The organism is Streptomyces sp. NPDC002092 (assembly GCF_053593775.1).
Map to the genome: position 1 here is coordinate 1 of NZ_JBSFDG010000029.1, position 56,706 is coordinate 56,706.

The 56,706-nt window shown below is 70.2% G+C and carries 54 protein-coding genes (1 of these 54 only partly in view); 41 read left to right on the forward strand and 13 right to left on the reverse strand.

Annotated elements, in window-relative coordinates; all coding sequences use genetic code 11:
• Positions 1–170: 170 nt before the first annotated feature.
• From ACWCRD_RS41125 to ACWCRD_RS41135, 3 genes are read left to right on the forward strand one after another with little or no spacing between them, the layout of a single operon-like run.
• On the forward strand, positions 171–1,622 hold the full coding sequence (locus ACWCRD_RS41125) for a menaquinone biosynthesis decarboxylase (protein WP_344403558.1): 1,452 nt from the start codon (positions 171–173) through the stop codon (positions 1,620–1,622).
• The gene (gene mqnP / locus ACWCRD_RS41130; RefSeq protein WP_450970792.1) at positions 1,619–2,521 is read left to right on the forward strand and encodes a menaquinone biosynthesis prenyltransferase MqnP; all 903 of its coding nucleotides are present in this window, start codon (positions 1,619–1,621) and stop codon (positions 2,519–2,521) included. The genes ACWCRD_RS41125 and mqnP overlap by 4 nt, the downstream gene beginning before the upstream one ends.
• Before the next feature lie 14 nt (positions 2,522–2,535).
• Positions 2,536–3,093 carry a Uma2 family endonuclease gene (locus ACWCRD_RS41135; protein WP_450970793.1) on the forward strand — a complete coding sequence of 186 codons (558 nt, stop codon included), beginning with the start codon at positions 2,536–2,538 and terminating at the stop codon, positions 3,091–3,093.
• On the opposite strand, the gene ACWCRD_RS41140 is transcribed toward ACWCRD_RS41135, so the two are convergent.
• On the reverse strand, positions 3,084–3,689 hold the full coding sequence (locus tag ACWCRD_RS41140; RefSeq protein WP_450970794.1) for a rhomboid family intramembrane serine protease: 606 nt from the start codon (positions 3,687–3,689) through the stop codon (positions 3,084–3,086). The genes ACWCRD_RS41135 and ACWCRD_RS41140 overlap by 10 nt on opposite strands.
• Before the next feature lie 92 nt (positions 3,690–3,781).
• On the opposite strand from ACWCRD_RS41140, the gene ACWCRD_RS41145 reads away from it, so the two are divergent.
• From ACWCRD_RS41145 to ACWCRD_RS41175, 7 genes are all read left to right on the forward strand, one after another.
• Positions 3,782–4,465: a UbiX family flavin prenyltransferase gene (locus tag ACWCRD_RS41145; RefSeq protein WP_450970795.1), complete on the forward strand. Its 684-nt coding sequence runs from the start codon at positions 3,782–3,784 to the stop codon at positions 4,463–4,465.
• A 58-nt stretch (positions 4,466–4,523) separates the two neighbouring features.
• Positions 4,524–4,979, forward strand: a complete 456-nt coding sequence (locus tag ACWCRD_RS41150; RefSeq protein WP_030945405.1) for an Lrp/AsnC family transcriptional regulator — start codon at positions 4,524–4,526, stop codon at positions 4,977–4,979.
• Positions 4,980–5,029: 50 nt separating this feature from the next.
• Positions 5,030–6,193, forward strand: coding sequence for an aminofutalosine synthase MqnE (mqnE, locus tag ACWCRD_RS41155; protein WP_450970796.1), 1,164 nt, complete (start codon positions 5,030–5,032; stop codon positions 6,191–6,193).
• Positions 6,194–6,292: 99 nt separating this feature from the next.
• Positions 6,293–6,943, forward strand: coding sequence for a UdgX family uracil-DNA binding protein (locus ACWCRD_RS41160; protein ID WP_450970797.1), 651 nt, complete (start codon positions 6,293–6,295; stop codon positions 6,941–6,943).
• Between the two features lie 16 nt (positions 6,944–6,959).
• Entirely contained in the window at positions 6,960–7,484 is a 525-nt protein-coding gene (locus tag ACWCRD_RS41165; RefSeq protein ID WP_450970798.1) for an N-acetyltransferase family protein, read from the forward strand.
• A 121-nt stretch (positions 7,485–7,605) separates the two neighbouring features.
• Positions 7,606–7,914: a DUF4229 domain-containing protein gene (locus tag ACWCRD_RS41170; RefSeq protein WP_450970799.1), complete on the forward strand. Its 309-nt coding sequence runs from the start codon at positions 7,606–7,608 to the stop codon at positions 7,912–7,914.
• A 38-nt stretch (positions 7,915–7,952) separates the two neighbouring features.
• The gene (locus ACWCRD_RS41175) at positions 7,953–8,603 is read left to right on the forward strand and encodes a TetR/AcrR family transcriptional regulator (RefSeq protein ID WP_344403565.1); all 651 of its coding nucleotides are present in this window, start codon (positions 7,953–7,955) and stop codon (positions 8,601–8,603) included.
• Here ACWCRD_RS41175 and ACWCRD_RS41180 read toward each other — a convergent pair.
• Entirely contained in the window at positions 8,598–9,452 is an 855-nt protein-coding gene (locus ACWCRD_RS41180; RefSeq protein WP_450970853.1) for a MaoC/PaaZ C-terminal domain-containing protein, read from the reverse strand. The genes ACWCRD_RS41175 and ACWCRD_RS41180 overlap by 6 nt on opposite strands.
• Before the next feature lie 285 nt (positions 9,453–9,737).
• Here ACWCRD_RS41180 and ACWCRD_RS41185 point away from each other — a divergent pair, with 285 nt between their 5' ends.
• The 3 genes from ACWCRD_RS41185 (at position 9,738) to ACWCRD_RS41195 (ending at position 16,343) form a co-directional block, all read left to right on the forward strand.
• On the forward strand, positions 9,738–11,681 hold the full coding sequence (locus tag ACWCRD_RS41185) for an AMP-dependent synthetase/ligase (protein ID WP_450970800.1): 1,944 nt from the start codon (positions 9,738–9,740) through the stop codon (positions 11,679–11,681).
• Positions 11,682–11,982: 301 nt separating this feature from the next.
• Positions 11,983–13,899 carry an AMP-dependent synthetase/ligase gene (locus tag ACWCRD_RS41190; RefSeq protein WP_450970801.1) on the forward strand — a complete coding sequence of 639 codons (1,917 nt, stop codon included), beginning with the start codon at positions 11,983–11,985 and terminating at the stop codon, positions 13,897–13,899.
• A 131-nt stretch (positions 13,900–14,030) separates the two neighbouring features.
• The gene (locus tag ACWCRD_RS41195) at positions 14,031–16,343 is read left to right on the forward strand and encodes an MFS transporter (protein ID WP_450970854.1); all 2,313 of its coding nucleotides are present in this window, start codon (positions 14,031–14,033) and stop codon (positions 16,341–16,343) included.
• 84 nt (positions 16,344–16,427) lie between these two features.
• On the opposite strand, the gene ACWCRD_RS41200 is transcribed toward ACWCRD_RS41195, so the two are convergent.
• A complete protein-coding gene (locus ACWCRD_RS41200) occupies positions 16,428–17,234 on the reverse strand; it encodes a PIG-L deacetylase family protein (RefSeq protein WP_450970802.1) in 807 nt (268 codons plus the stop codon).
• A 44-nt stretch (positions 17,235–17,278) separates the two neighbouring features.
• Here ACWCRD_RS41200 and ACWCRD_RS41205 point away from each other — a divergent pair, with 44 nt between their 5' ends.
• The 3 genes from ACWCRD_RS41205 to kstD all read left to right on the forward strand — a co-directional run bounded on the left by ACWCRD_RS41205 (position 17,279) and on the right by kstD (position 20,118).
• Positions 17,279–17,779, forward strand: coding sequence for a RipA family octameric membrane protein (locus ACWCRD_RS41205; RefSeq protein ID WP_450970803.1), 501 nt, complete (start codon positions 17,279–17,281; stop codon positions 17,777–17,779).
• Complete coding sequence (locus ACWCRD_RS41210; protein ID WP_450970804.1) at positions 17,776–18,114, forward strand: DUF7701 domain-containing protein; 339 nt, start codon at positions 17,776–17,778, stop codon at positions 18,112–18,114. The genes ACWCRD_RS41205 and ACWCRD_RS41210 overlap by 4 nt, the downstream gene beginning before the upstream one ends.
• Before the next feature lie 213 nt (positions 18,115–18,327).
• Positions 18,328–20,118, forward strand: coding sequence for a 3-oxosteroid 1-dehydrogenase (kstD, locus tag ACWCRD_RS41215; RefSeq protein WP_450970805.1), 1,791 nt, complete (start codon positions 18,328–18,330; stop codon positions 20,116–20,118).
• Here kstD and ACWCRD_RS41220 read toward each other — a convergent pair.
• The 3 genes from ACWCRD_RS41220 to ACWCRD_RS41230 form a co-directional block, all read right to left on the reverse strand.
• The gene (locus ACWCRD_RS41220) at positions 20,115–20,834 is read right to left on the reverse strand and encodes a class I SAM-dependent DNA methyltransferase (protein ID WP_450970806.1); all 720 of its coding nucleotides are present in this window, start codon (positions 20,832–20,834) and stop codon (positions 20,115–20,117) included. The two genes, kstD and ACWCRD_RS41220, sit on opposite strands and share 4 nt — an antisense overlap.
• A 63-nt stretch (positions 20,835–20,897) precedes the next feature.
• Positions 20,898–21,212, reverse strand: coding sequence for an AzlD domain-containing protein (locus ACWCRD_RS41225; RefSeq protein ID WP_450970807.1), 315 nt, complete (start codon positions 21,210–21,212; stop codon positions 20,898–20,900).
• The gene (locus tag ACWCRD_RS41230; protein ID WP_450970808.1) at positions 21,209–21,919 is read right to left on the reverse strand and encodes an AzlC family ABC transporter permease; all 711 of its coding nucleotides are present in this window, start codon (positions 21,917–21,919) and stop codon (positions 21,209–21,211) included. The genes ACWCRD_RS41225 and ACWCRD_RS41230 overlap by 4 nt, the downstream gene beginning before the upstream one ends.
• Positions 21,920–21,984: 65 nt before the next feature.
• Between ACWCRD_RS41230 and ACWCRD_RS41235 the strand changes: the two genes are divergently transcribed.
• Positions 21,985–22,551 (forward strand): helix-turn-helix domain-containing protein, encoded by a 567-nt coding sequence (locus tag ACWCRD_RS41235; RefSeq protein WP_450970809.1) that lies wholly within the window; start codon positions 21,985–21,987, stop codon positions 22,549–22,551.
• A 110-nt stretch (positions 22,552–22,661) separates the two neighbouring features.
• Here the strand turns inward: ACWCRD_RS41235 and ACWCRD_RS41240 are convergent, their stop codons facing one another.
• Positions 22,662–22,865 (reverse strand): cold-shock protein, encoded by a 204-nt coding sequence (locus tag ACWCRD_RS41240; protein WP_003992177.1) that lies wholly within the window; start codon positions 22,863–22,865, stop codon positions 22,662–22,664.
• Between the two features lie 306 nt (positions 22,866–23,171).
• Here ACWCRD_RS41240 and ACWCRD_RS41245 point away from each other — a divergent pair, with 306 nt between their 5' ends.
• Positions 23,172–24,020: a menaquinone biosynthetic enzyme MqnA/MqnD family protein gene (locus tag ACWCRD_RS41245; RefSeq protein ID WP_450970810.1), complete on the forward strand. Its 849-nt coding sequence runs from the start codon at positions 23,172–23,174 to the stop codon at positions 24,018–24,020.
• Positions 24,021–24,087: 67 nt separating this feature from the next.
• Positions 24,088–25,890: a protein kinase domain-containing protein gene (locus ACWCRD_RS41250; protein ID WP_450970811.1), complete on the forward strand. Its 1,803-nt coding sequence runs from the start codon at positions 24,088–24,090 to the stop codon at positions 25,888–25,890.
• Positions 25,891–25,902: 12 nt separating this feature from the next.
• Here ACWCRD_RS41250 and ACWCRD_RS41255 read toward each other — a convergent pair whose 3' ends face one another.
• Together ACWCRD_RS41255 and ACWCRD_RS41260 are read right to left on the reverse strand one after the other, a co-directional pair.
• Positions 25,903–26,970, reverse strand: coding sequence for a sugar ABC transporter substrate-binding protein (locus ACWCRD_RS41255; protein ID WP_450970812.1), 1,068 nt, complete (start codon positions 26,968–26,970; stop codon positions 25,903–25,905).
• Positions 26,971–27,171: 201 nt separating this feature from the next.
• A complete protein-coding gene (locus tag ACWCRD_RS41260) occupies positions 27,172–29,028 on the reverse strand; it encodes a sigma-70 family RNA polymerase sigma factor (RefSeq protein WP_450970813.1) in 1,857 nt (618 codons plus the stop codon).
• 235 nt (positions 29,029–29,263) lie between these two features.
• Here ACWCRD_RS41260 and ACWCRD_RS41265 point away from each other — a divergent pair, with 235 nt between their 5' ends.
• The 5 genes from ACWCRD_RS41265 to ACWCRD_RS41285 all read left to right on the forward strand — a co-directional run bounded on the left by ACWCRD_RS41265 (position 29,264) and on the right by ACWCRD_RS41285 (position 32,833).
• Entirely contained in the window at positions 29,264–29,677 is a 414-nt protein-coding gene (locus tag ACWCRD_RS41265; RefSeq protein ID WP_450970814.1) for an SsgA family sporulation/cell division regulator, read from the forward strand.
• Positions 29,678–29,720: 43 nt separating this feature from the next.
• On the forward strand, positions 29,721–30,347 hold the full coding sequence (locus ACWCRD_RS41270; RefSeq protein WP_450970815.1) for a prepilin peptidase: 627 nt from the start codon (positions 29,721–29,723) through the stop codon (positions 30,345–30,347).
• Positions 30,348–30,396: 49 nt separating this feature from the next.
• Entirely contained in the window at positions 30,397–31,596 is a 1,200-nt protein-coding gene (gene mqnC, locus ACWCRD_RS41275) for a cyclic dehypoxanthinyl futalosine synthase (RefSeq protein ID WP_115906557.1), read from the forward strand.
• Positions 31,597–31,603: 7 nt separating this feature from the next.
• The gene (locus ACWCRD_RS41280) at positions 31,604–32,050 is read left to right on the forward strand and encodes an imidazolonepropionase-like domain-containing protein (RefSeq protein ID WP_450970816.1); all 447 of its coding nucleotides are present in this window, start codon (positions 31,604–31,606) and stop codon (positions 32,048–32,050) included.
• A 90-nt stretch (positions 32,051–32,140) separates the two neighbouring features.
• Positions 32,141–32,833, forward strand: a complete 693-nt coding sequence (locus ACWCRD_RS41285; RefSeq protein WP_450970817.1) for a demethylmenaquinone methyltransferase — start codon at positions 32,141–32,143, stop codon at positions 32,831–32,833.
• A 3-nt stretch (positions 32,834–32,836) separates the two neighbouring features.
• Here the strand turns inward: ACWCRD_RS41285 and ACWCRD_RS41290 are convergent, their stop codons facing one another.
• Entirely contained in the window at positions 32,837–33,145 is a 309-nt protein-coding gene (locus tag ACWCRD_RS41290) for a PASTA domain-containing protein (RefSeq protein ID WP_450970855.1), read from the reverse strand.
• A gap of 110 nt (positions 33,146–33,255) precedes the next feature.
• The gene (locus tag ACWCRD_RS41295; RefSeq protein WP_450970818.1) at positions 33,256–33,780 is read right to left on the reverse strand and encodes a GNAT family N-acetyltransferase; all 525 of its coding nucleotides are present in this window, start codon (positions 33,778–33,780) and stop codon (positions 33,256–33,258) included.
• 100 nt (positions 33,781–33,880) lie between these two features.
• Between ACWCRD_RS41295 and ACWCRD_RS41300 the strand changes: the two genes are divergently transcribed.
• Positions 33,881–35,197 carry a geranylgeranyl reductase family protein gene (locus ACWCRD_RS41300; protein WP_099930699.1) on the forward strand — a complete coding sequence of 439 codons (1,317 nt, stop codon included), beginning with the start codon at positions 33,881–33,883 and terminating at the stop codon, positions 35,195–35,197.
• Between the two features lie 201 nt (positions 35,198–35,398).
• Positions 35,399–35,566, forward strand: coding sequence for a hypothetical protein (locus ACWCRD_RS41305; RefSeq protein WP_450970819.1), 168 nt, complete (start codon positions 35,399–35,401; stop codon positions 35,564–35,566).
• Positions 35,567–35,897: 331 nt separating this feature from the next.
• Here the strand turns inward: ACWCRD_RS41305 and ACWCRD_RS41310 are convergent, their stop codons facing one another.
• Complete coding sequence (locus ACWCRD_RS41310; RefSeq protein ID WP_450970820.1) at positions 35,898–36,692, reverse strand: C40 family peptidase; 795 nt, start codon at positions 36,690–36,692, stop codon at positions 35,898–35,900.
• Between the two features lie 765 nt (positions 36,693–37,457).
• Between ACWCRD_RS41310 and ACWCRD_RS41315 the strand changes: the two genes are divergently transcribed.
• From ACWCRD_RS41315 to recQ, 15 genes are all read left to right on the forward strand, one after another.
• On the forward strand, positions 37,458–37,817 hold the full coding sequence (locus ACWCRD_RS41315) for an NADH-quinone oxidoreductase subunit A (protein WP_003992243.1): 360 nt from the start codon (positions 37,458–37,460) through the stop codon (positions 37,815–37,817).
• A 13-nt stretch (positions 37,818–37,830) separates the two neighbouring features.
• Positions 37,831–38,385 carry a NuoB/complex I 20 kDa subunit family protein gene (locus ACWCRD_RS41320; protein ID WP_007383964.1) on the forward strand — a complete coding sequence of 185 codons (555 nt, stop codon included), beginning with the start codon at positions 37,831–37,833 and terminating at the stop codon, positions 38,383–38,385.
• Positions 38,382–39,125, forward strand: a complete 744-nt coding sequence (locus tag ACWCRD_RS41325) for an NADH-quinone oxidoreductase subunit C (RefSeq protein WP_450970821.1) — start codon at positions 38,382–38,384, stop codon at positions 39,123–39,125. The genes ACWCRD_RS41320 and ACWCRD_RS41325 overlap by 4 nt, the downstream gene beginning before the upstream one ends.
• Positions 39,122–40,444, forward strand: a complete 1,323-nt coding sequence (locus tag ACWCRD_RS41330; RefSeq protein WP_365833751.1) for an NADH-quinone oxidoreductase subunit D — start codon at positions 39,122–39,124, stop codon at positions 40,442–40,444. Before ACWCRD_RS41325 ends, ACWCRD_RS41330 begins: the two co-directional genes overlap by 4 nt.
• Complete coding sequence (gene nuoE, locus ACWCRD_RS41335; RefSeq protein ID WP_450970822.1) at positions 40,441–41,316, forward strand: NADH-quinone oxidoreductase subunit NuoE; 876 nt, start codon at positions 40,441–40,443, stop codon at positions 41,314–41,316. Before ACWCRD_RS41330 ends, nuoE begins: the two co-directional genes overlap by 4 nt.
• Positions 41,316–42,662, forward strand: coding sequence for an NADH-quinone oxidoreductase subunit NuoF (gene nuoF / locus ACWCRD_RS41340; RefSeq protein ID WP_450970823.1), 1,347 nt, complete (start codon positions 41,316–41,318; stop codon positions 42,660–42,662). Before nuoE ends, nuoF begins: the two co-directional genes overlap by 1 nt.
• On the forward strand, positions 42,659–45,163 hold the full coding sequence (locus tag ACWCRD_RS41345; protein ID WP_450970824.1) for an NADH-quinone oxidoreductase subunit G: 2,505 nt from the start codon (positions 42,659–42,661) through the stop codon (positions 45,161–45,163). Before nuoF ends, ACWCRD_RS41345 begins: the two co-directional genes overlap by 4 nt.
• Complete coding sequence (gene nuoH / locus ACWCRD_RS41350) at positions 45,160–46,524, forward strand: NADH-quinone oxidoreductase subunit NuoH (RefSeq protein WP_450970825.1); 1,365 nt, start codon at positions 45,160–45,162, stop codon at positions 46,522–46,524. The genes ACWCRD_RS41345 and nuoH overlap by 4 nt, the downstream gene beginning before the upstream one ends.
• Positions 46,517–47,155 (forward strand): NADH-quinone oxidoreductase subunit NuoI, encoded by a 639-nt coding sequence (gene nuoI, locus ACWCRD_RS41355; protein WP_450970826.1) that lies wholly within the window; start codon positions 46,517–46,519, stop codon positions 47,153–47,155. The genes nuoH and nuoI overlap by 8 nt, the downstream gene beginning before the upstream one ends.
• Positions 47,155–47,997 (forward strand): NADH-quinone oxidoreductase subunit J, encoded by an 843-nt coding sequence (locus tag ACWCRD_RS41360; RefSeq protein ID WP_450970827.1) that lies wholly within the window; start codon positions 47,155–47,157, stop codon positions 47,995–47,997. Before nuoI ends, ACWCRD_RS41360 begins: the two co-directional genes overlap by 1 nt.
• Positions 47,994–48,293, forward strand: coding sequence for an NADH-quinone oxidoreductase subunit NuoK (gene nuoK, locus ACWCRD_RS41365; protein ID WP_020130147.1), 300 nt, complete (start codon positions 47,994–47,996; stop codon positions 48,291–48,293). The genes ACWCRD_RS41360 and nuoK overlap by 4 nt, the downstream gene beginning before the upstream one ends.
• A 14-nt stretch (positions 48,294–48,307) precedes the next feature.
• Complete coding sequence (nuoL, locus tag ACWCRD_RS41370; protein WP_450970828.1) at positions 48,308–50,254, forward strand: NADH-quinone oxidoreductase subunit L; 1,947 nt, start codon at positions 48,308–48,310, stop codon at positions 50,252–50,254.
• A gap of 5 nt (positions 50,255–50,259) precedes the next feature.
• Entirely contained in the window at positions 50,260–51,834 is a 1,575-nt protein-coding gene (locus tag ACWCRD_RS41375; RefSeq protein WP_450970829.1) for an NADH-quinone oxidoreductase subunit M, read from the forward strand.
• Positions 51,831–53,489, forward strand: a complete 1,659-nt coding sequence (nuoN, locus tag ACWCRD_RS41380) for an NADH-quinone oxidoreductase subunit NuoN (protein ID WP_450970830.1) — start codon at positions 51,831–51,833, stop codon at positions 53,487–53,489. Before ACWCRD_RS41375 ends, nuoN begins: the two co-directional genes overlap by 4 nt.
• Before the next feature lie 169 nt (positions 53,490–53,658).
• A complete protein-coding gene (gene recQ, locus ACWCRD_RS41385) occupies positions 53,659–55,635 on the forward strand; it encodes a DNA helicase RecQ (protein ID WP_450970856.1) in 1,977 nt (658 codons plus the stop codon).
• 63 nt (positions 55,636–55,698) lie between these two features.
• Here the strand turns inward: recQ and ACWCRD_RS41390 are convergent, their stop codons facing one another.
• A protein-coding gene (locus tag ACWCRD_RS41390) for a fumarate reductase/succinate dehydrogenase flavoprotein subunit (protein WP_450970831.1) crosses the window boundary here: on the reverse strand, positions 55,699–56,706 show its end. The gene runs 1,758 nt beyond the window's last position; only the last 1,008 of its 2,766 coding nucleotides appear in the window; its start codon lies beyond the right edge, outside the window — the gene reads right to left on this strand; its stop codon occupies positions 55,699–55,701.

Below are 56,706 nucleotides of genomic sequence, written 5' to 3' on the forward strand. Positions count from 1 at the left end.
CCGCACCCCGCTACGACGTTGGTAAAACCGTCAAACGGCCCGAGACCCTCAAGGCCATCGGCAGACCCGGCCGATCTTGGTAGATAAAGAACAAGCTGAGAACCTGTGTCATATCCGGGGCGGGCGGGGCGGGCGTCGGTGGTTCGAGGGACTCGGCGATACTGGGACGCATGGCTTACGACGATCTTCGCTCCCTGCTCAGGGCACTGGAACGCGAGGGTGACCTCAAGCGCATCAAGGCCGAGGTGGACCCGTATCTGGAGGTCGGGGAGATCGTCGACCGGGTGCAGAAGTCGGGAGGCCCGGCGCTGCTCTTCGAGAACGTGAAGGGCTCCGCCATGCCCCTCGCGATGAACGTCTTCGGCACCGACCGGCGGCTGCTGAAGGCCCTCGGGCTGAAGTCGTACGGAGAGATCAGCGAGAAGATCGGCGGGCTGCTGCGCCCCGAGCTGCCGCACGGCTTCGTCGGCGTCCGCGAGGCCTTCGGGAAGCTCGGCGCGATGACGCACGTCCCGCCGAAGAAGGTGAAGGAAGCCCCCGTCCAGGAGGTCGTCCTCACCGGCGACGACGTGGACCTGGACCAGCTGCCGGCCCTCTTCACCTGGCCGCAGGACGGCGGTTCCTTCTTCAACCTGGGGCTCACCCACACCAAGGACCCGGAGAGCGGCATCCGCAACCTGGGCCTGTACCGGCTGCAGCGCCACGACAGGCGCACCATCGGCATGCACTGGCAGATCCACAAGGACAGCCGCAACCACTACCAGGTCGCCGCGAGGCGGGGCGAACGGCTGCCGGTCGCGATCGCCTTCGGGTGCCCTCCCGCCGTCACCTACGCCTCCACCGCGCCGCTCCCCGGCGACATCGACGAGTACCTCTTCGCCGGGTTCATCGCCGGAAAGCGGATCGAGATGGTCGACTGCAAGACCGTGCCGCTGCAGGTGCCGGCGCAGGCGGAGGTCGTCATCGAGGGCTGGCTGGAGCCCGGCGAGATGCTTCCCGAGGGGCCCTTCGGCGACCACACCGGGTTCTACACCCCGCAGGAGCCCTTCCCCGCCCTGAAGATCGACTGCGTGACGATGCGGAAGCGGCCGCTGCTTCAGTCGATCGTCGTAGGCCGGCCTCCGACGGAGGACGGGCCGCTGGGTCGTGCGACCGAGCGCTTCTTCCTGCCCCTGCTGAAGATCATCGTGCCGGACATCGTGGACTACCACCTGCCCGAGGCGGGCGGCTTCCACAACTGTGCGATCGTCTCGATCGACAAGAAGTACCCCAAGCACGCCCAGAAGGTGATGCACGCGATCTGGGGGGCACACATGATGTCCCTGACGAAGCTGATCGTGGTCGTGGACTCCGACTGCGACGTCCACGACCTCCACGAGGTCGCGTGGCGCGCGCTCGGCAACACGGACTACGCCCGGGACCTCAGCATCGTCGAAGGCCCCGTCGACCACCTCGACCACGCCTCCTACCAGCAGTTCTGGGGCGGCAAGGCAGGCATCGACGCGACGAAGAAGTGGCCCGAGGAGGGCTACACGCGCGACGGCGGCTGGCCCGACATGGTCCTGTCCGACCCGGAGACGGCGGCGAAGGTCGACCGCCGCTGGAAGGAGTACGGCCTGTGAGCAGCGCCTCCGCCGCGATCCCGCAGCCAGGACGCACCAAGGCGTTCCTCCGCCTGGTGATGATCGAGCACTCGGTCTTCGCCCTGCCCTTCGCCTACATCGCCGCGCTCACCGCGATGTTCCAGTGGGACAAGAACATCCACTGGGGGCGGCTGCTCCTGGTCACCGTCTGCATGGTGGGCCTGCGCACCTTCGCGATGGCGGTGAACCGGATCATCGACCGGGAGATCGACGCCAGGAACCCGCGCACGGCACAGCGGGAACTGGTCACCGGCGCGATGTCGGTGAAGCACGCCTGGACCGGCGCGCTGATCGCGGTCGTCGTCTTCCTCGGATCGGCGGCCCTGCTCAACCCGCTCTGCTTCGCCCTGGCCCCCATCGCGGTGATCCCGATGGTGGTGTACCCGTACGGCAAGCGGTTCACGAACTTCCCCCAGGCCATCCTCGGCCTCGCCCAGGCGATGGGCCCGGTCGGCGGCTGGCTGGCGATCAGTGGCGAGTGGTCCTGGGACGCGGTGATCCTCGGCCTCGCCGTCGGCATCTGGATCGGCGGCTTCGATCTGATCTACGCCTGCCAGGACGTCGAGACGGACCGCGAGATCGGCGTCATGTCGGTCCCGGCGCGCTTCGGCATCCCGGCCGCCATCTGGGGCGCCCGCGTCTGCCACGCCGTGGTGACGGCACTGCTCGTCTGGTACGCCGTGGTGACGGACGCGGGCGGCTTCTTCTGGGTGGGCCTGATGATCGTGGCGGGCGCGTTCGTCTACGAGCACAACATCGTGCGCCCGCATGATCTGTCCCGCCTCAACCGCGCCTTCTTCAGCGTCAATGGGTTCATCGGGATCGCCCTGTTCGTGTGTGCGCTGCTTGATCTTTTGGTGCGGGGTCTGACCGTCTGAGTACGGTCCGCACCATGGACCGTTTGCACACCGGGCTGGCCCGCGCCGAGGAGGCACTGCCTGGTTTCCGGGTGGAGATCGTCGAGGGCAGCGTGGTGGCGAGCCCGGTCACACCGCACCACGGCAGAACGATCCGCGACGTGTGGAACTGCCTTGAAGGGCAGATCGGCCAGGCGTGGGCCCTCATCAGCGGTGTCGGCGTCCCCTTCGACGACGACAACGAGTTCTGCCCCGACCTCGCCGTCATCCCGGCGCCCGAGGCCGAGCGGAACGAGAGCGCCTACCTCCCCGAGCTCGTCGAACTCGTCGTAGAGGTCGTCTCCCGCGGCAGCGTCCGCCGCGACTACGAGGTAAAGCCCCGCTGGTACGCCTCCCGAGGCATCGCCGACTACGTCGTCCTCGATCCGCTCGCGGGCCACTGCGTGACGATGTGGAATCCCGGCCCTGACGGCTACCGCGGCCGCGACACCGTGCCCTACGGCCGCCGGGTGACGCTCGATTCCCCGCTCGGCAAGCTGACGCTCACCACCGACCGTCTTCCTGTCGCCCCCGGCTCCCGTACTCAGCCCTGAATCGCGCGAGGCTCTGCGGCCCGCCGCCGGAACCAGAACGCCGCCGCCACTCCCGCCGCCAGTCCGATCAGGTGGCCCTGCCAGCTGACGCCCGTCTGCAGCGGGGACAGGCCCAGCAGGATCGAGCCGCCCCATATCGCGCCGATCAGCAGACCGACCAGCACGCCCAGCGGCCGGCGCTCCACGAAGCCGCTGACCAGCAGGAAGCCGAAGAGGCCGAAGATCAGGCCGGAGGCGCCCGCCGTGTTGGTGTGCGCCGGGGCCACGAGCCACACGCCCAGGCCGTCCGCCACGATGACGACCAGGCACACCGCGGCGAACCGGCGTATCCCGCCCAGCGCCGCGAGGAAGCCCATGACCAGCAGCGGCACACTGTTGGCGGCCACATGGGCGAAACCGAAGTGGATGAAGGCGGCGGGCACGACATCCACCAGCTCGGAGGGCTCGCGCGGTGTGATGCCGAGGCCGTCCAGCGCATGGCCGCTGATCACGTCGACCACTTCCAGCAGCCACAGCAGCGCGACCCAGCCCACCATCAGCTTGGCCGCGGCCTTCGCCCGGTCCCCGCGCGACCACTCGAGCCCGCTGTCCGACATGGCAACCCCCACCGCTCACTCGTCCCCGCCCGAAGAACGCCCGAGCCCCCTCGACCGGTTCCCATGCTGGGAGGCCGGATAGGCTCGGTGTTGTGAACCCAGCCAAGCCAGGAGAGACGGCGCGTACACCTTGGATCGTAGGGGTGTCCGGGGCATCCGGCACGCCTTATGCCGCGTCGGTGCTGCGCGCGCTCCTGGAGGCCGGCGAGAGCGTGGACCTGGTCGTCAGCCGGGCCTCGCGGCTCACGCTGCTGGACGAGACGGGGATCTCGTTCCGTGACGCGCACTGGCAGGACGACCTGCGGGAATGGCTGGGCCTGGGAGCCGACGGCAAGCCCGGGGTCCACGACGCGGACATCGGCGGGGTGCGGTACTGGCCCGCCGGGGACCTGGCCGCGGGGCCGTCCTCGGGCTCGTACCCGAGCAAGGGCATGCTGATCGTGCCCGCCTCCACCGCCTGCGTGGCCGGTGTCGCCCTCGGCCTATCCAAGGACCTGCTCCAGCGCGCGGCGAGCGTCACCCTCAAAGAACGCCGGCCGCTGGTCGTGACCGTACGGGAGACCCCCTTGAACGGTCAGACCCTGCGGCACCTGGTGGCGCTCGACGACGCGGGCGCGACCGTGGTGCCCGCCTCGCCCGCCTTCTACGCGGGCGCCACCCACATCCAGGACCTGGTGGACTTCGTCGCCGGGCGGGTGCTGGACGCGGCGGGCGTCGAGCACGGCCTGTACCGGCGCTGGGCGGGCGAACTGGGCGGCGGGAGCGCCGGCCGGTAGGGCACGCCGCAGTACCTCTCATCTACTCGGGAATCTTCAGCGGAAGGCATCGAATCGCATGGACGCGGTGGACAGGCAGCTCATCCAGGCCCTGAGGGAGAACGGCCGGGCCTCGTACGCGGAGCTGGGGCGCCTCGTCGGCCTGTCGGGACCCAGCGTCACCGACCGCATCAACCGGCTGGAGGCGGCCGGCGTCATCACCGGCTACCGCGCGACCGTGGACGCCGCCTCGCTGGGCCTCGGCGTCACCGCCCTCATCGGCATCTCGCTGTCCGACGCCGCCGACCACGAGGACGTGGCCCAGCGGATGAAGGAGCTCAGCGAGATCGAGGACTGCTGGTTCATCGCCGGCGACGACTCGTACATGCTCAAGGTGCGGGCGAACGACGTGGACGGCCTGGAGAAGATCATCCGGCGGCTGAGCGGCACCAAGGGCGTCTCCCGCACCCGTACCACGATCGTGCTCTCCACCAAGTGGGAGAACCGGGTCGGAGAGCTGCCCGAAGAGGTCTGAGCTGGTAGGCGTACGGTTGGGTCGAGCTGTCGTAGAAAGAGGTTGAGGGTATGGACGTCGGGCTCAAGCGCGAGCTGGAGGAGAAGGTCAGGGCCGGTGAGCGGCTGACCCGCGAGGACGGCATCGCACTGTACGAGTCGGACGACCTGGCGTGGCTCGGCGGCCTCGCCCACGAGGTGCGTACGCGCAAGAACGGTGACGTGGTCCATTTCAACGTCAACCGGCACCTCAACATGACCAATGTCTGCACCGCCTCCTGCGCCTACTGCTCCTTCCAGCGCAAGCCGGGCGAGAAGGACGCGTACACGATGCGCATCGAGGAGGCGGTGAAGCTCGCCAAGGCGATGGAGGGCGAGAACCTCACCGAGCTGCACATCGTCAACGGCCTGCACCCGAACCTGCCGTGGCGCTACTACCCGCGTTCGCTGCGTGAGCTCAAGGCCGCCCTGCCGAACGTCTCGCTGAAGGCGTTCACGGCCACGGAGATCCACCACTTCGAGACGATCTCCGGGCTGAGCGCGAGCGAGATCCTGGACGAGCTGATCGACGCGGGCCTGGAGTCCCTCACCGGCGGCGGCGCGGAGATCTTCGACTGGGAGGTCCGCCAGCACATCGTCGACCACCGCACCCACTGGGAGGACTGGTCGCGCATCCACCGCCTGGCGCACGAGAAGGGTCTGAAGACCCCGTGCACCATGCTGTACGGCCACATCGAGGAGCCCCGGCACCGCGTCGACCACGTGCTGCGGCTGCGCGAGCTGCAGGACGAGACCGGCGGCTTCCAGGTCTTCATCCCGCTGCGCTACCAGCACGACTTCGTGGACATGAAGGACGGCAAGGTACGCAACCGGCTCCAGGCCCGGACGCAGATGGCGACCGGCGCGGAAGCCCTGAAGACGTTCGCGGTCTCCCGGCTGCTGTTCGACAACGTCCCGCACGTCAAGGTCTTCTGGGTCATGCACGGCGTCCAGACCGCTCAGCTCGCGCTGCAGCACGGTGCGGATGACATGGACGGGTCGGTCGTCGAGTACAAGATCACCCACGACGCCGACAACTACGGCACGCCGAACAAGCTGACCCGTGAGGATCTGCTGGATCTGATCCGGGACGCCGGGTTCCGGCCGGTGGAGCGGAACACTCGGTACGAGATCATCAGGGAGTACGAGGGCCCGGATCCGGCACGCCGGGAAGCTCCGCAGCCCATGCGCGTCTGACGGCCGCGCCCCAGAGGGGCGCGGGGAACTGCGCGACCAGCCCCCGCTGACCCGCAGAGGACGATGGGTCTGAGGGCCTACGGCGGGTACTCGTCCGCCATGGTGAGCACCAAGGCACCCGAGGATGCGTATACCGCCGAACCCTTCCTCCCCGAGCGCGGTGGGCTCCCCGCCCTGCGCAAGGCGGCGGCAGAGTGCAGGGGCTGCCCCCTGCACCGCGCCGCCACGCAGACCGTGTTCGGCGCGGGCGCGGCGCACGCGCGCGTGATGCTCGTCGGGGAGCAGCCCGGGGACCAGGAGGACCGCCAGGGCAAGCCGTTCGTCGGCCCCGCGGGCAAGCTGCTCGACCGGGCTCTCGCCGAGGCCGGCCTGGACCCGGCGGACGCGTACGTCACCAACGCCGTCAAGCACTTCAAGTTCACCCAGGCAGAGCCCCGCAAGCGCCGTATCCACAAGGCACCCAGCCTGCGGGAGATGACGGCGTGCGGGCCGTGGCTGGCAGCCGAGCTGGCCGTGGTGGAACCCGAGCTGATCGTGGTGCTGGGGGCGACCGCGGGGAAGGCGCTGCTGGGCTCCTCGTTCCGGGTCACGCAGGTGCGCGGGACGGTCCTGGAGGAGGAGATCCACGGCAGACGGGAGCGGCTCGTGCCGACCGTGCACCCCTCGGCCGTGCTGCGGGCGGACGACAGGGAGGCGGCCTACCGCGGTCTCGTCTCGGACCTGGGGGTGGCGGCGCGGGCACTGTCGTAATGAGTACCATTGCCCGGTGTCCCTTACCTTCACTCTCGACCCCGCCGTCACTCCCGCCCTGCGCGACGGGATCCTCGACCTGTGGGCCGACGTCTCGAACGCGGGCGGCTCGGTCGGCTTCGTACCGCCGGTCACGGCCGAGGACATACGGCCGGAGCTCGTGAAGCACTTCGTCGCCATGGCGGAGGGGCGGAGCCGGCTGCTCGTCGGCCTGGACGAGTCCGGCGCGGTCGCGGCGACCGCCTTCTTCAGCTTCAACACCCACCGGCTGATGCAGCACTGGGTGTGGCTGTACACGGTGATGGTGCACCCCGGCCACCAGGGCAGGGGATACGGCCGGGACCTCCTCGCCGCCGCCGAGGACGCGGCCCGCGGCTTCGACGGCATCGACGCGATCCGGCTCACCTGCCGCGGCGGGAACGGCCTGGAGCGGTTCTACGGCTCCTGCGGCTACAAGGAGGTCGGCCGGGTCCCCGGCGCCATCCGCGTCGCCCCGGACGACTACCGCGACGACGTCTTCATGCTGCTGCCGCTGGGCTGAGAACCCGTGGACAAAGGCCGTGAGGCCTGGCACACCCCCCTGCAAGATCGGGTCCCGGGCGTGCTTCACTGGACGGTGCCCTTTGGGAATGTTCGTACCGTTGACGGAAGAGTGGATTGAGATGCTCCGCTACACGCTGATGCGCCTCGGGATCTTCGCGGGCTGCTTCTTGGTCGTCTGGGGCCTCGTCTATTCCGGCATCGTCCCGCGCGGCTACGGCGCGTCCAACTTCATGTGGATCTGCCTGCTGGCGCTGGTGATCTCCGCCCCCATCAGCTTCGTCGTCCTGCGGCGGGAGCGCGACCGCGCCTCCGTGAAGGTCGTCGAGCGGGTCGACCGGATGAAGGCCGGCTTCGCGGCGAACGCCGCCCAGGAGGACGAGGCGGACGACGCGAGCCGCGCGCAGGGCCAGGCACCCCAGGCTTCCTAGCGGGGTTGGGGGCGCCCGCTCCCAATTACCCTTGCCCCATGGGTGCCGTGAAGACCAAGCGGATGCCGCGGGCGGTCCGTGAGCAGCAGATGATGGACGCCGCCGTGCGGACCTTCGGGCAGCGTGGCTACATGGCCGCGTCGATGGACGAGATCGCCGAACTGGCGGGCGTGTCCAAGCCGTTGGTGTACCTGTACCTGAATTCGAAGGAAGACCTGTTCACGGCCTGCATCCGCCGGGAGGCGACGGCGCTCGTCGAGGCCGTCCGGGCCGGGGTCATGCCCGAGCTGCCCGCCGACCGCCAACTCTGGGAGGGGCTGCGGGCGTTCTTCACGCACACCGCGCAGAACCCGGACGGCTGGGCCGTGCTGCATCTGCAGGCCCGTACCCGCGAGCCCTTCGCGGCCGAGGTCACGGCGATGCGCGAGGAGATCGTCGCGTTCGTGACGCAGCTCATCGTCGTCGCGGCCAGGGAGGCCCACCGCAATCCGAACCTCCCCGAGCGGGAGGTCGCCGGGCTCGCCGAGGCCCTGGTCGGGGCCGCCGAAGCCCTCGCCGCCTGGGCCAACGCGACCCCCGGCACCACGGCCCGCCAGGCAGCCGCCACCCTGATGAACTTCGCCTGGGCGGGCCTGGGCAACCTCATGGACGGACGGCCCTGGTCGCCGCCGCCCACCCCGGAGTCATGACGCGCCGCCGGCCGCCCCGAGGCCGCTGACGCCCCCGCTCACATGGACGCGGCCCCCGCTCCCGCGCAGCTCGAACCGTTCCCCGTCCGCCGCATACGTCACCGTCCCCGGCAGCAGCACCGGCGCCCTGAACCGCGCCTGCACCCGGGCACGTTCGGGCACCCCGTGCGCGGCGAGGCAGCGGGCCACCGTCCACATGCCGTGCGCGACGGCGCGGGGGAAGCCGAAGAGGCGGGCGGTGAGCGGGTGCAGATGGATGGGGTTGCGGTCGCCGGACGCGGCGCCGTACCGTCGCCCGACGTCGGCGGCCAGCCGCCACTCGGCCACGTTGGGCAGCGGCTCCCGGTCGTCCCTGGGCGGCTCACCGGAATGCCGCGTCCGGTGCCGCGCCAGATAGGTGCTCCGCGACTCCCATACGACGTCCCCGTCGGCCCGCATCTCGGTGATCACCGCGGCCTCGGTGCCACGCCGATGCGGCTCCAACCCGCCGACGTACACCGCGATTTCGTACTCCCCGGTCGCCGCGGGAGGGCGCCGCTGCGTGATCTCGATCGATGTGTGGACCAGGCCGAGCAGCGGCAGCGGGAAGCCCCGGTCGCTCATCAGCCGCATGGCCAGCGGGAAGCCCAGCACATGCGGATAGGTCGGCGGCAGTGCGTCGTCGCCGGTCGCGAAGCCGCACACCCGCTCGTACGCCGCCAGCCGCGCGAGGTCGATGCGCAGTCCGGGCAGGACGAGCCGGCTGCGGGGGAAGTCGGCGTCAGGGCGGGGGCGTTTGAAGGGGGACAGCAGGGCACCGCGGGCGAGCAGGGGCCCGAGGGCGGGGGTACCGGGCAGGACGACGGACATCGACATACCGAAAACTCCCCACGGACGCTGTGCTTACTCCAGAGTCAGGTTACCCGAGGTAAGGGCAGGCGGGGGTGGCGCAGAAGATGAAAAACGTTCACCATACCGTCCGGCATGGCCTGATCGGCAAGAAAAGCGACGAGCTTGCACATCCCCGACGCATCCCCGTCGCCGGACCACCTTGGAACCCACACCGGCTCATCACTGGCGCGCCGTACGATCACCTCCCCCGACCTGCGGTGACTTCCCCCGCAGGGCAACTCTGGTGAACGTCTGGAGTCGCCCGTGTCCACCTCTCAGCCGTCCTCGCCTGCCGCCGTCCACGCCACCACGTACGACGGCACGCCGGTTCTCGTGGAGCCCGTGATCCGGCGGCTGGACGGGGAGGTGCGCGAGGTCTCCGTGCCGCCCTTCGTCCCGCCGGTGGCCTACGGCTCGCTCGCCGACCTGCCCTTCGACAACGCCCGCATCGCCCCCGACGACAAGGTGCTCAGCCGTCGCACCGAGTCGGGCCGCTGGGCGGACGTGACGGCGGCCGAGTTCGCCGACGAGGTGCTGGCGGTGGCGAAAGGGCTGATCGCCGAGGGGCTGGTGCCGGGGGACCGGCTCGGTGTGATGGCGCGGACGATCTACGAGTGGACGCTCCTCGACTTCGCCGCCTGGGCCGCGGGCCTGGTCACCGTCCCGATCTATCCCACCTCCTCGGCCTTCCAGACGCGTTGGATCCTCCAGGACTCCGGGGCGGTCGCACTCGTCACGGAGACCGCCGCGCAGGCAGCGGCCCTCGGCCCGGAACTCGACCGGGTGCCCGATCTGCGGCACCTGTGGGTCGTCGAGAAGGGCCATGTGGAGCGGCTGGCGGAGCACGGCGGCCAGGTGCCGGACCAGGAAGTGGACGTACGGCGTGGGATGTTGAGCCCCGACACGCTCGCCACCGTCGTCTACACCTCGGGCACCACCGGCCGCCCCAAGGGCTGCGCCATCACGCACGGCAATTTCTTCGCCGAGGTCGACAACGCGATCGAGCTCCTCTACCCGGTGTTCCGCTCACGGACCAGCGAAGAGGCCTCCATCCTGCACTTCCTGCCCATGTCGCACATCTTCGGCCGCATGGTCGCGGTCGCCTGCATCCGTGCCCGGGTACGGCTGGGCCACGCGCCGAGCCTGAAGGCGGACGAACTCCTGCCCGACCTGGCGAGCTTCCGCCCCACCTGCCTCGTCGCCATCCCGTACATGCTGGAGAAGGTCTTCAACGTGGCGCGCGCGAAGGCCGAGACCGGCGGCCGGGCCACCTCCTTCGACCGCGCGGCGGGCGTGGCCCGGCGGTACGGGGAGGCGGCGGAGGCCCGCCAGGCCGGCACGGGACCCGGCCCGAGCGCCGCGCTGAAGGCCGCCCGCACCTTCTACGACCCGCTGGTCTACCGCCGTATCCGGGGTGCCATGGGTGGCAGGGTCCGCTACATGATCTGCGGCGGCTCCCCGCTGGGCCGCCGGCTGGCCGCGTTCTACGCCGGGGCGGGCATCGAGATCTACGAGGGCTACGGCCTCACGGAGGTGACGGGCGCGTCCACCGTGACCCCGCCGCTCAGACCCCGTCTGGGCACGGTGGGCTGGCCCATACCGGGCACGAAGGTCCGCATCGCCGCCGACGGCGAGATCCTGCTGGCCGGTGACCACGTCCTGCGCGGCTACTGGGACCCGAACGCGGGCGGCGTCGTCCCGGCGACCGTCGACGGCTGGCTGGCCACCGGCGACATAGGCCGCCTCGACGAGGAGGGCTACCTCTACATCACCGGCCGGAAGAAGGAGCTGCTGATCACGGCGGGCGGCAAGAGCGTCGCCCCGGCCCCGCTGGAGAACTGGCTGCGCGCCCACCCTTTGATCTCCCAGGTCATGGTCGTCGGCGACGGCCGCCCCTATGTCGGCGCCCTCATCACCCTGGACATGGAGGGCGTCAGCCACTGGCGCCGCATGCGCGGCAAGCACCCCGTCCCGGCCCAACTGCTCCTGGACGACGACGAGTTGCGACAGGTCCTGCAACGCGCGGTGAACGAGGCCAACAAACTGGTCTCCCGCCCGGAATCCATCCGCCGCTTCACCATCCTCCCGGTCGACTTCACGGAGGAGGCGGGCCACCTGACCCCGTCGATGAAGCTGAAGAGGGAAGCGATCGCAGAGGAATTCGCGGCACAGATCGAGGAACTCTACGGAACGGAAGCGCCCCGATAGGGGCGCGGGGCTGTATCGACGTGCGGCTCCGCCGCGGGGCGCGACGGCACGGCAGCGCCCCGATAGGGGCGCGGGGAACTGCGCGACCAGCCACGACGCAGCCGCAGACGACAGACGGCAGACCAAGGCACAACCCCACCGCAAAACCCCCGGAGGGCCCGCACCAACTCCCCATCCCGGACACGTACTATCGCGTAACCCGCGGTAACCCTGCCGCCGCGCACCGCCGGTGAACGTCTCGGTACGCGCTGCACGTACCTCACAGCAGAGCGGTACCGAGCTGCACGCCCCAGGAGCTGCCATGTCCGTGCCCGTGCCCTATCCGTCCGCGTCCGACTACGACGGCGTCCCCCAGCTGGTGGAGCCCGAGATACGGCGGCTGGACGGCGAAGTGCGTGAGGCGTCGGTCCCGCCGCTCGTCCCGCCGCCCACCCACGGCTCGCTCGCCGACCTGCCGTTCGACAACGCGGAGGCGGCACCGGACGCCCGCGTCCTCAGCCGCCGTACCCAGGACGGGGACTGGGCGGACGTGACCGCGGCGGAGTTCGCGGAGCAGGTCCTGGCCCTCGCCAAGGGCCTGATCTCGGAAGGGCTGGTGGCCGGCGACCGCATCGCCATCATGGCGCGGACGGTCTACGAGTGGACGCTCCTCGACTTCGCCGCCTGGGCCGCGGGCCTCGTCACCGTCCCCATCTACCCCACCTCCTCCGTCTACCAGACGCGTTGGATCCTCCAGGACTCCGGCGCGGTGGCCCTGGTGACGGAGATGGCCGGGCAGGCGACGGCCCTCGGCCCGGAGCTCAGCCGCCTTCCCGACCTGCGGCACATGTGGATCGTGGAGAAGGGGCACCTGGAGCGGCTGGCCGAACTCGGCGCGCCCGTCCCCGACCAGGAAGTCGCCGTACGCCGCGGCATGTTGGTCCCCGACACGCTCGCCACGGTCATCTACACCTCGGGCACCACGGGCCGCCCCAAGGGCTGTGTGCTCACGCACGGCAATTTCCTCGCCGAGGTCGACAACGCGACCGAACTCCTCTACCCCATCTTCAAGTCGAAGTCGGAAGACCCGGCGACGCTGCTCTTCCTGCCCATGTCGCACGTCTTCGGCCGCATGGTGGCGATCGCCTGTATCCGCGCCCGGGTCCGCCTGGGCCATGCCGCGAGCCTCCAGGCGGAGGACCTCCTGGCCGACCTGGGCACCTTCCGGCCGACCTTCCTCCTCTGCATCCCGTACATGCTGGAGAAGGTCTACAACAACGCCCGCGCCAAGGCGGAGGTCGGCGGCCGGGTCTCCGCCTTCGACCGGGCGGCGAGCGTGGCCGTCCGCTACGGCGAGGCCATGGAGGCCCGGCACGCCGGCACCGGCTCCGGCCCGGGCGCCTCCCTCAAGACGGCCCGCGCCTTCTACGACCCGCTCGTCTACCGGCGCATCCGCAACGCCATGGGCGGCCGCATCCGCCACATCATCTCCGGCGGCTCCCCGCTCGGCCGCCGCCTGGCCGCCTTCTACGCGGGCGCCGGCATGGAGATCTACGAGGGCTACGGCCTCACCGAGTCCACCGGCGCCGCCACGGTCACGCCGCCCCTCAAGCCCCGCCTGGGCACGGTGGGCTGGCCCATGCCCGGCACCAAGGTCCGCATCGCGGCGGACGGCGAGATCCTCCTCCAGGGCGGCCAGGTCTTCCGCGGCTACTGGGACCCGCACGGCGGGGGAGTGATCCCCTCCTCGGCCGACGGCTGGTTCCCGACGGGCGACATCGGCCGTCTCGACGACGAGGGCTACCTCACGATCACCGGCCGCAAGAAGGAGATCCTGATCACGGCGGGCGGCAAGAACACCGCGCCGGCCCCCCTGGAGAACTGGCTGCGCTCGCACCCCCTGATCTCCCAGTGCATGGTCGTGGGCGACCGCCGCCCGTACATCGCCGCACTCATCACCCTCGACATGGAGGGCGTCAGCCACTGGCGCCGGATGAACGGGCGGCACCCCGTCCCCGCGGAACTCCTGGTCGACGACGAGGAGTTGAGGGGCATCCTGCAACGCGCGGTCGACGAGGCGAACAAACTGGTCTCCCGCCCGGAATCCATCCGCCGCTTCGTCATCGTCCCCCGGGACTTCACGGAGGAGGAGGGCCATCTGACCCCGTCGATGAAGCTGCGGCGGGAGGCCGTGATGCGGGACTTCTCCGCGGAGGTCGAGGCTCTGTACGAGCGGTGAGCCGCCTTTTGTGAATCTTTCGTACGTCCCGGCGGCATCGCATCGAAACGTTTGCGTTTCGCTCCTCTCTGCGCCTAGGTTGATGTACGAAACGGTTTCGGACCGATGTGGGGAGCACCATCGTGGAAGTCATCCCGGCCGCCGCTGCCGCCACCGCCCAGGCCGGACCGCCCGGCCCCACCCAGGCCCCGTCGAAGCACCGCTGGTGGGCGCTGGCCGTGATCGGCCTCGCCCAGCTCATGGTCGTCCTCGACGCCACCATCGTGAACATCGCGCTGCCGTCCGCCCAGCAGGACCTGGGCTTCGACAACAACGGCCGGCAGTGGATCGTCACCGCCTACTCCCTGGCCTTCGGCAGTCTGCTGCTGCTCGGTGGCCGGCTCGCCGACCTCTTCGGCCGCAAGACCACCTTCATCGTCGGCATCGTCGGCTTCGCCGCCGCCTCCGCGGTCGGCGGCGCGGCCAACGGCTTCACCATGCTGGTGGTCGCGCGCGCGGTGCAGGGCCTGTTCGGCGCGCTGCTCGCACCGGCCGCGCTCTCCCTGCTGACCACGACCTTCACCGAACCCAAGGAACGCGCCAGGGCGTTCGGCATATTCGGTGCCATCGCCGGTTCCGGCGCGGCCGTCGGCCTGGTCCTCGGCGGTCTGCTCACCGAGTACCTGGACTGGCGCTGGACGCTGTACGTCAACGACGCCATCGCGGTTCCGGCGCTGATCGGCGCGATCGTCTTCATCGGCCGCTCCGTCCCGGCCGAGCGTCCGAAGCTGGACGTCCTCGGTGTCCTGCTGGTCTCCGGCGGGCTGTTCGGCATCGTCTACGGCTTCGCCAACGCGGAGACGCATGACTGGGACAACTGGATGACCTGGGGCTTCCTCGCCGCCGGCGCCGTCCTGCTGGTGGCGTTCTTCCTCTGGCAGACCCGCGCCAAGCACCCCGTGCTGCCGCTGCGCGTCCTGGCCGACCGCGACCGCGCCGCCGCACTGTCCACCATCCTCATCTCGTCCGCGGGGATGTTCGGCGTCTTCCTCTTCCTCACCTACTACCTCCAGGCGACGCTGGGCTATTCGCCGGTCAAGAACGGTGTGGCCTTCCTGCCGATGGTGGGCGCGCTGATGGTGCTGGCGCAGATCTCCACCAACTGGCTGGTGCCGAAGATCGGCCCCAAGATCGTCGTGCCCACCGGCATGCTGCTCGCCCTCGGCGGCATGATCTGGCTGACCCGCCTCGACCTGGACAGCAGCTATGCGGCGCATGTGCTGGGCCCACTGCTGCTGCTGGGTGCCGGGCTCGGCATGTCGATGCCCGCGGCGATGAGCTACGCCACCCTCGGCGTCCGGGCGAGCGACCAGGGCGTGGCCTCGGCGGCCCTCAACACCACCCAGCAGGTGGGCGGTTCGATCAGTACGGCGCTGCTGAACACGCTGGCCGCGACCGCCGCCACCAACTACGCCAAGGACCATCTGTCCGACCCGCTGGTCAAGGCGAACGCGGCCCTGCACAGCTACGAGGTCGCCTACTGGTGGTCGGCCGGGTTCTTCGCCTTCGGCGCGCTCGTCACGGCCCTGCTGTTCCGCGCGAAGAGGAGCGCGAGCGAGCCCGCGGAACAGGACCGGACGCAGGCCGGGGCGCAGGTCGAGGCCCCCGTCCCGGGCGGTCCCGTGGCGGTGACCGCGATCCGTACGGAGGCGGCCGTCATCCGCGGGCAGGTGCGCAACGGCACGGGTCATCCCGTTGCCCGGACCGCGATCACCCTCCTGGACACGTCGGGCCGCCAACTGGCCCGCGCCGTCTCCCGCGAGGACGGCACCTACGCGGTGGACACCGCCGAGCGCGGCAGCCTCGTCCTCATCGGCTCGGCACCCGGCTACCAGCCGCAGGTCGTCACGCTGACCCTGAACGGCGCACCGGTCTCCCACGACTTCGTGATCCTGCCCAGCCCGGGCGGCCTGGCCGGCACGGTGTACGGCGGCGACGGCGAGGTCCTGCCCGGCGCGCTGGTGGTGGCCACCGACCAGCGCGGCGACGTGACGGCCTCCACCACCACCGCCACGGACGGCGGTTACGGCATCGGCGACCTGCTCCCCGGCGACTACACGCTCAGCGTCAGCGCCCCCGGCCACCGCCCGGCCGCCGTACCGGCCACGGTCACCGCCGAGACCGCACGCTGCGACATCCGGCTCGTCGTGGCCGCGACCCTGCGGGGCACGGTGCGCACCCCGGACGGGCGTGCGCTGGACGACGCCCGGGTCTCACTGATCGACGCCGCCGGCAATGTCGTGGGGACCCGCACCACGAGCGTCGACGGCAGCTACGCCTTCACCGACCTCTCCAGCGAGCAGTACACCGTGATCGCCAGCGGCTACCCGCCGGTGGCCACCCAGGTCACCCTGAACGGCAGCCAGGAGGGCGTCGACATCCAGCTCGGCCACAAGGAGGCCTAACGCCGACCCACCGCGACCCCCATACGGCAGCGTCCGCCACCTCGTGTCTCCGGGTGGCGGACGCTGCCGTGATCGGCCCAACCCTCAGGCGAGGGGAGGTAGTTGCTCGCCCTGGACGGCCCTGGATGCCCACGCCGGCTCGGGCCGCGGCTCCACCGCTGCCGCGACGCCGTACCGCACGTACCACTCGGTGGACACCACCCTGGCCCGGTCCGCGGGCCGGAGCGCGGCGAGGCGGCCCGGCAGCGCCCCCCGTTCCACCTCGCTGCGATGAGCCATGACAGCGTCCAGCTTCTGCTCCACCCACGGCCCGACATCCACCACCGTCGACACCCACTCGTCGGGCACGCTGTACATCGCCCGGCCCGGCCGGAGCAGCACCTCGCGGCCCAGGGCGCGCACCGCGGACTCCGGATGCGTGGCCAGGTAGAGCGCACTCGGCTCCCAGGCCGCCCCCGCCTCCGGGTACAGCCGCCCCCAACCCGCCGCCTGCACGGCAAGCACCGTCACCCGGTGGGCGTGCACGTGATCCGGATGCCCGGACAGATTGCCGTAGGCGTCATGCGTGATCACGAGCTCCGGTCGGAACTCCCGGACATGCCTGACCAGCCGCCCCACGGCCTCGTCCAGCGGCGCATCGCAGAAGCGCGGAGCGCCCGGTGCCGACTCGGGAACGTGCGCATCGGCGTACCCGAGCATCCGCGGATTCCCCGCCCCGAGAATGCGCAGCGCCTCCGCCAGCTCCCCGGCCCGCCGGGTGCCTTCGGTCCAGGTGGCGGTGACGACCGCCGTGCGCGCTCCCGAGGCCGCGTGCCGGGCCAGCACACCGCCGGACACCAGCGACTCGTCGTCGGGGTGCGCGAAGACGCCCAGGAGACTGGGGAGGGGCATGCCCGCAAGGTTAGAGGCAACTGCCGTCAGGGCATCAGGAGTTGGTGACGTCCGAACCGGCCGCCCCCGGCGGGGACCCCGCCCGCGCGCAGGTGCCCGACCCCGCACCGGAGCTCCTCGACCTCTACAAGATGGCCGTCGAGATGTCGGACCGCGTCTCCGCCCGGCGCGGCGCCGCGAACGCATTCTTCCTCTCCGTTCAGACCGCATTCATCGGCGCGCTGGGCATCACCGCCACGGAAAACCGGAATGTGCCGTGGTGGGCCGCGCTCGTACTGACGCTCGCCGGAATCTCCATATCCCTCGTCTGGTGGCTCCAGTTGCGCAGTTACCGCGTGCTCAACCACGCGAAATTCGACATCATCAATGCCGTCGAACCGCGGCTCCCCCTACAGATATTCAGCCAGGAGTGGGAGATACTGGCGGGGAATCCGGATGGACCGTGGTGGACCAGGTACACCGAGTTGGGTTCCACCGAACGGAAAGTCCCCTGGGTATTCGCGGCATTGCACGCAGGTCTGTTCGTCGGCATACTCTGCACGTGAGTTATCTGCGCGCGGACGCCGGTCTGATCCGCGAACTCCTGCCGCCGGAGGCCCGGCCCCCGTCGGACGCCGACGGCCTCTTCCTTCTCTACGCCGTCCTCATGCGCGCCAAGGGGGAACTGGTCACCGCGGCCGATGTCCATGACGCCTGGACCGCCTGGATGGAGAACCGGGATCCGGGCCATCGCGCACTCGTGCCCTTCGACGAGCTCTCCCGGGCCACCCAGCGCGAGGACGAGCCCTACGTCCAGGCCATCCAGGCCGCGGCCCGGGTGCGGGCGAAAGACGCGTCCCGAGGAGGGCGACGGGCGCGCCCTGAAAAAGGGCTGCAATAAGGGGTCCGGCTCCTTTCTACCGGTTATTTCGTTCGCTGTCGGGCGGGCGTCCCCAGGATGTCCCGGAATCCCCTTCGTCGCCGACCGTCGGAATTCCTCGTACCGCTTCTGCCTCCGGCCTTGACTTCCCAAGACCCTCGCGCCACATTCCCACCCCACACCTCCGCACCTGAGCAACTCACCCCACCCCTCGTCCGGTTGGAGCGACCTGCCATGGTCACGAGCGCGGAACCCGTGAGACGTACGGCACGACCCACCCGGAGGCAGGTGCTCGGTACCGCGGGCACCACCGGTCTCGCCCTGGCCGTCGGCGCGGGCCCCGGCACCAGCACGGCCACCGCCGCCGACCTCCCCCTCCTCGGCGCCTACGACGTCGTCGTCATCGGTTCCGGCGCGGCCGGCATGACCGCCGCGCTCACGGCGGCCAAGCACGGCCTGAGCACCGTCGTGGTCGAAAAGGCCCCCACCTTCGGCGGATCCGCCGCCCGTTCCGGTGCCGGCATCTGGATCCCCAACAACCCCGTGATCCTCGCCGCCGGTGTCCCGGACACCCCCGCCAAGGCCGCCGCCTACCTCGCCGCGGTCGTCGGCCCGGACGTACCCGTGGCCCGGCAGAGCGCCTTCCTCGCCCACGGCCCCGACATGATCTCCTTCGTCATGGCCAACAGCCCGCTCCGCTTCCGCTGGATGGAGGGGTACAGCGACTACTACCCGGAGCTGCCGGGCGGTCTGCCGGGCGGCCGCTCCATCGAGCCCGACCAGTTCGACGGCAAGCTCCTCGGTGCCGAACTCGCTCATCTCAATCCGCCGTACATGCAAGTCCCTTCCGGCATGGTCGTGTTCAGCGCCGACTACAAGTGGCTCGCCCTCGCCGCCGTGAGCGTCAAGGGCGCCGCCGTCGCCGCCGAGTGCCTGGCGCGCGGCACGAAGGCGGCGGTGCTGGGGCAGACGCCGTTGACGATGGGGCAGTCGCTGGCCGCCGGGTTGCGCAAGGGGCTGCTGGAGGCGGGTGTCCCCGTCCGGCTGGGCACCCCGCTCACCGAGCTGTTCGTCGAGAACGGTGCCGTCACCGGGGCGGTGGTCACGAAGGACGGCGCCCCCGGGCTCGTACGCGCCCGCCGTGCCGTGGTCGTCGGCTCCGGCGGCTTCGAGCACAACGGTGCCATGCGCGCCCAGTACCAGCGGCAGCCCATCGGGACGGAGTGGACGGTCGGCGCGAAGGAGAACACCGGCGACGGCATCCGGGCGGGACGACAACTGGGCGCCGCACTCGCTCTCATGGACGACGCCTGGTGGGGACCGGCCATCCCGCTCCCCGACCAGCCCTACTTCTGCCTCGCCGAACGCACCCTCCCCGGCGGCCTCCTCGTCAACGCGGCGGGCTCCCGCTTCGTCAACGAGGCCGGTCCCTACAGCGACGTCGTCCACACCTTGTACGACCGCAACCCCACCGACCCGGACATCCCGGCCTGGCTGATCGTCGACCAGAACTACCGCGACCGGTACCTGTTCAAGGACGTCGCCCCGGCCCTCGCCTTCCCCGACGACTGGTACCGCTCGGGGGCGGCGCACAAGGCCTGGAGCCTCGACGCCCTCGCTGCCTCCGTCGGCGTTCCCGCCGCTGCCCTGCGCGCCACGGTCGACCGCTTCAACTCCCTTGCCCTCAAAGGGACCGACAGCGACTTCCACCGCGGCGACAGCGCGTACGACCACTACTACACGGACCCCTCCGTCCTCCCCAACTCCTGCCTCGCACCCCTGTGGCTGCCCCCGTACTACGCCTTCCGCATCGTCCCCGGGGACCTCGGGACGAAGGGCGGGCTGGTCACGGACGCGCGGGCGCGGGTGCTGCGGCCGGACGGCTCGGTGATCCCCGGCCTGTACGCCGCCGGTAACGCCAGCGCCGCCGTCATGGGACACAGCTACGCCGGGGCCGGGTCGACGATCGGACCCGCGATGACGTTCGGGTACATCGCGGCGCTGGACATCGCCGGGGCGCTCTAGGAGGCCACCACCGCGGGCTTCCGGGCTATGAGGAAGGCCTGCGGGGAGGTCTCCTCCAGGCTTTCCTCCGGTTCCCGCACCGTCTGCGAGAGGACCCTGAAGCCGGCGTCCGTCAACAGCCGGACCATCTCCTCCGGTTGGCGGCGCAGGAAGGTCAGCGAGACCGGGCGGCCCCAGGGGCGGTCGTGGTGGCGGTGCTGGTCGCCCGCCTGGAAGCCCACCAAGAGGTGGCCGCCGGGTGCGAGCACCCTGTGGAACTCGGCGAACAGAGCGGGCAGTTCCTCCGCCGGGGTGTGGATGGAGGAGTACCAGGAGAGCGCTCCGGCCAGCGTCCCGTCGGGGATGTCCAGGTCCAGCATCGAGCCCTGCTCGAAACGCAGTCCCGGGCTCTCGCGGCGGGCGACCGCCAGCATCGACTCCGACAGGTCGAGGCCGAAGACGTCCAGCCCGAGCGAGGCGAGGCGGGCCGTCGTCCGGCCGGGACCGCACCCCAGGTCCGCCACCGGCCCCTCGCCGCCCACGAGTTCGGCGAACACCTGGATCATCGCCCGCTCCAGCGGCCTGTCCGCGAGATCCCGCTCGAACCGGGCGGCGTAGTCCTCGGCCACGGCGTCGTAGAACGTCCGGGTGCTGGTGAGGAAGTCGGGTTCGGACACGGTCTCGTCGAGGGCCAGGGTCTCGTCGCGGTTGCGGGTCTCGTCACGGGTCTCGGTCATGGTCAAAACCGTAGCGACCGCCACTGACAATCGACCTTCGCCGAGCCCCTCGGCCCGCTCCGCTCAGCCCACCCCCAGCGCCCGCAGCACCGCCGTCGTCCCCGCAGCCCCCAGCACGACCACCGCGAAGGGTGCCCGTCGCCAGGCCAGCACACCCCCGACCAGCACACCCACGGGCCGCGCCCAGCCCGCGAAGCCCCCGCTCTCCGTCAGCGCACCCGTCGCCAGCAGGGCGGCCAGCAGCACGACCGCACCCGCCGACAGCAGCTCCTGGATGCGCGCCGGTAGCTCCACGCGCCCGTGCAGCGCCGGACCGACCAGCCGGAAGGCGTACGTCCCGACCGCCAGGGCCAGGATGACCGCGACCGTGGCGTTCATGCGGAGGCTCCCTTGCGGCCGTGCAGGACCAGCCCAGCCAGCGCCAGCAGCACCGGCACCCCCGCCGGGACGAACGGCGTCACCGCGAGGGCCAGGGCGGCGCCGAGCAGCGCGGACCGCCGTATCCGGGCGTCCGCGCGCAGGGTGGGCAGCACCAGCGCCACCAGCACCGCGGGGAAGGCCGCGTCCAGTCCGTATGTCGCCGTGTCGCCCAGCGCGCCCCCGGCCAGGGCTCCGACCAGGACACCCACGTTCCATACGACGAACAGGCCGATTCCCGAGACCCAGAACGCCCTCCGCCGCCGTACCGGATCAGCCTGGGCCAGGGCGAAGGCCACGGTCTCGTCGGTGACGAGATGGGCGCCGATGAGGCGGGCGAGGCGGCCCGGCCCGACGGTGTCGGCGATCGCGAGGCTGAAGGCGGCCGTGCGGGTGTTGAGGAGCAGACCGGTGGCCGCCGCGGCGATCGGGCCGCCCCCGGCCAGCATGACTCCGACCGCGCTGAACTGGGCGGAGCCCGCGTAGACCACGAGGGACATCACCACCGGCACCCACACCGGCAGACCCCCGGCCACGGCGATCGCGCCGAAGGAGACACCGACGATGCCGCTGGCGAGCCAGACGAGGGAGGCGTCACGGATCAGGTCCCGCGGCGGAGGGGGAGTCGATGGGCCGGGCATCGGGGGCGTTCGCCATGCCGTACGCATGTTCTCTAGAATGAACAGGAGAGGCGCCGTTCGTCAAGGCGAACGGTCGTACCGATGGAGCGAACATGACGTCCGATCTACCACCCCGGCTCCCCCTGGACTGGATCGCGGCCGCGCTGCGGCGCGAGCGCACCCGCGCCGGGCTGTCCCTCTCCGAGCTGGCCAAACGGGCCGGGATCGCGAAGTCGACGTTGTCGCAGCTGGAGGGCGGAAGCGGAAACCCGAGCGTGGAGACGCTGTGGGCGCTGGGGGTGGCCCTGGGGGTGCCCTTCAGTGTGCTGGTGGAGCCGCCCGCCCCTGCGGTGCACGTGATCCGGGCGGGAGAGGGGCCGGTCGTGGCCTCGGAACGGGCGGACTACCGGGCCACCCTGCTGTCCGCGAGCCCGCCCGGCGCCCGGCGTGACATCTACCACCTGCGCGCGGAGCCCGGCCCCGCCCGTGAGTCGGAGCCGCACATCCCGGGCACGGTGGAGCATCTGATCGTGAGCACCGGAAGGGTGAAGGCCGGCCCGGCGGGGGAGACCGAGGAACTCGGGCCCGGGGACTACATGACGTATCGCGGGGACGTGTCGCACTCGTACGAGGCGCTGGCGCCCGGGACGACGTTCGTGCTGGTCATGCAGCACGTGTGAGCCGTACGGGCGAGGTACGGGGAAAGGCAGGAGCCCCGTTGCCTTGCGGCACGGGGCTCCTTGGGTACTGCTCTCAGTTCCGGATCAAAGCACCAGGCTCCGAGACCGAATCAGACGGGGGTGACGTTCTCCGCCTGCGGGCCCTTCGGGCCCTGGGTCACGTCGAAGGAGACCTGCTGGTTCTCCTCCAGCGAGCGGAAGCCGCTCGCGTTGATGGCGGAGTAGTGGACGAACACGTCCGGGCCGCCACCCTCCTGGGCGATGAAGCCAAAGCCCTTTTCGGCGTTGAACCACTTCACGGTTCCGGTAGCCATAAGCCCTCCTTGGGCCCAAAGGGTTGCCCTGCTCCAGAACCTGCAAGTGTGAAAACAGTGCTGCACAACTGCATACTTCTGAAAACGACGAGAGCCCGCGGTTACATGCTCCGCAGGCTCTGTACTGCAAGGGAAACCAAACTGCAACTTGCGGCGAGCCTAGCACGCGGGCAGCCGAAAGCAATAGAGGGCAAGATCACGTCACCCGGACGTTTGAAGTCTCGGAATGGGATTGACGGGACACCGGTGACGTCGCCGCACCACCCTGAAGGCTGCACCGTACCTCATAGGGTCTAGCCTCGCGATGTGGACAATTCTCGCACCCGGCCGCGCGTCGGCCACATCCAGTTCCTGAACTGCCTGCCCCTGTACTGGGGGCTCGCGAGAACGGGCACGCTCCTCGACTTCGAGCTCACCAAGGACACCCCCGAGAAGCTCAGCGAGCAGCTGGTGCAGGGAGACCTCGACATCGCGCCCATCACTCTGGTCGAGTTCCTCAAGAACGCGGACGACCTGGTCGCCTTCCCGGACATCGCGGTGGGCTGCGACGGCCCGGTGATGTCCTGCGTGATCGTCTCGCAGGTCCCGCTGGACGAGCTGGACGGCGCCCGGGTCGCGCTCGGCTCGACCTCGCGCACCTCCGTCCGCCTCGCCCAGCTGCTGCTGGCCGACCGCTACGGCGTCCAGCCCGACTACTACACCTGCCCGCCCGACCTCAGCCTGATGATGCAGGAGGCCGAGGCGGCCGTACTCATCGGGGACGCGGCCCTGCGGGCGAACCTGCTCGACGGACCGCGCTTCGGCCTCGAGGTGCACGACCTCGGCACACTGTGGAAGGAGTGGACGGGGCTGCCGTTCGTCTTCGCGGTGTGGGCGGCGCGCCGGGACTACCTCGAGCGCGAGCCGGAGATCACCCGCAAGGTCCACGAGGCCTTCCTCGCCTCCCGCAACCTCTCCCTGGAGGAGGTCGGCAAGGTCGCCGAGCAGGCGGCCCGCTGGGAGGACTTCGACGAGCGGGTCCTGGAGCGGTACTTCACGACGCTGGACTTCCGCTTCGGCGGGCCGCAGCTGGCCGCGGTCGCCGAGTTCGCCCGGCGGGTCGGGCCGACGACCGGCTTCCCGGCCGACGTGAAGGTGGATCTGCTGCAGCCGTAAGCCGTACGGGAACGGCGCACTACCCTTTTCTCGTCGTTACGGGGGATACGGGGGAGGGGTGGACGCCATGCAGCCGCTCGGAGCCGACGAGCCCACCGTCGTGGGGCCCTACCGGCTGCTCGGCCGGCTCGGCTCCGGCGGGATGGGCCGCGTCTACCTGGGTCGCAGCGCCGGGGGCCGCACGGTCGCGGTCAAGATCGTGCATCCGCACTTCGCGCTCGACGAGGAGTTCCGCGCCCGCTTCCGCCGCGAGGTGGAGGCCGCGCGGCGGGTGGGCGGCGCGTGGACGGCTCCGGTGCTCGACGCGGACCCCGGGGCGAACGTCCCCTGGGTGGCCACGGCGTATGCGGCGGGTCCGTCGCTGGCGTCGGCGGTCGCGGACGGCGGCCCGCTGCCGGCTCATTCGGTACGGGTGCTCGGTGCGGGGCTGGCGGAGGCGCTGGCGGCGGTGCACGAACTGGGTCTGGTGCACCGGGACGTGAAGCCGTCCAACGTGCTGCTGACGCTCGACGGCCCGCTGCTGATCGACTTCGGCATCGCGCGGGCGACGGACGGTACGGCGTCCCTGACGTCGACCGGCGTGTCCATCGGCTCGCCGGGATACATGTCACCCGAGCAGATCCTCGGGAAGGGGGCGACGGGGGCGGCCGACGTCTTCTCGCTGGGCGCGGTGCTGGCGTATGCGGCGACCGGGGAGCCGCCGTTCCCCGGGGACTCGTCCGCGGCGCTGCTCTACAAGGTCGTCCACGAGGAGCCCGAACTCGGCTCGCTGAGCGGTGAGTTGCGGGACGTCGTGGAGGCGTGCCTGGTCAAGGAGCCGGGACGGCGGCCGACGCCCGGTGAGGTGGCACGGCGGCTGGCTCCCGAGGGGGCGGCGCGGCTGGTGGCGGGCGGATGGCTGCCGGGGGCGCTGGTGGAACAGGTGAGCCGCAGCGTCGTGAAGCTGCTGAACCTGGAGGCGGGGGACGAGGCACCCTCGGGGCCGGTGGGGTTCAGCAGCCCCTCGGTCGGGGATGCGGTGACGGCGGGTGGAGAAGCGGCCGGGCGGTCGACGGCCGGCCGGGAGGTGGCCGGGCAGCCGACGGTGGGGGAGTTCGGGCCCGCGCCGGTGATGCCGGGGGCTGCGGCTTTCTCCGCCCCCTCGGTTTCCGCGCCTGCCGTTCCTGTCCCTGCCGCTCCTGCCTCTGCCGTTGATGCGCCTGCCGCTTATGTGCCCGAGCCGCGGGACGCGCCTCCCGTCGAGCAGAGTCCGGGCAGGCTTTCCGTGTCCGTCGCGGCGACGTCCGCGCCGGGGGAGGGCGGGCGCGGACGGCGGCTGAGCTGCACGGTGGCGCTGGCGGTCGCGGGGGCGTTGGCGGCCGTGACGCTGGGGTCGGTGTTCGTGTTCGACCTGTTGCCGGGCAGCGGTGAGAACAGCGCGGGCAGTTCCGGCAGCGGTGCGTACTCCCCACAGCCGGGCGCCACGTCGAGTGCCTCACCCACCGACGACTCCACCGCCTCCGACGGCGCCACCGGGTCCGCCGTTCCCGCCGGCTACCTCGGCACCTGGGAGGGCCAGGGCCTCGTCCTCGACGGTGCCCTGCCCGCGGGCACCTTCCGGGTGACGCTCCATCAGGCCGGGGTGGGCGAGGAGGTGGGCCGGGTCCGGCAGACCGACCAGCTCGGGGGCGTCTGCAACGACGTACTGACCCTGAAGAAGGTGACGAAGCAGGAGCTCGTCACGACGTCGGTGGGCGCCAAGTCCAATCACACCGGGTGCAACCCGGTGGCGCACACGGTGCGGTTGGCCCGGGTGGGCAACGACCTCAAGTACATGTCGGACAGCGACGCGGAGGGCAAGCCCACGGCGCAGCTCTCGAAGGTCAACTAGACGGAGCGCAGATCAGCGGTTGTTGCCCCAGAGGGATGTGTCGTCGCTCCTGAGACTGGGAACCCCGCCGTAGGTCCGGCCGTCCGCGGTCACCAGCGGGGCGGGGAGCTGGTCCTCCAGCACACCCTTGCGGACCTGGACGATCGTGCTGTCGTGGTCGGTCCGGCCCGGCTTGAACGTCTTGCCTTCGATCGCCGCCTTCAGATAGGAGAGCGCGTACTTCGCATAGAGGTCGGCGGGCTGGGAGACCGTGGCGTCGATCTCGCCCTGGGCGATGCTCTTGAGCTCCCTGGGGGTGCCGTCGTTGGAGACCACGAAGACGTGCTTGCCATCCTTCGGACCGACCAGCAGACCCTGCTCCCGGAGCACCTGCAGGGTGCCGGAGAGCATGGAGCTGGCCTGCATGTAGACGCCCTTGATGTCCGAGTGGGCGGTGAGATCCGTCTGCAGCTTCCGGGCCGCGACCGCCCCGTCCCAGTTGGTCGCCTCGCCGAAGACCTGGATCTTGGGGTAGTTCTTCTTCATGCACCCGTTGAACCCCTCGGTGCGGTCCCGGGCATTGATCGAGGCGAGGTCGCCTTCGAGCATGACGACCTTGCCCTCGCCGCCGAGCTCGGTGCCGAGGAACCGGCAGGCCTTCTCGCCGTACGCGCGGTTGTCGGCGCGGACGATCATGTAGACGTGGCCGGTGTCGGGGCGCGTGTCCAGGGTGACCACGGGGATCTTCTGGGCGGACAACTGCCGCAGGACGGGCCCGATCGCGCCGGTGCTCTGCGGAGCCATCGCCACGCCCTTCACCCCGTGGATGATGAGCGTCTGCACGTCGGCGGCGAGATTGCCGACGTCGTTCTGCGAGTTGGTCGTCTCCAGCCGCAGACCGAGCTCCTTGGCGAACCGAGGGGTGTACTCGATGTACGAAGTCCAGAAGTCGGTGTCGGAGCGGGGATAGTCGACGCCCACCAGGGCCCCGTGCGCGCCGACCCCCGGTTCGGCACCGGAGCCGCCGCAGGCGCTGAGCGCGGTGACGGCGAGGGCGGTGACGGTGCCGAGGCCGGGATGTCTGAGGCGGCGGGTCTTCACGGCGGGCTCTCCTTGCGGACGGTTTCATGCCGGAGATCAGGCCCGGGGGCGGATCGGTAGCCCGTGCATGGCGCCGTGGTTTCCGCTGCTCATCAGGCCTCCTCGCCCCCACTGTAGACGTCGCGCCCACCCGGCCGGCGGGTGCGCGGCGGGCGCTCCGTGCACCTGCGATCCGCGCGGGGCCTCTCGGCCTTGGCGCGTCTACTCCGAGTCGTGCCCCGCGCTGCCGTGCGGGCTCCCGCAGCCGCCTGGGGGAGGTGTGGAGACCGGTGGGGCGGCGGGCTCGGTACCGGTGGGGCTGGGCGTGGCCGGTGCCGGGCCCTGGGCGGGCGGTGTGTCGGAGGCCGGCGTCTCGGGCTCCGGCGCGGGTGGGGACGAGGGCGCGCTCGGGGGATTGGCTTCGGGTGTGTGATCGGAGGGAGTTGCCGGATTCTCGGGGGAGTCGTCGGCGGGGCCCGAAGGGGTTTCGGGGTTCTCCTTGCCGGGAGGCGCCGGGGTTTCGGGAGTGTCCTCGGCCGGAGGTGCCGGGTTTTCGGGAGTGTCCTCGGCCGGAGGTGCCGGGTTTTCCGGAGATCCCTGGGCCGGAGGTGCCGGGTTTTCCGGAGATCCCTGGGCCGGAGGTGCCGGAGTCTTCGGGGGCTGTTCGGTCGGAGCCGGGGGTTCCGGGTACGGGTCGGAGGGCGAGGGCGAGGGCGACGGCGGGGTCTTCGGGTCCTCGTCCGAACCGCCCGTCTTCGGGGGAGCCGGGTCCGTGCCCTTCGGCGCCGGCTTGGTGGGCTCCTTCGGGGCGGGCTTGGTGGGCTCCTTCGGGGCGGGCTTGGTGGGCGGCGGTGTGTGGTCCGTGCTGCTCCCGGCCGTGTTCCCACCCGGAGCCGGGGTGGGCCCGTCGGCATGACGGGGCTTCGGTACGGCTGGTGCGGTGCTGCCGGTGTCGGCCGTGCGCACCCGTTCGCTGACCGGAACGCCGGCCGCGTGCGCCTGCGTGCCGCCCTTCTTCGGTGCCCCGTTCCGCGGGCCCTTCGACGGCGGCCCCGCCGGCGTTCCGGCCACCGGGACCTGAGCCGCGGGAGCGTCGGCCACCGGAGTGCGCTGGGCCGGGATCCGACCGGTGTCGGCCGGGCCGAGGACGAGCAGGAGCGCGGCGGCGCCCGCCACGACCGCCCCGGCAGCCGCCGCCACCTGGGTCTTCGAACCGCCGACCGCCACCTGGCGCACTCCTTGCAGCAGCCCGCCGTGCCCGCCGGCCGCGGTCGCCGCACCGGCCGGTCCTGCGGTCAGGGCGAGCAGGAACTTGCCCGCACCGCCCACCGCGAACACGAGAAGTGCCGGCCCGACGAGCGCGGGCAGCCGGTCGTTGGCGCTCATCAGGGCGGCCAGCCGCGCCCGGCAGTCGTCGCACGCGTCCATATGCCCGAGCAGCCGCTCGGACTGCTTCGCCGTCGCGGCACCCCGTACGTACGCGGGCATCCGCGCCCAGTACACCTGGCATGCCGGGTCGTCGGGCGCACCGGTCTGCGTCCGCAGGAACGCCTGCCGCATACCCTCCCGGGCCCGGTGCAACAGCACGGCCGTGGCACCCTCCTTGGTCCCGAGCTGCGGGCCGATCGCGGCCAGCGGCTGCCCCTCCGCCTCGGCCAGCCACAGCGCCTTCACCCACCGCTCGGGCAACTGTCCCAGCACCCGTACCACCAGGTCGACGGAGGACACCCGCTCGGCGGGGTCGTCCGTGTGCGGGTGAGCGTCCGTGTCGACCGGCTCCTCGCCGTGCGGGTCCCGCGGCGTCTCACGCACCGCGCTCCCGGCGGCGATCGCGAGGTGGCGCACCGTGGTCATCAGATACGCCGGCACGTTGTCGATCTCGTGCCCCGCGGCCAGCCGCCGCCACACCCGGAAGTGCGCCTCGGCGACGAGATCCTCGGCGGTCCATGCGTTCCGGGTGAGCGAGCGGGCGTATGCGACGAGTCGCGGCTGCTGTTCCTCGTAGATCCGGGCATACGCAACCGTGGCGGCGTCGGACGCGGAAGCCGGTGCGGACACTGCAGTGGAACCGTCGGACATGGCGGAACGCTCCAGTTGCCTACTGCTCGGGGAAGGTTTTGTAAGCCTAGATGGCAAAAGTTTCAATCAAAGTTGCGGCGTATCGCCGATGTGGCGCACGTCACCAGGGTTGTTTTCTGTTACGGCGTAATGCATGCGCCTCCAGGGGGCTCCCAAGAGATGCACAGGCCCAACGGGCCGCCGCAGAACCCGACATGCTCGAAATGCTCTACATGCCCGAAAAGGGAGCCCCCTCGTGTACATAGCCCTGGAGCAGCCCACCGGCGCCCACCTGCTCACCCCCGACCAGGAGGAGCTGGCGGTGCCCGTCACCCTCCGCTATCTCTCCGACGACCCGCTGGCGGTCCACTTCGTCTTCCCGGCCTGGATCTCGCTCGACGACGAGGAGGTGACCTGGACCTTCGCCCGCAGCCTCCTCGAGGAGGGCCTGGGCGGCTCCGCGGGTCTCGGCACGGTACGGCTCCGCCCGCACGGCCCGGCCCACACCGTCGTGGAACTCCACGCCCCGCAGGGCATTGCGGCGGTCCGCTTCGAGACCAGAGCGCTGCACCGCTTCCTGCTCCGCTCCTACACGGTCACCGAGCCGGGCGGCGAGCCCCTGGAACCGGCGCTGGACCGGGGGCTCGCCTCTCTGTTCGGCGCTGTGTGAGGCTGGAGGCCACGGTTCCGCAGGCCAACCACCCCCGGGACGGATGAAGTTGCTGATCGCCGTCGCCGCGCTCTGGGGCGCGGCAGCAGGGGCGCTGCTGCCGAGGGCCGCCCACCGGTTCTCCGTGCAGCCGTACGGTACAGGCGTCCTCGCCCTCGCCACCGCCTTCGTCTGTGCCGCGCTCGCCGCCGCCACCGGCACCCGCCCCGAACTCGGTGTCTGGCTGCTGCTCGGGCCCCTCGGGGTGCTGCTGGCGGTCGTCGACGTGAGGGTGCAGCGGCTGCCCGACGTGCTGACGCTGCCGTTCGCGGGCGCCGCCCTCGTGCTGCTCGGCGTGGTGGCGCTGCTCCCCGAGCACGCCGGTGACTGGACGACGGCGCTGTACGGCGCCCTCGCGCTCGGCGGGTTCTTCCTGGCGCTGTTCCTCATCGATCCGGGCGGCATGGGCTTCGGGAACGTCAAGCCGGCGCTCGGGCTGGGCGCCGCTCTGGGCTGGTACGGCTGGCCGACGCTCATGCTCGGCACCCTCGCCGCGTTCCTGCTCGGGGCGCTGTACGCGGGCGCACTCGCCGCCGCGGGGCGGGCCGGGCGGGAAGTGGCCGTGGCGTTCGGGCCGTTCCTGCTCGGCGGGGCGTTTCTCGGGCTGCTGATCGGGGCGTACACGGCCTGACGTAGGCTGGGCAGGTCTGTCCACAACCCTTGACGAAAGGGACGCCCCGGTGACCGAGAAGGCCGACCTTCAGTCCGTCCTCGACCGTGCCGCGGCGGGTGGTCGGATCACCCCCGAAGAGGCACTCGACCTCTACCGCGACGCCCCGCTGCATGCGCTGGGCGCCGCCGCCGACGCCGTACGCCGCCGCAAGTACGCCGGCACCGAGCACATCGCGACGTACATCATCGAGCGCAACATCAACTACACGAACGTGTGTGTCACGGCGTGCAAGTTCTGCGCCTTCTACGCCGCCCCCAAGGACACGGCGAAGGGCTGGACGCGGGATCTGGACGACATCCTGCGGCGCTGCGCGGAGACCGTCGAGCTCGGCGGCACCCAGATCATGTTCCAGGGCGGGCACCACCCGGACTACGGCGTCGAGTACTACGAGAAGCACTTCGCCGCCATCAAGAAGGAGTTCCCGCAGCTCGTCATCCACAGCCTGGGGGCGAGCGAGGTCGAGCACATGGCCCGGATCTCCAAGGTGAGCGTGGAAGAGGCGATCTCGCGGATCCACGCCGCCGGGCTCGACTCCTTCGCGGGCGCGGGCGCCGAACTGCTGCCGGAACGGCCGCGCAAGGCCATCGCTCCCCTCAAGGAGTCCGGCGAGCGCTGGCTGGAGATCATGGAGACCGCGCACCGCCTGGGTGTCGAGTCGACGTCCACCATGCTCATGGGCACGGGTGAGACCAACGCCGAGCGCATCGAGCACCTGCGGATGATCCGCGACGTACAGGACCGGACGGGCGGCTTCCGCGCCTTCATCCCGTACACCTACCAGCCCGAGAACAACCATCTGAAGGGCCGTACCCAGGCCACGCTCTTCGAGTACCTGCGGATGATCGCCATCGCGCGGCTGTTCATGGACAACGTCCAGCACATCCAGGGGTCCTGGCTGACCACCGGCAAGGAGGTCGGGCAGCTGTCCCTGCACTACGGCGCCGACGACCTCGGCTCGATCATGCTGGAGGAGAACGTCGTCTCCTCGGCCGGTGCCAAGCACCGCTCCAACCGGCTCGAGATCATCGACCTGATCAGGAAGGCCGGGCGCGTTCCCGCCCAGCGGACCACGACGTACGAGCACATCGTCGTCCACGACGATCCGGCGAACGACCCGGTCGACGAGCGGGTGATGTCGCACATCTCGTCCACGGCGATCGCGGGCGGCACCGCGCATCCCGAGCTGAAGCTGCTGGCCTCCAACTGACGTACCGGTGCTGACGATCCACGCGGCGGACGAGGTCCGCCCCGGCCGGGACGCCGAACCGATCGAGGGCGGCGCCGTGGCGGTCGAGGGGAACCGGATCGCCGCGGTGGGTCCGCTGGCGGCGGTCCGGGAGCGGTATCCGCAGGCGCGGGTGCGGAGTTGGCCGGGCGTCCTGGAGCCCGGGCGCCTGCACGAGGGCCCGCTTCCCGACGCCCCGAGCCCGCGCGAGCGTATTCACGCCGTGCTGAAGTCGGGCGCCGTGGCGATCCTCGCGCCGTACGCCGACTCACCCGAACTGCGGGCGGCGGCCGACCGGAACGACGTCCTCGTCATGTCCGGTGCGGTGCCTTCGGCTCTGGTCGAGTCCGGCCGGGCCGATCTCGCCGTGTTCGACGAAACCGGCGCGTGCATCGCGACGGTCTGCGCGGGCCGTCTCGTCCACAGGCGCCGTTAGCCCGCGAACGCCTTGGAGGACGTGGCCGCGAAAAAGAAGCAGGCTCCTCCCCTGAGCGGGAGCCGTGGGCCGTGCTGCAAGAATGGCGGCGTGACCCGCGCTTCCCTGAACAAGCAGCCGCACGAAGTCGCCTCGATGTTCGACGACGTGGCGGAACGGTACGACCTCACGAACGACGTGCTGTCGCTCGGCCAGGACCGGGTGTGGCGCAAGGAGGTGGCCCGGGCGGTCGACGCGCGGCCCGCGCAGAAGATCCTGGACCTGGCCGCCGGCACGGCCACGTCCTCGTTGCCCTTCGCCCGCACGGGCGCCTACGTCGTCCCCTGCGACTTCTCGCTCGGCATGCTCCAGGTCGGCAAGAAGAAGCACCCCTGGCTGCCGCTGACCGCGGGCGACGCGACGAAGCTGCCGTTCAAGGACGACACCTTCGACGCCGTCACGATCTCCTTCGGCCTGCGCAACGTGCAGGACTTCGACGCCGCCCTGCGCGAGCTGTACCGGGTGACCAGGCCCGGCGGCCGCGTGGTGATCTGCGAGTTCTCGCACCCGACCTGGGCGCCCTTCCGCACCGTCTACACCGAGTACCTGATGCGCGCCCTGCCGCCGGTGGCCCGGGCGGTCTCCTCGAACCCGGACGCCTATGTCTACCTCGCCGAGTCCATCCGCGCCTGGCCCGACCAGCCCGCGCTGGCCGAGCATCTGCAGAAGGCCGGCTGGTCGAAGGTGGCGTGGCGGAACCTGACGGGCGGGGTCGTGGCCCTGCACCGCGGTTTCAAGGGCTGACGCTCAGGCGGAGCTGACGACGTACGGGTCGCCCGGCTCGTCCAGCTCGCGCTGCAGCCCGCCGGTGGGGGGCCTCGGGATGCGCGGCTCGCGCATGCCTCCGCCGCCCTCTCCCTCGCCGAAGTCGAACCACACGTAGATCACGGAGTCCCGCGGCACCTCCGCATTGGGCTGCGGGTACTGCCGTACGACGTACTCGACCACGGTCTGGTGGAAGTCGGGACGGTCCGGCGCATTCAGGAAGAGGCCGGTCGCCTCCGCCGTCTTGCGTGCGTCCATGGCCATCAGTCCGACCAGCCGTGGCACGCGTATCTCGGGTGTTTTGGGTGTTATTCGCACAGATGTCACCCCCAGCGGTACTGGAAGGGTAACCGCACGGGGGTGTCGACCGGAAGCTCCAAGTGTCTTTCTGTAACAGTCGGTTACTGTACGTGACTGCTTTGGAGCTGGAGCCGGAAGCAGAGGGCGTCCTCCTGGAACCGGGGGTGCAGGAAGGTCTCCGCCCGCTCCATGCCCAGCCGCCGGGTGACCGCGATGGACCGCTCGTTCCCGGGCCTGACCATCGCCACCACGCTCGGCACGCCCACCGCCCTGAGCCGTTCCAGCGTCATCTGCGCGGCCGCGGTGGCGTACCCCTTGCCCCAGAAGTCCCGCCCGAGCCGCCACCCGATCTCGATCTCGCCCGTGGGGCCCCAGTCCCGCGGCCACGGCTGGGCGCCCGTGAAGCCCATGACCTGCCCCGACTCGTCGACCATGGTCCACAGACAGAAGCCGAGCTCCGCGTCATGTCTGCGCTGCCGGGCGGTGAGCTCCTCGTAGACGGAGAGGTCGGCGGACTTCCCGCCGTGGAACTCCATGACATCCGGGTCGTCGAAGACCCGGTGCCAGGCGACCGCGTCCTCGTCGGTGGGGACGCGCAGCCGTACTACGGGGAGAGCTCGGTTCACGAGGGCAGCCCTTCAGCCTGGTGATCAATGCTGCTGAATAGACTGCCTGTGTCCAGTGCCGCTCGGCACAGAGATTTATCGAACTTGGGGAGATCCCGCCGTGACCGTCGTGACCGAGCCCCACTCCGAGCCCTCCCCCGAGCCCTTCTCCGAGAACACCGCCGATGTGATCGTCGTGGGCGCGGGCCCGGCCGGCTCCACCACGGCGTACCACCTCGCCAAGTCGGGCCTCGACGTGCTGCTGCTGGAGAAGACCGAGTTCCCGCGCGAGAAGGTCTGCGGCGACGGCCTGACCCCGCGCGCGGTCAAGCAGCTCGTGGCGATGGGCATCGACGTCTCCGAGGAGGCCGGCTGGCTGCGCAACAAGGGCCTGCGCATCATCGGCGGCGGCGTCCGCCTCCAGCTGGACTGGCCGGATCTCGCCTCCTTCCCGGACTACGGCCTCGTCCGCAAGCGCGACGACTTCGACGAGCAGCTCGCCCGCAATGCCCAGAAGGCGGGCGCCCGGCTCTTCGAGCGCTGCAACGTCGGCGCCCCGATCATCGACGACCGCACCGGCCGTATCACCGGCGTGCACGCCAAGCTCGGCGAGGAGAAGCGCGAAGTCACCTTCCACGCCCCGCTCGTGGTCGCCGCCGACGGCAACTCGACGCGCCTGTCGCTGGCGATGGGCCTGCACCGCCGCGAGGACCGCCCGATGGGCGTCGCGGTCCGTACGTACTTCGAGTCGCCCCGTCATGACGACGACTACCTGGAGTCCTGGCTGGAACTCTGGGACCGCCGGGGCCCCCAGGACCGTCTGCTCCCCGGCTACGGCTGGATCTTCGGCATGGGCGACGGTACGTCCAACGTCGGCCTGGGCGTCCTGAACACCTCCGACTCCTTCAAGGAGCTTGACTGGCGCGAGGTCCTGAAGGCCTGGTGCGCCTCCATGCCGGAGGACTGGGGCTACACCCCGGACAACATGACCGGGCCGATCCGCGGCGCCGCCCTCCCGATGGCCTTCAACCGCCAGCCCCACTACACCAAGGGCCTGCTCCTGGTCGGCGACGCCGGCGGCCTGGTGAACCCCTTCAACGGCGAAGGCATCGCCTACGCCATGGAGTCCGGCCAGATCGCCGCCGACGTCATCGTCCAGGCCCACGCCCGTCCGACCCCCGCGAGCCGCGAACTCGCCCTGCAGCGCTACCCGCGCGTCCTCAAGGACACCTACGGCGGGTACTACACGCTGGGCCGCGCATTCGTGAAGCTCATCGGCAACCCGAAGGTCATGAAGATCGCGGCCCAGCGCGGTCTGACCCACCCCATGCTGATGAAGTTCACCCTGAAGCTGCTGGCGAACCTGACGGACCCGACCGGCGGCGACGCGATGGACCGCATCATCAACGGGCTGAGCAGGGTGGCCCCGAAGGCCTGACCAAGCAGGCCCGGCGAAGTCCACCTGCCCCGCGACGGAGACGCACATCGACACAGCGGCAGCGCCCTGAAGGAGCGCAAACCCGTATCCATCAGCGGCTCCGCCGCGGGGCGCGATCAGCCTGCCCGGGGTGTCCTTCCGCTCCCGCTCGGAGTTCGTGCTCGGCACACAGGTCAGGGAGGCCGTGTACGAGGGCGCCGGGTGACCGGCGTACGCGTCTCCGCCCACGACGGCGGCCCGGAGCGCACGGTCACCGCCGACCAGTACGTCTGCGCCATGCCCGTCGAGCACACCCGCGGGACGTGGGGCAGGGCGCTGCGACGCGGCATCGGGCAGGCCCGCGACTGCCCGGCCGCCTGTACGGCATAACGGCCAGGGTGGGGCCCCTCTGGGGAGTACGAAGGGCGAGGTCGTAAGGCGACCTTGAAGGGCGAGGACCGCGTCGGCTGGGTCATGGACCCGGCGGTGAGCGGCCTCGGCGGCCCGAACCCGCAGAACCGCGAATGAGGGCCTCAACGAGTCCGCGCAACGGGCGGTCAATGCCCTCCCGGACGCCGACAATTCGGATGCCGAGCCGTCTGGCGTCTGGGAGCTGTACCGTCCGCCGGAGATGCGGCGGAATGGCCGGAGGGGCCGCTGCCCCCGAGCGGCTGCGGCCCTTCCGTGCGTCCGTGCAGCACGTGTTGTGCTGCGGGGTGCGTCAGAGCACCCGCACCGCGCCGGTCGGCGGGTCGTAGGAGAGCGGCCTCTCGACCACACCGGTCGACGGGTTCTGCGCGCCGACGAACATGCCGTCGCCGACGTACACCGCCACGTGGTACGCGCTGCCCGCGCTGCCCCAGTACAGGATGTCGCCCGGCTGCAGATTGCTCAGCGAGACCTGGGTGCCGGCGGTCGACTGGTCCTGCGAGACCCGCGGCAGGCTGATGCCGATCTGCTTGAACGCAGTCTGCACCAGACCCGAGCAGTCGTAAGCGGATGAACCGGTCGCACCGGACACATATGCCTTACCGACCTGAGCCTTGACGAAGTTGACGATCGCGGCGGCCGAACCGGTGGCCGTGGACGTCGAGGTGCTCGTCGTGGTGGCGGCGAGCGTGGTCCGCTCCGCGCTGCGGGAAGCGGCCTGCTCGGCGGCTGCCTTGCGAGCGGCCTCGGCCTTCTGCTTGGCCTCGGCCTTCTTCTTCGCCTCCGCGAGGTCCGCCTTGGCCTGCTTCGCGGCCTTTGCGGCGGCCGCGTCACGCTCGGCCTGCAGCTCGTAGTTCGCGGCTGCCTGCTGCGTGGCGTCCGCGGACTGGGCGACCTGAGTGGCCAGATCGGCCGTCAGGGTGGGCAGTTGCAGGGTCTGCGTGGTCTCGGCGGCGCTCGCCGAGGCCGACGCGCCCGCGGCAGCCATGCTGAGGACGCCACCGGCAACTCCGGCGCGCACCGCGAGACTCGTGGTCGCGCTGCGGCGGGGCTTCCGGTGGCTGCGTATGTGAGCGGTGTGGGACATGAGGACAACGGGTATCAGGGGCTCCTCCATACCTTCAAGAAACGTGTGGTGCGCCACAGTTGTTCAGCCGACGGCCCGAATTCCGGGCGGCTCACTCTTTATTGACGCCGTAACGGACATTGCGGACACGGCCTATCGGCCCTGTGATCACGGCGTTTCATGATTACGCCCGAATTGCCCCGCGCTTACCACTGGTTGGGACAGGTGGCCAAGCCCCGCTCTCGGGCGCCTCTCGCGGTGTGGCGGAGGTCACGCAACGGTCACGGCAATGCGTGCGTCTCGCGCGAAGATCACGGACCGGTTGCGCTCGCGTCACGGCCGGGTCCCGCTCGTGAATGCGTGCACGCGTCCACACCGGACCGCGCGGTCCCCCTGATGTGTGAACGCGTCGCACTATCAGGACATCTCGTCCAACACCAATTTGCATGCAAGGGAAGTCTCTTGATATGGAGACGCCCCTCCCGAGCTGCATCGACGAGCGAAAATGTCACCTCTGGTGATCACTTGGACGCTTCGCGTACGAAGATCACCGCTCATCCGACTTCATGATCCTTCATCAGGTGGTGAAGATCACAAAGCTTGTGTAATACCCCGTGTCGCAGATCACAGAGTGGCGGGCATAAGATGCGAGGCAGTTGGGCTTGTGACCTGCTTCACATGTTCTCGATCTTCGCCGGGACGGGCGGGGTTGGAGAGACGTATGAGGTTGGTGTGGGTCCGATGCCATCGCCAGCAGTCAGTGCCGACTGAGAGGAGCGAGGAGCGGTGAACGCGTATGCGCCCATCCTCGTACTGGGAGCCCTCGGGGCAGGCTTTGCGATCTTCTCCGTGGTCATGGCCACGCTGATCGGTCCGAAGCGGTACAACCGGGCCAAGCTAGAGGCCTACGAGTGCGGGATCGAGCCGACCCCCACGCCGGCCGGCGGCGGGCGCTTCCCCATCAAGTACTACCTGACGGCGATGCTCTTCATCGTCTTCGACATCGAGATCGTCTTCCTCTACCCCTGGGCCGTCACCTTCGACGCCCTGGGGATTTTCGGGCTCGTGGAGATGCTGCTCTTCGTGCTCACCGTCTTCGTCGCGTACGCGTACGTATGGCGGCGCGGCGGCCTGGAATGGGACTGAGGGGCCTTAACACATGGGACTCGAAGAAAAGCTGCCGAGCGGATTCCTGCTGACCACCGTCGAGCAGGCCGCGGGCTGGGTGCGCAAGGCGTCCGTCTTCCCGGCCACGTTCGGCCTGGCCTGCTGCGCCATCGAGATGATGACCACCGGCGCCGGCCGCTACGACCTGGCGCGCTTCGGCATGGAGGTCTTCCGCGGTTCGCCCCGCCAGGCGGACCTGATGATCGTGGCCGGCCGGGTGAGCCAGAAGATGGCGCCGGTGCTGCGCCAGGTCTACGACCAGATGCCGAACCCCAAGTGGGTGATCTCCATGGGGGTCTGCGCCTCCTCGGGCGGCATGTTCAACAACTACGCGATCGTCCAGGGCGTCGACCACATCGTGCCGGTCGACATCTATCTGCCCGGCTGCCCGCCGCGGCCCGAGATGCTGATGGACGCCATCCTCAAGCTGCACCAGAAGATCCAGTCCTCCAAGCTCGGCGTGAACGCCGAGGAAGCGGCCCGCGAGGCGGAGGAAGCGGCGCTCAAGGCCCTGCCCACGATCGAGATGAAGGGGCTGCTGCGGTGAGCGACGCGAACGGCACCAACGGGGTCAACCCGGAGAAGGATCTCGGCGCCGCCAACCTCCCCGGCCGGCGCGGCGAGGGCGGTGAGGAGATCCGCGTACAGCGCGGCATGTTCGGCGCCAACAACGGCGGCGACACCTCCGGCTACGGCGGCCTGGTCCGCTCGGTCCGCCTCCCGGGACCGGCGGCCCGCCCCTACGGCGGATGGTTCGACGAGGTCGCCGACGAACTGGAGGGCGCCCTGGAGGAGCAAGGACTCCTCCAGGACAACGCCATCGAGAAGACGGTCGTCGACCGCGGGGAACTCACCTTCCACATCGAGCGCGAGCACCTGCTGCGCGTCGCCCGCACCCTGCGCGACGACCCCGCCCTGCGTTTCGAGCTCTGTACCGGCGTCAGCGGAGTCCACTACCCGCACGACAAGGGCCGCGAGCTGCACGCCGTCTACCACCTGCGCTCGATCACCCACAACCGGCTGATCCGCCTCGAAGTCAGCGCCCCGGACGCCGACCCGAAGATCCCGTCCCTGGTGTCGGTGTACCCGACGAACGACTGGCACGAGCGCGAGACCTACGACTTCTTCGGGATCGTCTTCGACGGTCACCCGGCCCTGACGCGGATCATGATGCCGGACGACTGGCAGGGCCATCCGCAGCGCAAGGACTACCCCCTCGGCGGCATCCCCGTCGAGTACAAGGGCGCCCAGATCCCGGCTCCGGACCAGCGGAGGTCGTACTCGTGAGCACTTCGCAAGCCTCTCCTCGCGAGACCACGGAAGGCACCGTCTACACGGTCACCGGTGGCGACTGGGACGAGATCGTCCAGTCCGCGGCCCGCGCCGACGACGAGCGCATCGTCGTCAACATGGGACCCCAGCACCCCTCCACCCATGGAGTGCTCCGTCTGATCCTGGAGATCGACGGCGAGACGGTCACCGAGGCCCGCTGCGGCATCGGCTACCTACACACCGGCATCGAGAAGAACCTCGAGTTCCGCACGTGGACGCAGGGCACCACGTTCGTGACGCGCATGGACTATCTGACGTCCTTCTTCAACGAGACCGCCTACTGCCTGGCCGTCGAGAAACTCCTCGGCATCGAGGACCAGATCACCGAGCGCGCCAAGATCATCCGGGTGCTCCTGATGGAGCTGAACCGGCTCTCCTCGCATCTGGTGTGCATCGCCACGGGCGGCATGGAACTCGGCGCCACCACGATCATGATCTACGGATTCCGTGATCGTGAAATGATTCTCGACATCTACGAGCTCATCACGGGCCTCAGGATGAACCACGCGTACATCCGGCCCGGCGGACTCGCGCAGGACCTGCCGCCCGGCGCGGTGGACCACATCCGCGAGTTCGTGAAGAAGATGAAGAAGAACCTCCCGGAGTACGACAAGCTCGCCACCGGGAACCCCATCTTCAAGGCCCGTATGCAGGACGTCGGCTATCTCGACCTGGCCGGCTGCATGGCCCTCGGCGCCACCGGCCCGATCCTGCGCTCCACCGGTCTGCCGCACGACCTGCGCAAGACGCAGCCGTACTGCGACTACGAGACGTATGACTTCGACGTCCCGACCGCCGACACCTGCGACTCCTACGGGCGCTTCCTGATCCGCCTGGAGGAGATGCGCCAGTCCCTCAGGATCGTCGAGCAGTGCCTGGACCGGCTGCAGCCCGGACCGGTCATGGTCGCCGACAAGAAGATCGCCTGGCCCGCCCAGCTCGCCCTGGGACCGGACGGGCTCGGCAACTCCCTCGACCACATCAAGAAGATCATGGGCACCTCCATGGAGGCCCTGATCCACCACTTCAAGCTGGTCACCGAGGGTTTCCGCGTGCCGCCGGGACAGGCGTACGCGGCCGTCGAGTCGCCCAAGGGCGAACTCGGGGTGCATGCCGTGTCCGACGGCGGCACCCGCCCCTTCCGGGTCCACTTCCGTGACCCGTCCTTCACCAACCTGCAGGCCATGGCGGCGATGTGCGAGGGCGGCCAGGTCGCCGACGTCATCGTCGCCGTCGCGTCCATCGACCCCGTGATGGGAGGCGTCGACCGGTGACCACCAGTTCTTCGGAGCGGGGCGTCAGCCTGGGCATGCCCGAACTGCCCGCGCCCGCCTACCCGGACGACGTCCGAGCCCGGCTCGAGGCGGACGCGCGGGAGGTGATCGCCCGCTACCCCGACTCCCGGTCCGCTCTCCTGCCGTTGCTGCACCTCGTGCAGTCGGAGGAGGGCCATGTCACGCGCACCGGGATGCAGTTCTGCGCGGACATGCTCGGCCTGACCACGGCCGAGGTCACCGCCGTCGCGACCTTCTACACGATGTACCGGCGCAAGCCGAGCGGTGACTACCAGGTGGGCGTCTGCACCAACACGCTGTGTGCGGTGATGGGCGGTGACGCGATCTTCGAGGAGCTCCAGGAGCACCTCGGCGTCGGCAACGGCGAGACCACCGACGACGGCAAGGTCACCCTGGAGCACATCGAGTGCAACGCGGCCTGCGACTTCGCGCCGGTGGTGATGGTCAACTGGGAGTTCTTCGACAACCAGACCCCGGCCAGTGCCAAGCGCCTCGTCGACGATCTGCGCGCGGGACGGGACGTCGAGCCCACGCGCGGGGCGCGTCTGTGCACCTTCAAGGACACCGCGCGGATGCTGGCCGGCTTCCCCGACGAGCGGCCAGGGGCCGTCGAGGCAAGCGGCAGTGCGGGACCGGCGTCGCTGGTGGGCCTTCGCCTGGCAAGGGGAGAGGCCGCACCCGCGCGCGTGGTCCATCCGCGGGACGGCGGCCCGCACGAGGACGAGCCGCAGGACAGGGAAGTGCACGAGCCGTCGCCGACCGAGCACCTCAGCTCACACGATGCGCCACAGGACACGTCGGCCTCCGACCCGGCCCACCCGGCAGGGCCTGCCGCCGAGGAGGGGGAGTGATGACCTTGGCACCCGAACTGAAGAACAACAGCCCCGAGAAGCTGCTCGCACCCGTGCTGTCGGCCTTCTGGGACGAGGACCGGTCCTGGACTCTGGACGTCTACCGAAGGCACGAAGGATACGAGGGGCTCCGCAAGGCGCTCGCGATGTCCCCGGACGACCTGATCGCGTACGTCAAGGACTCCGGGCTGCGCGGCCGTGGCGGCGCGGGATTCCCCACGGGAATGAAATGGCAGTTCATTCCCCAGGGTGATGGAAAGCCGCACTATCTAGTTGTCAACGCCGACGAGTCGGAGCCAGGGACGTGCAAGGACATCCCGCTCCTCTTCGCGAACCCGCACAGCCTCATCGAGGGCATTGTCATCGCGTGTTATGCCATCAGGTCTTCGCATGCCTTCATCTATCTGCGTGGTGAAGTCGTCCCCGTGTTGCGGCGGTTGCACGAGGCCGTGCGCGAGGCCTACGAGGCCGGCTACCTCGGCGAGAACATCCTGGGCAGCGGGCTGAACCTCCAGCTCACCGTGCACGCCGGCGCCGGCGCGTACATCTGCGGTGAGGAGACCGCACTGCTCGACTCGCTCGAAGGCCGCCGGGGTCAACCGCGGCTCCGTCCCCCCTTCCCTGCGGTGGCGGGCCTCTACGCGTGCCCGACTGTTGTGAACAACGTCGAGTCGATCGCGTCGGTTCCCGCGATCCTGAACCGGGGCAAGGAATGGTTCCGGTCGATGGGCAGCGAGAAGTCCCCGGGCTTCACGCTCTACTCGCTCAGCGGCCATGTCGCGAGCCCCGGCCAGTACGAGGCCCCGCTCGGCATCACGCTCCGCCAGCTCCTCGAGATGAGCGGCGGCATGCGGCCGGGCCACCGGCTCAAGTTCTGGACACCGGGCGGCTCCTCGACGCCGATGTTCACCGACGAGCACCTCGACGTACCCCTCGACTACGAGGGAGTGGGCGCCGCCGGCTCCATGCTCGGCACCAAGGCCCTGCAGTGCTTCGACGAGACGACCTGCGTCGTCCGCGCCGTCACCCGCTGGACCGAGTTCTACGCCCACGAGTCCTGCGGCAAGTGCACGCCGTGCCGCGAAGGGACGTACTGGCTCGTGCAGTTGCTGCGCGACATCGAGGCCGGCAAGGGCGTGATGTCCGACCTCGACAAGCTGAACGACATCGCCGACAACATCAACGGCAAGTCGTTCTGCGCCCTCGGCGACGGCGCCGCCTCGCCGATCTTCTCCTCGCTGAAGTACTTCCGCGAGGAGTACGAGCAGCACATCACGGGCCGCGGCTGCCCCTTCGACCCGGCCAAGTCGACGGCCTGGGCCGACCGCACGGAGGTGAACGCATGACCGTGACCACCAGCGCTCCCTCCGGAGGGGGAGAGGCGGCGGTCCCGCCGGAAGATCTCGTGACGCTGACCATCGACGGCGCCGAGATCAGCGTGCCCAAGGGCACCCTGGTCATCCGGGCCGCCGAACAGCTCGGAATCGAGATCCCCCGCTTCTGCGACCACCCCCTCCTCGACCCGGCCGGCGCCTGCCGGCAGTGCATCGTCGAGGTCGAGGGCCAGCGCAAGCCGATGGCGTCCTGCACCATCACGTGCACGGACGGCATGGTCGTGAAGACGCACCTCACCTCGCCGGTCGCCGAGAAGGCCCAGCACGGTGTGATGGAGCTCCTCCTCATCAACCACCCGCTGGACTGCCCGGTCTGCGACAAGGGCGGTGAGTGCCCCCTGCAGAACCAGGCCATGTCGCACGGGCAGGCCGAGTCGCGCTTCGAGGGCAAGAAGCGGACGTACGAGAAGCCCGTGCCGATCTCCACGCAGGTGCTGCTCGACCGTGAGCGGTGCGTGCTGTGCGCCCGCTGCACCCGCTTCTCCAACCAGATCGCGGGCGATCCGATGATCGAACTCGTGGAGCGGGGCGCCCTGCAGCAGGTCGGCACCGGCGAGGGCGACCCCTTCGAGTCGTACTTCTCCGGCAACACCATCCAGATCTGCCCGGTCGGCGCGCTGACCTCGGCGGCGTACCGATTCCGCTCCCGCCCCTTCGACCTCGTGTCCTCGCCGAGCGTGTGCGAGCACTGCTCCGGCGGCTGCGCCACCCGCACCGACCACCGGCGCGGCAAGGTCATGCGGCGGCTCGCCGCCAACGACCCCGAGGTCAACGAGGAGTGGATCTGCGACAAGGGACGCTTCGCGTTCCGCTACGCACAGCAGCGGGACCGGCTCCAGACACCCCTCGTACGGAACGCGGAGGGCGACCTCGAACCGGCCTCCTGGCCGGAGGCGCTGCAGATCGCCGCTCAGGGACTGCTCGCCTCCCGCGGCAGGACCGGCGTCCTGACCGGCGGCCGCCTCACCGTCGAGGACGCCTACGCGTACAGCAAGTTCGCGCGCGTGGCCCTCGACACGAACGACATCGACTTCCGCGCGCGCGTGCACGGCAGCGAGGAAGCCGACTTCCTCGCCGCGAGGATCGCCGGACGCGGACGTGATCTCGACGGTACGGGCGTCACGTACACCTCCCTGGAGAAGGCGCCCGCCGTTCTGCTGGTCGGGTTCGAGGCCGAGGAGGAGGCGCCCGGCGTCTTCCTGCGGCTGCGCAAGGCCTGGCGCAGGCACGGCCAGCAGGTGTTCTCGCTCGCCACGCACACCACGCGCGGCCTGGAGAAGGCCGGTGGCACGTTGCTCGCGGCCGCCCCGGGCACCGAGACCGAGTGGCTGGACGCACTCGCGAGCGGCGTCGGACTGGAGGACGACGGGGCCAGGGCGGCCGAGGCGCTGCGCGCCGAGGGCGCGGTGATCGTCGTCGGCGAGCGGCTGGCCGCCGTGGCAGGCGGACTCACCGCGGCCGTGCGGGCCGCCTCCGCGACCGGCGCCCAGCTGGTGTGGATCCCGCGGCGGGCCGGTGAGCGCGGTGCCCTCGAGGCGGGCGCGCTGCCCTCGCTGCTGCCGGGCGGACGTCCGGCCACCGATCCACGCGCGCGTGAGGAGGTCGCTGCGGCCTGGGGCCTCGCCGAACTCCCGCACCGCTACGGCCGCGACACCAGCCAGATCGTCGAGGCCGCGGCCACCGGCGAGCTGCAGGCACTGCTGGTCGCGGGCGTCGAGGTCGCCGACCTGCCGGACCCGGCACGCGCGCGTGAAGCACTGCAGGAGGCCGGATTCGTGGTGTCGCTGGAGCTGCGCCCCAGTGAGGTCACCGAACGCGCCGACGTCGTCCTTCCCGTCGCCGCGGTCGCCGAGAAGGCCGGCACCTTCCTCAACTGGGAAGGCCGGGTGCGGTTCTTCGAGGCCGCGCTCAAGCCGGACCAGATGACCCGCCGCCTCGCGCCCACCGACGCGCGCGTGCTGCAGATGCTGGCCGACGCCATGGACGTCCACCTGGGGCTGCCGGATCTGCGCACCGTACGCGCGGAGATCGACCGGCTCGGCCCCTGGGACGGACCTCGGGCCACGGAACCCCTCGAAACCGCGGCCCAGCTGCCACGGCCCGCCGCCGGTGAGGCCGTACTGGCCGGGCACCGGCTGCTGCTCGACCAGGGGCTCCTCCAGGAGGGCGACGAAGCGCTCGCCGGAACCCGGCACGCCGCCCACGCGCGCGTGTCGGCCGCGACCGCCGCCGAGGCGGGAGTCAAGGACGGCGACACCCTCGCGGTGACCGGTCCCTCCGGAGCGGTCGAACTGCCGCTGCGGATCGCGGAGATGCCCGACCGGGTGGTCTGGCTCCCGCTGAACTCCGCAGGCGGGGGCGTCGCCTCCGACACCGGGGCGCTGCCCGGCGCTCTCGTCCGCATCGGCCCGGCGACGCTCGTCGGCGAGGCCCCCAAGGAGGTGGAGGCATGAGCCCGTACCTCGCCGCTGAAGACCTCTCGATGTTCGGCCGCGACCCCTGGTGGCTGGTCGTCATCAAGGCCGTCTTCTGCTTCGCCTTCCTGATGGTGACCGTGCTGTTCTCCATCGTCTGGGAGCGCAAGGTCGTCGCCTGGATGCAGCTGCGCATCGGCCCGAACCGGCACGGCCCCTGGGGCATGCTCCAGTCGCTCGCCGACGGCATCAAGCTGATGCTCAAGGAAGACGTCATCGTCAAACGCGCGGACAAGGTCGTCTACGTCCTCGCGCCGATCGTCGCGGCCATCCCGGCCTTCATGGCGATCGCGGTGATCCCCTTCGGCCCGGCCGGCAACGAGATCTCGATCTTCGGTCACCGTACGACGATGCAGTTGACCGACCTTCCGATCGCGATGCTGTACATCCTCGCGGTCGCCTCGGTCGGCATCTACGGCATCGTGCTGGCGGGTTGGAGTTCTGGATCCACCTATCCGCTCCTCGGCGGCCTGCGCTCCTGCGCGCAGATGATCTCGTACGAGATCGCCATGGGCGCCGCCTTCGCCTCCGTGTTCCTCTACTCGGGGTCGATGTCGACGTCGACGATCGTCGAGCAGCAGCACGACCGCTGGTACATCGTCCTGCTGCCGGTCTCCTTCATCCTCTACATCGTCACGATGGTCGGCGAGACCAACCGCGCCCCCTTCGACATGCCGGAGTCCGAGGGCGACCTGGTCGGCGGCTTCAACACCGAGTACTCGTCGATCAAGTTCGCGATGTTCATGCTCGCCGAGTACGTGAACATGGTGACGGTCTCGGCAGTGTCGACCACCCTCTTCCTCGGCGGCTGGCGCGCTCCCTGGCCGATCAGCACCTTCTGGGAGGGCGCCAACCACGGCTGGTGGCCGCTGCTCTGGTTCGTGATCAAGGTGCAGCTGCTGCTGTTCTTCTTCATCTGGCTGCGCGGCACGCTCCCGCGGGTCCGCTACGACCAGCTGATGAAGCTCGGCTGGAAGGTCCTCATCCCGGTCTCCGTGGTCTGGCTGATGCTGGTCGCGACCGTCCGGGCCCTCAGGAACGAGCACTACGACTTCGCCGACATCGCCCTCTACATCGGCGGCGGCGTCCTCGCCCTGCTGCTTCTGTCCTTCGTCGCCGACATCTTCCGCGACAAGACCGGGAAAGCCGAGCCGCCTGCCGAACAGGCCGCCGGATTCGACCCGATGGCGGGCGGATTCCCCGTACCGCCCCTGCCGGGACAGGAGCTGCCGCCGGTGCCGAGGCGCAGTCCGCGCCGCGAGCGAGAGCTGATTGTCAGTGGTGGGTCGGATACTGCCAGTGACGGATCTTCGGATGGAAAGGAGGCGTCCGATGGCTGAGGAGCCGAAGGAGACCAAGCCCGGTTTCATGAACCCCGTCGCCGGCTTCGGCGTGACCTTCAAGGCCATGTTCAAGAAGCGGCTGACCGAGCAGTACCCGGAGCAGCAGAAGACCACCGCTCCGCGGTTCCACGGACGGCACCAGCTCAACCGCCATCCGGACGGCCTGGAGAAGTGCGTCGGCTGCGAGCTGTGCGCCTGGGCCTGTCCCGCTGACGCCATCTATGTGGAGGGCGCCGACAACACGGACGAGGAGCGCTACTCGCCGGGCGAGCGGTACGGGCGCGTGTACCAGATCAACTACGCCCGCTGCATCCTGTGCGGCCTGTGCATCGAGGCGTGCCCCACGCGCGCGCTCACGATGACCAACGAGTTCGAACTCGCCGACTCCAGCCGCGCCAACCTCATCTACACCAAGGAACAGCTGCTCGCCGGCCTCGAAGAGGGCATGGTCGACAGCCCGCACGCCATCTACCCGGGGATGGACGAGCAGGACTACTACCGGGGGCTGGTCACCGAGGCCGCGCCCGGCACCGAGCGCCAGGTGGCCCTCTCCAAGGGCGAGGTCGTCCAGGAGGCCGCCTCCACCTTCGGTGAGGACGAGCCCGCCTCGAAGAAGGTGATCGGCTGATGAGCGCGCAACTCGCCGCCTACTCCACCTCCACCGGAGAGGCCTTCCAGTTCTGGGTCCTCGGCACCGTCGCCGTGATCGGCGCCCTGGCGACCGTCTTCATGAAGAGGGCCGTCCACAGTGCGCTCTCGCTCGCCGGCACCATGATCATCCTGGCGATCTTCTACCTCGCCAACGGCGCCTACTTCCTGGGCATCGTGCAGATCGTCGTCTACACCGGCGCGATCATGATGCTGTTCCTGTTCGTGGTGATGCTCGTCGGTGTGACGGCCGCGGACTCCCTGAAGGAGACCATCAAGGGCCAGCGCTGGCTGGCCCTTCTGTGCGGGCTCGGCTTCGGCATCCTGCTGCTCGCCGGGATCGGCAACGCCTCCCTCAAGGACTTCAACGGCCTGGGCGAGGCGAACGCGAACGGCAATGTGGAGGGCCTCGCGGCCCTCATCTTCACCAAGTACGTCTTCGCCTTCGAAATCACCGGCGCCCTGCTGATCACGGCCGCGGTCGGCGCCATGGTGCTCACGCACCGCGAGCGCACCGAACGTGCCAAGACCCAGCGCGAGCTGTCCGAACAGCGCGTCCGGGAAGGCAAGCACGTGCCGCCGCTGCCGGCGCCCGGCGTGTACGCCCGGCACAACGCGGTGGACATCGCGGGCCTGCTGCCCGACGGCACCCCGTCCGAGCTCACGGTCAGCAAGACGCTGCGTGAACGCGGCCAGATCCGTGACGTGTCGGCCGAGGCGCTCAACGACCTGCGGGCACTGGAGCAGCGCGCGGAAGAGCGCCTGGAGCGGACCGCGATCGATCCGGCGAACCTCAAGCGGGCCGAGGAGGCGTCGAAGTGAACCCGGTCAACTACCTGTATCTCGCCGCCCTGTTGTTCACGATCGGCGCCACCGGCGTACTGATCAGGCGCAACGCGATCGTCGTGTTTATGTGCATCGAGCTCATGCTCAACGCCTGCAACCTCGCGTTCGTCACCTTCTCCCGGATGCACGGCAATCTCGACGGCCAGATCATCGCCTTCTTCACGATGGTCGTGGCCGCCGCGGAGGTCGTGGTCGGCCTCGCGATCATCGTGTCCCTGTTCCGTTCCCGCCACTCGGCCTCGGTCGACGACGCCAGCCTGATGAAGCTCTGAGGGGTCGCTGAATCGTGGAGAACCTGATTGCGCTGCTGGTGGCGGCGCCACTGCTCGGAGCGGCCGTACTGCTGTGCGGCGGCCGGCGGCTCGATGCCGTCGGCCACTGGATCGGCACGGTCCTCGCCGGAGCCTCCTTCGTCATCGGCGTCGTCCTCTTCGCCGACCTGCTCGGCAAGGGCGCCGAACACCGGACCCTGATCCAGCACCTGTTCAGCTGGGTCCCGGTCCAGGGCTTCCAGGCGGATGTCGCCTTCCGCCTCGACCAACTCTCGATGACGTTCGTCCTGCTGATCACCGGTGTCGGCTCGCTGATCCACCTGTACTCGGTCGGCTACATGGAGCACGACGAGCGCCGCCGCCGCTTCTTCGGCTATCTGAACCTGTTCCTCGCGGCGATGCTGCTGCTCGTCCTCGCCGACAACTACCTGTTGCTGTACGTCGGTTGGGAGGGCGTCGGCCTCGCCTCCTACCTGCTGATCGGCTTCTGGCAGCACAAGCCCAGCGCGGCGACCGCGGCGAAGAAGGCCTTCCTGGTCAACCGCGTCGGCGACATGGGCCTGTCCATCGCCATCATGCTGATGTTCACGACCTTCGGGACCTTCGCCTTCGGGCCGGTCCTCAGCCACACCGGGGACACCGGCGAGGGCAAGCTCACCGCCATCGGCCTGATGCTCCTGCTCGCCGCGTGCGGCAAGTCCGCCCAGGTGCCGCTGCAGTCCTGGCTCGGGGACGCGATGGAGGGCCCGACCCCGGTCTCGGCCCTCATCCACGCCGCGACCATGGTGACCGCCGGCGTCTACCTCATCGTCCGCTCCGGAGCGATCTTCAACGCCGCGCCCGACGCGCAGCTGGCGGTCACCGTGGTCGGTGCCGTCACGCTCCTGTTCGGTGCGATCGTCGGTTGCGCGAAGGACGACATCAAGAAGGCGCTGGCCGGCTCGACCATGTCGCAGATCGGCTACATGGTGCTGGCGGCGGGCCTCGGCCCCATCGGTTACGTCTTCGCGATCATGCACCTGGTGACGCACGGCTTCTTCAAGGCCGGGCTCTTCCTCGGTGCCGGATCGGTCATGCACGGCATGAACGACGAGGTCGACATGAGGAAGTACGGGGGCCTGCGCAAGTACATGCCGGTCACCTTCATCACCTTCGGCCTCGGCTACCTCGCCATCATCGGCTTCCCCGGTCTGTCCGGCTTCTTCTCCAAGGACAAGATCATCGAGGCGGCCTTCGCGAAGGGCGGCACCGAGGGCTGGATCCTCGGCGGCGCGGCCCTGCTGGGCGCGGCCATCACCGCGTTCTACATGACGCGCGTGATGCTGATGACGTTCTTCGGCGAGGAGCGCTGGCGCAACCAGCCCACCCGCTCCCCGGAGGCGCCGAGCGCGGAGCCCGCCGCCGAGCATCATGGCGAGCACGCCGAGCCGCATCCGCACGAGTCCCCGAAGGTCATGACGATCCCCATGATCGTGCTGGCCGTCGGCTCGGTCTTCGGCGGCGCGTTCTTCAGCATCGGCGACCGCTTCCTGCACTGGCTGGAGCCGATCACCGGCCACAGCGAGGGCAACTCCCCGCTCAGCGCGGCGGCGGTCACCGGAGGGACGATGGTCTGCCTGCTCATCGGCGTCGGCATCGCTTACGCCATGTACGGCCGTCGCCCGGTCCCGTCCGTCGCCCCCCGCGGATCGCTGCTCACCCGGGCCGCCCGGCGCGATCTGCTGCAGGACGACTTCAACCACGTCGTCCTGGTCCGCGGCGGCGAACACCTCACGCGGTCCCTGGTGTACGTCGACCACACCCTGGTCGACGGCGTCGTCAACGGCACGGCGGCCTCGGTCGGCGGCCTGTCCGGGCGTATGCGCAAGCTGCAGAACGGCTTCGCGCGGTCGTACGCGGTCTCGATGTTCGGCGGTGCGGCGCTCCTCATCGCCGCGACCCTGCTGATGAGGGCGGTCTGATACCGATGTCCTTTCCTCTGCTGACAGCGACGGCGGTGCTCCCGGCGATCGGGGCCATCGCCACGGCCGCCGTGCCGGCCGCGCAGCGCACCGCCGCCAAATGGCTCGCGCTGATCGTCTCGCTCGCCACACTCGCCCTGGCGATCGTCGTCCTGGTCCGCTTCGACCCGGACGGCGGCCGTTACCAGCTCACCGAATCCCACGCCTGGATCAAGGACTTCGGGGTCAGGTACGAGCTGGGTGTCGACGGCATCGCAGTGGCGCTCATCGCGCTGACCGCGCTGCTGATCCCGTTCATCATCCTCGCGGGCTGGCACGACGCCGACCCGCTGGAGACCGGCAGCAAGCGGTGGCGGCCGACGCAGGGCTTCTTCGCCCTGATCCTCGGTGTCGAGGCGATGGTGATCATCTCCTTCGAGGCAACCGACGTCTTCCTCTTCTACATCTTCTTCGAAGCCATGCTGATCCCGATGTACTTCCTCATCGGCGGCTTCGGGGACCGTGCCCACGAGCACGGTGAGGAGGCGGCGTCGACGCAGCGGTCGTACGCGGCTGTGAAGTTCCTCCTCTACAACCTGGTCGGCGGCCTGATCATGCTGGCCGCCGTGATCGGCCTGTACGTGGTGGCCGGGAACTTCAGCCTCCAGGAGATCGCGCAGGCGCGGGCCAACGGCTCGCTGCACATGGCGACGAGCACCGAACGCTGGCTGTTCCTCGGCTTCTTCTTCGCCTTCGCGGTGAAGGCGCCGCTGTGGCCGCTGCACACCTGGCTGCCCAACGCCATGCAGGAGGCCACCGCCCCGGTCGCCGTCCTCATCACGGCGGTCGTCGACAAGGTGGGTACCTTCGCGATGCTCCGCTTCTGCCTCCAGCTCTTCCCGGAGGCCTCGAAGTGGGCGACGCCCGCCATCCTCGTCCTGGCCCTGATCAGCATCATCTACGGGGCGCTGCTCGCCGTCGGGCAGCGGGACATCAAGCGGCTGGTCGCGTACGCGTCGATCTCGCACTTCGGGTTCATCATCCTGGGCATCTTCGCGATGACCAGCCAGGGGCAGTCCGGAGCGACGCTCTACATGGTCAACCACGGCATCTCCACCGCCGCGTTGATGCTGGTGGCGGGCTTCCTGATCTCCCGGCGCGGCTCGCGGCTCATCGCCGACTACGGCGGTGTGCAGAAGGTCGCCCCGGTCCTTGCCGGCACATTCCTGGTCGGAGGTCTGGCCACCCTGTCGCTGCCCGGTCTCGCGCCGTTCGTGAGCGAGTTCCTGGTCCTGGTCGGCACGTTCACGCGCTACCCGGCCATCGGGATCATCGCCACCTTCGGCATCGTGCTCGCCGCGCTCTACACCCTCGTCCTCTACCAGCGGACGATGACCGGCCCGGTGAAACAGGAGGTCTCCGCGATGCCCGACCTCAGGGCACGCGAACTCGTGGTCGTCGCCCCCCTGATCGTGTTGCTGATCTTCCTGGGCGTCTATCCGAAGCCGGTCACCGACATCGTCAACCCGGCGGTGAAGTCGACCTTGTCCGACGTACACAAGAAGGACCCCAAGCCTGAGGTGGAGGCGGTGGCCAAGTGAGCGCATCAGCCGTCCACAGCCTGTGGACAACGGCGGCAACCGCGGCCGATCCGATCTCGAAGATCCCCGCACCGAAGATCGAATACGGGCAATTGTCGCCCACCTTGATCGTCGTCGGTGCGGCGATCGTCGGGGTGCTGATCGAGGCCTTCGTGCCGCGCAAGTCCCGTTACTACGCCCAGGTGTTCGTGTCCGCCGTCGCGCTCGTCGCCGCCTTCGCGGCGGTCGTGGCGCTCGCGGCCGGCGGATACGGCACCACCAAGGCGCACATCGCGGCGATGGGCGCGATCGCGGTCGACGGGCCGTCCCTGTTCCTGCAGGGCACGATCCTGCTGTCCGGTCTGGTCGGTCTGTTCACCTTCGCCGAGCGGCGCCTGGACCCGGAGGCGCACGGCAACCGTGTCGACTCGTTCGCCGCGCAGGCGGCGTCCGTGCCCGGCAGCGACAGCGAAAAGGCGGCCGTGAAGGCCGGGTTCACCACCACCGAGGTGTTCCCGCTGCTGCTCTTCGCGATCGCCGGCATGCTGGTCTTCCCCTCGGCCAACGACCTGCTGACCCTGTTCGTGGCCCTGGAGGTCTTCTCGCTGCCGCTGTACCTGCTGTGCGCGCTTGCCCGCCGCAAGCGGCTCATGTCGCAGGAAGCCGCGGTCAAGTACTTCCTGCTCGGCGCCTTCGCCTCCGCGTTCACGCTGTTCGGCATCGCACTGCTCTACGGCTACGCGGGCTCCGTGTCGTACGCGACGATCGCGCATGTCGTCGACGGCTCGGTCACGAACGTCGACCCGGCGCTCGCCAACACGATGGGCAATGACGCTCTGCTGCTCGTCGGCGGCGCGATGATCGTCATGGGGCTGCTGTTCAAGGTCGGCGCCATCCCGTTCCACATGTGGACCCCGGACGTCTACCAGGGCGCACCGACGCCGGTGACCGGGTTCATGGCGGCGGCGACGAAGGTGGCCGCGTTCGGTGCGCTGCTCCGGCTGCTCTACGTCGTCCTGCCCGGCCTGCGCTGGGACTGGCGGCCGGTCATGTGGGCCGTCGCGATCGTCACCATGCTCGGCGGTGCGATCGTCGCGATCACGCAGACCGACATCAAGCGGCTGCTGGCGTACTCGTCGATCGCACACGCCGGATTCATCCTCGCGGGTGTCATCGCCACGTCGAAGGACGGTGTCTCCTCCGTCCTCTTCTACCTGGGCGCCTACTCCTTCGTGACCATCGGCGCCTTCGCGGTGGTGACACTGGTGCGCGACGCGGGTGGCGAGGCGACCCATCTGTCCAAGTGGGCCGGTCTCGGCAGACGCTCACCGCTGGTGGCGGCCGTGTTCGCGGTGTTCCTGCTGGCCTTCGCCGGCATCCCGCTGACCTCGGGCTTCGCCGGGAAGTTCGCCGTGTTCAAGGCGGCGGCGGAGGGTGGGGCGGCCCCGCTGGTCGTGATCGGTGTGATCTCGTCCGCGGTCGCGGCCTTCTTCTACATCCGCGTGATCGTGCTGATGTTCTTCAGCGAGCCACGGCCCGAGGGCCCGACGGTCGCGGTGCCGTCGCCGCTGACGATGGCCGCGATCGGGCTCGGCGTCGTGGTCACGCTGGTGCTCGGTGTGGCACCGCAGTACTTCCTGGACCTGGCGAGCCAGGCGGGAGTGTTCGTGCGCTGACCCCGCACGGACCTGCATTGCGTGGGCGTGGGCCCCGGTTCTCGAACAGGAACCGGGGCCCACACTGCCGTAAGGAGGGGGCCCGGGCCTGTGGATAACTCTTGGGCTGTCAGTGCGGGCACCTATCGTGGAGGCAGTGGTCGAGGGACGACGTACGGGGGACGGAACTATGGGTGGGATGGGCGGGATCAGCGAGATGCCAGGGGTGACCGAGAGCGAGGCGCTGGCCACGCTGCACCGGGTCTTCGGCTACGAGGCCTTCCGCGGCGAACAGGAAGCCGTCATCGAGCATGTGGTGACCGGTGGCGACGCCGTGGTGCTCATGCCGACCGGCGGCGGCAAGTCGCTGTGCTACCAGATCCCCGCCCTGGTCAGACCCGGCACGGGCATCGTGGTCTCGCCACTCATCGCGCTGATGCAGGACCAGGTGGACGCGCTGCGTGCGCTCGGCGTGCGCGCCGGGTTCATGAACTCCACGCAGGACTTCGACGAGCGCAGGGTCGTCGAGGCCGAATACCTCGCCGGCGAGCTGGACCTGCTCTATCTCGCACCGGAGCGACTGCGCCTCGACTCGACGCTGGACCTCCTCTCCCGCGGCAAGATCGCGGTCTTCGCGATCGACGAGGCACACTGCGTGTCCCAGTGGGGTCACGACTTCCGCCCCGACTATCTCTCCCTGTCCCTCCTCGGCGAGCGCTGGCCGGACGTCCCACGGATCGCGCTCACGGCCACGGCCACGCATGCCACGCACCAGGAGATCACCCAGCGGCTGCACATGCCGACGGCCCGGCACTTCGTCGCGAGCTTCGACCGGCCCAACATCCAGTACCGGATCGTGCCCAAGGCCGACCCCAAGAAGCAGCTGCTGAGCTTTCTGCGGCAGGAGCACGAAGGGGACGCGGGCATCGTGTACTGCCTGTCCCGCAAGTCGGTGGAGGCGACGGCGGAGTTCCTGTCACGCAACGGCATCGAGGCGGTGCCCTACCACGCAGGCCTGGACGCGGGCACGCGCGCGGCCCACCAGTCCCGCTTCCTGCGGGAGGAGGGCCTGGTCGTGGTCGCGACCATCGCCTTCGGCATGGGCATCGACAAGCCGGACGTCCGGTTCGTCGCCCACCTCGACCTGCCGAAGTCGGTCGAGGGCTACTACCAGGAGACGGGCCGCGCCGGCCGGGACGGGCTGCCGTCGACGGCATGGATGGCGTACGGCCTCAACGACGTCATACAGCAGCGCAAACTGATCCAGTCCGGCGAGGGCGACGAGGCGTTCCGGCGCCGGGCCGCCGCCCACCTCGACTCGATGCTGGCGCTGTGCGAGACCGCCCAGTGCCGGCGCGGCCAGCTGCTCGCCTACTTCGGCCAGGAGCCCGACCCCGAGGGCTGCGGCAACTGCGACACCTGCCTGGTCCCGCCGGAGACCTGGGACGGCACGGTCGCCGCCCAGAAGGTCCTGTCGACGGTGGTGCGGCTGCAGCGCGAACGCGGGCAGAAGTTCGGCGCCGTCCAGATCGTCGACATCCTGCTCGGCAAGCGCACGGCCAAGGTGATCCAGTTCGACCACGACCAGTTGTCCGTGTTCGGCATCGGCGAGGAGCTCGAAGAGGGCGAATGGCGGGGCGTCGTACGGCAGTTGCTGGCGCAGGGGCTGCTCGCGGTCGAGGGGGAGTACGGCACGCTGGTCCTGACCGAGGCCAGTGGGTCAGTGCTCCGGCGCGAGCGGGAGGTACCGCTGCGCAAGGAGCCGAAGAAACCGGCGGCCTCGCGTTCGGCCTCGGGCTCCGCCGGCAGGGGCGAGCGCAAGGCCAGGGCCGCGGCGGCCGAGCTGCCCGAGGAACTGCAGCCCGCGTTCGAGGCGCTGCGCGCCTGGCGCGCCGAGCAGGCCCGGGAACAGGGCGTTCCGGCGTACGTCATCTTCCACGACGCCACACTCCGGGAGATCGCCACCGCCTGGCCGACGTCGGTGACGCAGCTCGGCGGCATCAGCGGGGTCGGTGAGAAGAAGCTGGCGACCTACGGGGAAGGGGTGCTGGAGGTGCTGGCCTCACTGGACGGCGCACCTCACACGGCTCCCGCCGGGGATACCGGTGCGGGCGCCGAGGACGACTGGCCCGAGACGGACGCGGAGCCGGAACCGGACTGGATATAGAGGCGGGCCGGCCGGTCGGCGCCGGCCCGCGGCGGAGGGCACCTCACAGGGCCCGGGGCGCCGTCACAGCCCCCGCGCCGCATACGCCCTGACGTCCGCGTCCGAATCCGACGTGACGGTGGCGAGGGCCGCCCGGGCCTCCGCTGTGCCGTTGTGGCGGGTCAGGGCGAGCACCGCCGCCTTGCGCACATCGGCGTTGGCGTCGGCGAGCGCCTTGGCGAGAGCGGGCACGGCCGTGTCGGCGGGCGCGGCGGAAAGAGCGGTGGCGGCACCGGCGCGGACCTGCCAGGCCGGGTCGGCCAGTGCGGCCACCGCACGCGCGGCGAGTGGGGCCGGGCAGCCGACGGTGGCCAGCGCGCCGAGTGCGGCACCGCGGACCAGGGGGTCGCCGTCCTCGGTGAGCCGGTCCAGGGTGCCGGTGAGCAGCTCCTGGCCGCTCGCGGCACGGGCCTGAGGGCTGACGGCGGCGAGCGCCTTGGCCACGGTGACCCGGACCTCGCGCGAGGCGTCGGCCGCCGCACCGGAGAGCGGTTCGACCGCGTCGACCGAGACGAGGGCGCGCACGGCTTCGATACGGACGGCGATGTCGGGATCGTCCAGCGCCCCGGCGAACACCCCGACGTTCCCCAGGCGCAGGGCGCGGAGTACGTCGAGGGCGGCGGCACGGACCACGGGGTCGGCCTCGGCGACCGCAGCGGTGAGGGCGGCACCCAGGTCGGGTTCGGGCGGGAGGGTCTCGACCAGCTCGCGCAGCGAGGCCGCGGCGGCCGCACGTACGTCGCCGTCGGGGTCGCTGAGGGCGCCGGCCAGGGCCTGCCCGGTGCCGGGCGGCACCGTCTCGGTGAGGACCGAGACCGCAGTGCGCCGCACGGCGGCGTCGAGGTCGGTCAAGTAGGGCTCGATCGCGGCGAGTTCCGCCTGCTCCTCGGCCAGCTCCAGCAGTTCCAGGAGCCGGGGTGAGGCGGTCTCGCCCGAGCCGTGGCCCACGGGCGTGGTGGCCCGTGCGGAGGTCGGCCCCGTGGCGACCGGCGCCACATCCCGCGACCCGGCGGTCGCCACGTCCTCGGCGTG

Coding starts and splice junctions, on each gene's coding strand:
- ACWCRD_RS41125 (WP_344403558.1), top strand. CDS start 171: ATGGCTTACGACGATCTTCGCTCCCTGCTCAGGGCACTGGAACGCGAG.
- ACWCRD_RS41135 (WP_450970793.1), top strand. CDS start 2,536: ATGGACCGTTTGCACACCGGGCTGGCCCGCGCCGAGGAGGCACTGCCT.
- ACWCRD_RS41140 (WP_450970794.1), bottom strand. CDS start 3,689: ATGTCGGACAGCGGGCTCGAGTGGTCGCGCGGGGACCGGGCGAAGGCC.
- ACWCRD_RS41150 (WP_030945405.1), top strand. CDS start 4,524: ATGGACGCGGTGGACAGGCAGCTCATCCAGGCCCTGAGGGAGAACGGC.
- mqnE (WP_450970796.1), top strand. CDS start 5,030: ATGGACGTCGGGCTCAAGCGCGAGCTGGAGGAGAAGGTCAGGGCCGGT.
- ACWCRD_RS41160 (WP_450970797.1), top strand. CDS start 6,293: ATGGTGAGCACCAAGGCACCCGAGGATGCGTATACCGCCGAACCCTTC.
- ACWCRD_RS41170 (WP_450970799.1), top strand. CDS start 7,606: ATGCTCCGCTACACGCTGATGCGCCTCGGGATCTTCGCGGGCTGCTTC.
- ACWCRD_RS41175 (WP_344403565.1), top strand. CDS start 7,953: ATGGGTGCCGTGAAGACCAAGCGGATGCCGCGGGCGGTCCGTGAGCAG.
- ACWCRD_RS41180 (WP_450970853.1), bottom strand. CDS start 9,452: ATGTCCGTCGTCCTGCCCGGTACCCCCGCCCTCGGGCCCCTGCTCGCC.
- ACWCRD_RS41190 (WP_450970801.1), top strand. CDS start 11,983: ATGTCCGTGCCCGTGCCCTATCCGTCCGCGTCCGACTACGACGGCGTC.
- ACWCRD_RS41200 (WP_450970802.1), bottom strand. CDS start 17,234: ATGCCCCTCCCCAGTCTCCTGGGCGTCTTCGCGCACCCCGACGACGAG.
- kstD (WP_450970805.1), top strand. CDS start 18,328: ATGGTCACGAGCGCGGAACCCGTGAGACGTACGGCACGACCCACCCGG.
- ACWCRD_RS41220 (WP_450970806.1), bottom strand. CDS start 20,834: ATGACCGAGACCCGTGACGAGACCCGCAACCGCGACGAGACCCTGGCC.
- ACWCRD_RS41225 (WP_450970807.1), bottom strand. CDS start 21,212: ATGAACGCCACGGTCGCGGTCATCCTGGCCCTGGCGGTCGGGACGTAC.
- ACWCRD_RS41230 (WP_450970808.1), bottom strand. CDS start 21,919: ATGCGTACGGCATGGCGAACGCCCCCGATGCCCGGCCCATCGACTCCC.
- ACWCRD_RS41235 (WP_450970809.1), top strand. CDS start 21,985: ATGACGTCCGATCTACCACCCCGGCTCCCCCTGGACTGGATCGCGGCC.
- ACWCRD_RS41240 (WP_003992177.1), bottom strand. CDS start 22,865: ATGGCTACCGGAACCGTGAAGTGGTTCAACGCCGAAAAGGGCTTTGGC.
- ACWCRD_RS41250 (WP_450970811.1), top strand. CDS start 24,088: ATGCAGCCGCTCGGAGCCGACGAGCCCACCGTCGTGGGGCCCTACCGG.
- ACWCRD_RS41260 (WP_450970813.1), bottom strand. CDS start 29,028: ATGTCCGACGGTTCCACTGCAGTGTCCGCACCGGCTTCCGCGTCCGAC.
- ACWCRD_RS41270 (WP_450970815.1), top strand. CDS start 29,721: ATGAAGTTGCTGATCGCCGTCGCCGCGCTCTGGGGCGCGGCAGCAGGG.
- ACWCRD_RS41310 (WP_450970820.1), bottom strand. CDS start 36,692: ATGTCCCACACCGCTCACATACGCAGCCACCGGAAGCCCCGCCGCAGC.
- ACWCRD_RS41320 (WP_007383964.1), top strand. CDS start 37,831: ATGGGACTCGAAGAAAAGCTGCCGAGCGGATTCCTGCTGACCACCGTC.
- nuoF (WP_450970823.1), top strand. CDS start 41,316: ATGACCTTGGCACCCGAACTGAAGAACAACAGCCCCGAGAAGCTGCTC.
- ACWCRD_RS41345 (WP_450970824.1), top strand. CDS start 42,659: ATGACCGTGACCACCAGCGCTCCCTCCGGAGGGGGAGAGGCGGCGGTC.
- nuoH (WP_450970825.1), top strand. CDS start 45,160: ATGAGCCCGTACCTCGCCGCTGAAGACCTCTCGATGTTCGGCCGCGAC.
- nuoI (WP_450970826.1), top strand. CDS start 46,517: ATGGCTGAGGAGCCGAAGGAGACCAAGCCCGGTTTCATGAACCCCGTC.
- ACWCRD_RS41360 (WP_450970827.1), top strand. CDS start 47,155: ATGAGCGCGCAACTCGCCGCCTACTCCACCTCCACCGGAGAGGCCTTC.
- ACWCRD_RS41375 (WP_450970829.1), top strand. CDS start 50,260: ATGTCCTTTCCTCTGCTGACAGCGACGGCGGTGCTCCCGGCGATCGGG.
- recQ (WP_450970856.1), top strand. CDS start 53,659: ATGGGTGGGATGGGCGGGATCAGCGAGATGCCAGGGGTGACCGAGAGC.